Below are 57,671 nucleotides of genomic sequence, written 5' to 3'. Positions count from 1 at the left end.
GTCCGATTATTGAAGTTATGGAAACGACTCCAATTCATGATTTATTACTGCAAATGCAGAAGAAGCGAATTCCAATGGCTGTTTTATATGATGAGTACGGAGGAACAGCTGGAATTGTAACGCTTGAAGATATATTGGAGGAAATCGTCGGCGAAATTCGTGATGAATATGATGAAGATGAAGCACCACCAATTCAACATGTGAACGAGTATCATAAAATTGTTGATGGAAAAGTGCTTATCTCAGAAGTAAAAGATTTGTTTGGATTACACATTGAAGAAGACGATGTGGATACAATCGGTGGATGGATTATGATGCAAAATCATGAAATCGAAGAAGGACAATACGTTGAAGCAGAAGGCTATGAATTTAAAGTGTTAGAAAAAGATGCTTATCAAATTAAACGTGTTGAAATTCAAAAAATGGATCATGAACAAGAACAAGAGAAAGCAGCAACTGTGTAAGTTGCTGCTTTTCTTCTGACACATAATAAAATGTGAAATTAGGAGCGGATATTTTGATTCAAGTAGCCTTACGTGTATATCGATTACAATTGTATACGATCTTTAGTGGTTTACTACTAATGTGGGCGGTTACTCCGTTTGGGAAACAAGTGACAGGGTTCGGTATCGGTTTAGCAGTTAGCGCATATTGTCTTTGGCTATTAGCTCGCAGAGTGGAGAAATTAGGAAGAAGTATCGTGATGAAAGAAAAGGCTCCTGGATTAGGAGTTCTAAACCGATTTGCAGCCGCAATATTAGGGGCTATCATTATGTTTGAAATTGAGCATGAAATGGAAATGTGGGCATTCGGTACTGGAATATTGGGTGGACACTTTTTAATGATTGCGAATTTAGCCTATGCAAATATGCAGCTAGTAAAAGAAGAAGAGAAGCAAAAGGAAAATGCTTCGAAAAACATAGAACTCTGATGAAAGGGACCTAATCAGGTTCCTTTTTTGCGTTTAAAAATAAATGATATAATACGAATGATTTACTGGTACTTATCGAATTTATGCCAAACATAATACGCTTATTTTTTGGGCATTTCAATAGTATGAAAAAAAATTAAAAAAAATTAAAAAACCCATCGATTTCTAAAGCTTATGTATGTTATCATGACAAAAGAATTTGCGAAAGAGGTGGATACCAATGTTACAAGCTTTACTTATTTTTGTGCTTCAAATTATTTACGTTCCAACTTTAACAATCCGTACGATTTTGCTTGTAAAGAATCAAACAAGATCCGCTGCAGGTGTAGGATTGTTAGAAGGAGCAATTTATATTGTCAGTTTAGGTATTGTGTTTCAAGATTTATCAAATTGGATGAACATTGTTGCCTATGTCATCGGCTTTAGTGCGGGACTATTATTAGGCGGTTATATAGAAAATAAATTAGCAATTGGATATATTACGTATCAAGTTAGTTTACTAGACCGTTGTAATGAATTAGTAAATGAATTACGCCATTTTGGATTTGGCGTTACAGTATTTGAAGGTGAAGGAATAAATTCTATACGTTATCGCTTAGATATCGTTGCAAAGCGTTCTAGAGAAAAAGAACTGTTAGAAATTATTAATGAAATTGCACCGAAAGCGTTTATGTCTTCTTATGAAATCCGTTCGTTTAAAGGTGGATATTTAACGAAGGCGATGAAAAAGAGAGCATTGTTGAAGAAGAAGAAAGATGAACATGCATTGTAAAGAAAAGGGAGTAGTGCAGCTTTAAAAGCACGGCATAATCCCCATAGAAGAAAGAGAGGAATCTATATTGAAAAAGATTCCTCTCTTTTTTTGCGTTATTTTTTTCTGCTTTTTCTCAGATTAACAATTAACCATACAACTTGAATAATTAGTGGTAATATAAATGCAATTAATAAAACGATGAATGCCACTAATTTAAGCTCTGGTGTTTGAGTAACACCAGCACCATCAACCTCTCTTAGCCAAATGATAGCTGCCAATATCCCAAAAATGGTAATCCAAAATATGTTACCAATCCACCAAAAAATCCATCGTCTTTTCATATTAGCACCTCTTATATTTACCCTCTGTTAAAAGTATATTTTCGGTTGTTATATTTAAATGAAATAACTATAAAACTACTTTTTTTTAACTGTATATCTAACTTGTTTAAAGGTTGCCATGTCTCCATCTTCGTTATCATCTTTCGTTTGCAAAAGTTGAACTTTTGGCTTGTAGTCTGTCCTATGAGCGTGCTCGATATCTTTAATGTTAAGTTTGTAGGATTCACCATTATTTATTTTTTGTTCCAATACTTTTTTATTGGCAACATAAATAAAAGTTACTTTATTTTCATCAATACCTTCAGTCTTAATTTCTAATTCATTATCTTTTGTTGTAATCGTTGGTGTTAATAATTCAATACTGCCGCTTCCGGTTTCTAAAGAATTTTCTACTATAGTTGAACATCCGGATAAAATGATTCCGATGAATAGAAGAACAATTAATTTCTTTTTCATAACATCCCCCAATTTCAAGTGATTTTTGATTTTGGTATTGCTAGACTGCTAGTGTGGAACGTAAATGTTTAGCTAGCACTTTTTTTATTGTACCATAATATATAAATTAAAATAGGTTATATATCCAATTTAAGGGAGGTTGAAAAGTTTACTTATTGTTGAGAATCAGTATTTTACAGTAGGTATTTATTTTCTTTACAAAGCGGTGTTGATAAAATCATTACGAATTGGATATCCAATTCGTAATGATGAAATGTAGACAGGAGAAAGAACTTAATACGAAGCGAACTTATTATTATGGAAATTACAATTTTGGTATATTAAAATAATGATAGGGAATAGATGAATTCATTCACTTCGGAGGTAGTTACTTGAACATTAACGAGAAGGCAATTGAAATGTTTGAACAAAATGAATATGTGGAGCAATGGAAGAAGAAGGAGATATTCCGAAAGGGTATTTTGATATTGTATATTCCATCTATGCATTAGGATGGACTTCAGATTTAGGAAAAACGTTGGAACTGATTTATTCATATGTAAAGCCAGGAGGAAGTTTTATTTTTAGCTGGGAGCACCCAGTATATTCGAATTTACAGTATGGTACAGAAGAAATTGCTTTAAAGTCTTCTTATCATGAGGAAACTCCTATTACGTTTGAAACATTTAAAGGAGAAAATGTACAAGCGACATTATATAAGAGAAAAATAAGTACATACATAAATGAGTTAAATAGAGTGGGATTTACAATTGAGAAAATAGAAGAGCCTGAACCATCTAGCTCATTTGATGAAGAACTAGCTGAGCCGTCTACGAAATATTATTCTTTATATAAAGCTAGAATGGTGCCAACGACTTTTATTATTAAGGTGAGAAAGTAAAGTGCTTTATAAAAAGAAGCCTATCATTTCAAATAAATGAAATGATAGGCTTCTTTATTTTTTAAAAAATGAGGTCAAAGATGTACTTTTCATATGAAAATGCATTTCATATAAAAAGTGTAATTATTTTGGGGAAGGGGGATTGTTGTGCGTCATCATAGAAAGTGCAAAAAATTTGGAGTGGCACTGCCTCTTCCGCTTGAAGGAGCAACTGGCCGTACTGGTAACAGTGGTCCAACAGGTCCAACTGGAGGGCATGAAGGTCCGGTCGGGCCTCCGGGAATCACTGGACCTAGAGGCGCAACTGGTCCACAAGGTCCTCAAGGTATTCAAGGAATCCAAGGTCCGCGAGGGACAACAGGAGCTCAAGGAATACAAGGTGCCGTTGGTGATACTGGAGAGCAAGGTGTAACAGGTCCAGTTGGTTTGCAAGGTCCTCAAGGATTAATTGGAGAGCAAGGTCCAGTTGGTGATATTGGATTACAAGGACTAGAAGGTATACAAGGGATTACAGGACCTACTGGTAGTCAAGGGCTACAAGGTCCCCAAGGAATACAAGGAGAGATAGGAGAGCAAGGACAAACTGGCGCACAAGGAATACAAGGAGAAATGGGGGGGACTGGGATATCAGGTGTAACAGGTCCTCAAGGTGTCATTGGTCCAATTGGTTCTACTGGAATACAAGGAGCACAAGGCATAAGTGGAATAAAGGGGATAACAGGTGTGATAGGCCCACAAGGTCCACAAGGTTCTCAAGGAATACAAGGAATAGGCGGATCAATAGGTTTTCAAGGGGTAAAAGGAGTACGAGGGATAACAGGAGCAACAGGGAGTATTGGTACACAAGGCCTAGAAGGACCACCGGGTGGTCCGATGGGCACTACTGGTCCAATTGGTCCATCTAGTGGAGTGCCTGGTCCATCCGGTCCACCCGGTCCACCTGGTGGACCAACAGGTCCAGCGGGGGAAACTGGTGCACAAGGTGTAACAGGTGTGACTGGTGCAATAGGTATACAAGGAATACAAGGGATAACTGGTCCGAGTGGTCCTCAAGGTGTAATAGGTCCTCGAGGTTCCCAAGGTGTAGTTGGAGCAGTTGGAGTACAAGGTGCACAAGGTCCACAAGGTAACCAAGGAATAACAGGAGCAACCGGTGTAGAAGGTCCCATAGGTATACAAGGTCCGCAGGGAGAAATCGGTCCAACTGGTGCAGAAGGTCCTAAAGGAATGCAAGGTATACAAGGAGTAACTGGTACAACAGGAGCACAAGGTATGCAAGGATTACAAGGCATAACTGGTTCCACTGGTACAACAGGAGCAGCTGGAGTACAAGGTTCACAAGGAATACGAGGAGAAACAGGAGCAGCTGGAGCACAAGGTATACAAGGTCTACAAGGAATACGAGGGGAAACAGGAGCAGCTGGCGTTCAAGGGATACAAGGACCTCAAGGAATACAAGGGGAAAATGGATTGACTGGTCCACAAGGTGCTCAAGGTATGCAAGGAGTTCAAGGAATAACAGGTCCAACAGGAGCGATTGGTTTGCAAGGACCTCAAGGAATACAAGGGATATCAGGCCCAATCGGTCCACAAGGTACTCAAGGTGTTCAAGGAATCCAAGGAATAACAGGTCCAACAGGAGCGCAAGGAATTAGAGGTCCACAAGGGAATGTGGGGGAAGACGGCATAGCAGGCCCGCAAGGAATACAAGGCATGCAAGGTATTCAGGGACCCGAAGGACCACAAGGAAATGTTGGGATTACGGGTGTAACTGGAGAAACAGGCCAGGCGGGAGTAACAGGAGTAGCTGGAGCGCAAGGGTTGCAAGGTGTTCAAGGAATTATGGGGATACAAGGAATTACGGGAATGACAGGGGAAACAGGGACACCAGGGATAACTGGAATACAAGGAATCCAGGGTATACAAGGTATACAAGGTCCAACTGGTGTAAGTGGAATGACAGGGGTTAGTGGTAGCATAGGGTCAGTTGGAGCACAAGGTAGTCAAGGACCAATTGGAGCGGTGGGACCTATAGGAGTAACTGGGGGGAGTGGGCCTATAGGGTTTCTAGGAATAGTAGGAGCGACTGGGGCGACTGGTTTACCTAGCGGGGGCGGTTATTTCTTTTCTACTGCAACGACTGCAATTGCAGCGAATACGCTAATACCAATCAATTCTGGATCTACAATTTTTGGTTCTGGTGTAAGTTTAACAAATGCAACAACTGTAACGTTAAGTACGCCGGGAATATATTTAGTCAGCTATTATTTTCAAGGTGATCCAAATGGGGGGAATGAAACGATTTCCGTGAGGCTTACTTTAAATGGAACGCAAGTCGCAGGGAGTTTTATTCTTTATGTTACAGGAGGTACTTTTTTATTAGAACCAGCGATTTCGAATACGATGATAATTGAAGTTATTTCTCCAAATTCCACTTTGTCATTACAAAATGGTCCATTAGGTGTTGGTCATGTAACAACATTATCTGGTGTGATAACAGCTAGTTTAAATATATTAAAAATAGTTTGATGCGTTATAAACGGGAGGAGATGCTTGTGAAACATCAAGATAAGTGTAGTAAGTTTCAAGCACCTATTCCTTTTCCGCCGTCAGGTATTACGGGGCCAACTGGACCAACCGGTCCGACTGGTCCTTTAGGTGGACCGACTGGACCGCAAGGAATACAAGGGGTACAAGGGCCAATTGGTCCAACCGGTCCGGCCGGAATTCAAGGAATTCAAGGAGTGCAAGGGGTGCAGGGAGAAATCGGTCCAATAGGCCCAACAGGTTTAACTGGGCCACGAGGTTCTCAAGGGAGTCAAGGACTGATGGGGGAACAAGGTCCACAGGGAATACAAGGTGTTCAAGGAATACAAGGAGAAAGGGGGCCAGCCGGTCCAACCGGAATTCAAGGAATCCAAGGAATACCTGGTCCAATGGGAGAAACAGGTCTAACAGGAATACAAGGCATTCAAGGTATGCAAGGTGAAATTGGGCAGGCGGGTCCAACAGGAATACAAGGTATACAAGGAGTGCAAGGCGAATTAGGTCCGACTGGTCCAACAGGAAATACTGGTATACAAGGTATGCAAGGGGATTTAGGGAGTAGTGGTTTACAAGGTGTAACAGGTATACAAGGCATTCAGGGTCCGATTGGTCCAACGGGTCCAACAGGCTCTCAAGGAATTCAAGGGGAACAAGGGCCAATGGGATCAACAGGAGCAACTGGCGTTCAAGGTTTACAAGGGCCACAAGGTGAGATGGGTCTAACTGGTCCAACAGGTTCTCAGGGGATACAAGGAGTGCAAGGTGTAATAGGCCCAACAGGAGTAACGGGCTTGCAAGGGGATCCAGGTCCAACAGGCTCAACAGGCTCAACTGGGGGAATCGGCCCAACTGGATCTGCAACTGGTCCAACCGGTCCGCCAGGAGGCCCAACCGGCCCAACTGGTCCAGCAGGATCTCCAGGAGGTCCAACTGGTCCGACGGGAGCAACTGGGGCAACCGGAATGACAGGAGCAACTGGGACGACTGGAATCCAAGGCGTACAAGGAGTGATTGGCCCAACCGGAGTAACTGGTTTAACAGGTTTGCAAGGAGTACAGGGACCAATGGGGGCAACTGGTCCAACGGGTGACCAAGGCATTCAAGGTCCGCAAGGAGTAATGGGAGTAACCGGTCCAACTGGATTACAGGGTTTACAAGGAGTACAAGGACCGATAGGAGCAACAGGCCAGGCTGGTCCACAAGGAGTGCAAGGGGCACAAGGTCCAATTGGTCCAACAGGCCCGCAAGGAATACAAGGAATACAAGGTGAGCAAGGAGTAATGGGAGCAACCGGTCCAACAGGTTTACAGGGTCTACAAGGAATGCAAGGTCAGATTGGTCCAACTGGTCCTCAAGGAGTGCAAGGAGTGGTATAACAGGTCCAACTGGTCCTCAAGGAATTCAAGGAATACAAGGTCCACAAGGAGATATAGGTCCAACCGGTGCGACTGGAATACAAGGAGTGCAAGGTCCAGAGGGTCCAACTGGTCCAACGGGTGCAACAGGCCCGCAAGGAATTCAGGGAATACAAGGAATTCAGGGTCCAACCGGTCCACAGGGCATTCAAGGTCTACAAGGAATGCAAGGTCCGATTGGTCCAACAGGCCCAACTGGACCTCAAGGAATACAAGGAATAACCGGATCAACCGGTTCAACCGGTCCAACAGGAGTGACCGGACCAACGGGAGTAACGGGTCCACAAGGTCCACAAGGAATCCAAGGTCCACAAGGGACAACGGGGCAGGCGGGAGCAACCGGGGCAACTGGAGTAACAGGTTCTCAAGGAATTCAAGGAGTGCAAGGTCCACAAGGTGCCACGGGGCAGGCGGGAGCAACCGGGGCAACTGGAGTAACAGGTTCTCAAGGAATTCAAGGAGTGCAAGGTCCACAAGGAGTGACCGGATCGACTGGAGCAACTGGATCGACTGGCTCAACAGGTGCGACTGGACCGACAGGGATACAAGGAATAAGAGGAGTAACCGGTGCAACCGGTTCAACCGGAGTAACGGGTCCAACTGGTGCTACAGGTTCAACTGGATCAACCGGTCCAACTGGATCGTCTGCAATATCAACAGGTGGCGGCTATTTCTTTTCTACCTCAACAAGTACAATTGCAGCAAATGCCAACATTCCAATTAATTCAGGATCCACTGTATATGGAACTGGTGTATCTTTAACTAGTGCTACAACTGTCACGGTATCCACACCAGGAATATATTTAGTAAGCTACTATTTCCAAGGGGACGCGAATGGTGGGAATGAGACTGTATCTGTTAGGTTACTATTAAATGGAACACAAATAACAGGGAGTTTTATACAAAACGTAACGACATCAACTGTAGTAATCGAACCAGCTATTTCAAATACACTTCTTGTGAATGTAGCGAGTGCAAATTCAACGTTAATATTACAAAATGGTCCATTAGGTGTTGGGCATGTGACCACTATTGCAGGCACGATTACAGCAAGTTTAAATGTAGTGAGGATATTATAAAAAGTATAGGGAATATAAAAAACACAAGGAATGTCTTTATAGACATTCCTTGTGTTTTTTAATATTAAATAAACATTTTCTTTATCTTTTTGGTTGAAAAATATGCTGAAAGAAGTATTTGTGATGTAAGTTATCTACAACTTTATTTGCTTGATATGTGCGGTGTTGTTCGAGTCGAAGTCTTTGCTCCATCATTTTTATTGCGTGATCTGATAAACGTAACATTGTACCAGTCTCCTTTTCTATAAATATAGTTTTCTGATTGATATCGATTCCATATTTATAACTAAGGAGGCAAAGTGTGTAACATAGGCAAAAAGCACCTTCCTCTCCCATTACGCTTACGAGGTTAGCTGTCGGACTCGGGAAGTGAGAGTTTCCCTACTTGAAAAAGATTCGCCCCAAGTAGCATAGCTACAAAAATGGTTCCCCCGCTCCAAAATTTGGACTCAGCAAAAGGTTGTATAAAGTAAAAAATAACATAAATAAATAATTAAGTCAAACTATTTTGTGTTTTCTGTCTTTTGAGTTGCGTAAGAATCATGCCATCAGGTAGTGTTGTATCTGTTACTTCAATGAAGCTGTGTTTTTTATATAATGCGAGAGCTGGAGTATTGGCTTTACCTGTTTGTACAATGTATGTCATTGAAGACGAGAACATGTTAAATATATAAAGTAGCAGTTTCGTTGCGATTCCTTTTTGAAAAAAATCGGGCGATACAACTAATCTGTGGATATCGATTAGTTCTTCTTCTTGTATAAAAGAAATAAAGCCGACGAGTTTATTTTCAGAGAAATATCCATAGAATGTTTCATCACAATTTTGAATATCGTTTACAGTATCATATAAACGAGGTATTGCAGTACTGTTTAAAAAGTCTGCTTCAATTTTATAAGCTGGAATTTGAACATTTAAAATGGATGTTGCTACTTCATAAGAAGTGGGAAGTAATTTATGAATCATAGATAATAACGCCTCCTTTAAATATGATATATTAATATAATTGATTTGTGGGTAAGTTTGACAATTTTTTTCTTTTTTGCATATAATATATGTATCTCCATACATAAAATGTTCGTAGGTATATTTCTATAGTAGGATATGGTTAGCGTAGATAAATACGTAATCTTATATAAGAGTTTAGCTACTCTTGTATTTGATAATACAAACTATAATAGAAATGAGGGACTAAAAATGGGATGGATTATTACATTAATAGTTGGTGCTATTATAGGTATAATTGCTAGTTCTATAACGGGTAAAAATTTTCCAGCTGGTATGTTTGGAAATATAATTGCTGGTTTACTAGGAGCTTGGTTAGGTAGTAGATTATTTGGATCTTTTGGGCCATCGTTTGGTGGGATTCATGTCGTACCAGCATTATTAGGTGCAATTGTGTTAATTCTTATTGTATCATTTGTAGTAAAAGCTGCAAGAAAATAAAGGCTATTACTGATTGTTTTATAAAGCCCTTTTAGGGCTTTTCCTAATTAGAGAGGTGGTACACTTGGAGAAAGTAAATATAAGAAAAAGAGATAAGTTGAAAAAGTTTTTTAAAGAACAAAATTATTTAGCTGTACTACTTGGATTCGCGTTGCTGTTTGTAAATATATTATTACTTACAAAAATATCATTCGTTTTTACACCGTTCGTCGTATTTTTAAAAACAATCTTTTTCCCAGTATTATTAGCGGGAGTACTATTTTATATATTGCATCCATTCGTTTCTCTTTTAGAAAGAAAAGGTGTGTCGAGAATTGTGTCAATTGCCTCGATATATATAATTGTTCTTGGATTATTTGTTTTTCTTGCGGTCACGGTTATTCCAATTATTAAAGATCAAGTAAATGCTTTAATAGATAACTTGCCATATTTCGGGCATGAAATCGAAAGAGCAGCACGTAAATTTGGAGAAAGTAATGTAATTGGTAGAATGCAGGAAAGTTTAAATATTGATTTTGCTAATATCGTAAAAGATTCTACAATGAACTTTACAAAATCATTATCATCAGTAACAGGAAATGTAACTGGATTTTTAAGTACAATTACTGAAGTTGTTTTAACATTTGTAATGGTTCCATTTATTTTGTTCTATCTTTTAAAAGATGGTGAGCAATTACCGAATCATTTTTTAAAGTTTATATCTGAGCAAAGACAGCCAGCTGCGAAGAGAATACTAGATGATATGCATTATGCGATTAGTTCGTATATTAGAGGACAAATTATTGTTAGTTTATTTATCGGTATTATGCTATTCATTGGTTATCTAATAATCGGCATTAAATACGCTGTATTACTTGCTATTTTGGCGATGATTGTAAACATTGTTCCGTATGTAGGGCCAATTATCGCTATAACGCCAGCGTTAATTATCGCTTTTATTGACTCGCCAGCAATGATTTTAAAAGTAATTATTGTCATGATGGTTGTACAATTAGCAGAGGGGAAATTTATTTCACCACAAGTAATGGGCAAAAAGTTAGACATTCATCCAATTACTATCATTTTTATTATTTTAACTGCTGGAAATTTATTTGGAATTATGGGGATTATTTTAGCAATTCCAGGATATGCGATATTAAAAGTGTTAGTTACGCATAGTTATAGATTTGTTAAGTTGAATACGTAAAAAAAGAGCTAAAACAGAGAAATCTGTTTTAGCTCTTTTTCATTAACAATTGATTTGCGTATTGGCGTGCCCATTGATCAGCTTCTAATATAGCATCGAGTGAAGGATCTTTTACGTTATGATGAGCTTCAACTGTATTGTAAATTGTTTTTTCTATATCGAAAAATGCAATTTCATTTTTAAGAAATAGTGCATTTGCAATTTCGTTCGCTGCATTTAATACGGCTGGAGTTGTACCGCCAATTTTTCCACATTCAAATGTATATTGTAGACAGGGGAACTTCTCTAAATTTGGTTTTTCAAAATGCAAACTACCAATTTCTAATAAATTTAATTTTTCATAGGATGAAGGTAGTCGAGTAGGGTAGTGAAATGCATATTGAATCGGCATTCTCATATCAGGAGCACCGAGCTGTGCCATGACTGATCCATCAATAAATTCCACTAAAGAGTGAATGATACTTTCTTTATGAATCATAACATCAATTTTTTCATAAGGAATATCGAATAGCCACTTAGCTTCCATCACTTCAAACCCTTTATTCATTAACGTGGCAGAATCTATCGTTAGTTTTGCACCCATTAACCAGTTTGGGTGTTTTAAAGCATCCTTCGCTTTTAATATTTTCATTTCTTCACGTGTTTTATCACGAAAAGCGCCGCCAGAAGCTGTAACAATTAATTTTTCGATTTCCTTATTATTTTCCCCATTTAAACATTGGAAAATGGCTGAATGTTCACTATCAACTGGAATTAGGCGGCATCCGTTTTGTTTCGCTAGTTCGGTGACGATATGTCCAGCTGCAACTAAAGTTTCTTTGTTAGCGATAGCGATATCTTTCTTCGCCTTTAATGCTTCAATTGTTGGGAGTAAACCTGAAACACCGACAACTGAACTTAATACAAGATTTGTATCAGGATGGGTAGATACTTCAATTAAACCATCAGTTCCATATGTAATTTTTGTATTTGTTGAAATACGAGAACGTAATGTGTCCGCTAATTCTTTTGTCGCTACGCTTACAATACGAGGCTGAAACGATTCGATTTGTTTTTCGAGAAGATCGATATTATAATTTGCGGTTAAACCGACGATTTTAAAATGTTCAGGATGAGCGGAAACGACATCTAATGCAGATGTACCAATGGATCCTGTTGAACCTAAAATGGATATATATTTTACCATGAAAAAACCTCCAAAGTTGTTTCGAGTATTTCTGCAAACCTATATATTATTAGACAATTAAGGTGGAAATTCCTGCTATATAAAAAAGAAAATTAGGGTTTAATTGGAAAGGGAATGTGATAAACTGTAAAAAATAACTAAAAAGCAATGAAAGAGAAGAGTACATATTCAAAACTTTTCAGAGAGCTGATATTTGGTGGGAATCAGTAAGTGATGAATATGGAATGGGCTCTGGAGCTTCTAGCTGAAATGAGTAGGCGAAGACGGTTACTTCACGTTATAGAAGCTTGAAGTGAGCTATAATATAGCTAATTAAGGTGGTACCGCGGGAGTCTCTCGTCCTTTTTTAAGGATGAGAGGCTCTTTTTATTTTGAGAAAGGAGGAGTTAGGATGAGCGAGAAAATTATGTTAACAGGAATTAAGCCGACAGGTTATCCGCATTTAGGAAATTATATTGGTGCAATTAAACCTGCATTGCAAATGTTAAAAAACAAAGAAGGAAAAGCATTATATTTCATAGCAGACTATCATGCGTTAAATGCTGTGCATGATCCAGCAAAGTTCAGTAGTTATACGAAAGAGGTAGCAGCTACTTGGTTATCACTTGGGCTTGGAGAAGATGTTGTTTTTTACCGACAAACGGAAGTGCCGGAAATTCTAGAATTAGCTTGGATATTAGCTTGTCTAACTCCGAAAGGTCTTATGAACCGCGCTCATGCGTACAAAGCGAAGGTAGAGCAAAATAAAGAAGCGGGATTAGAGATAGATGATGGAGTTAATATGGGATTATATACGTATCCGATTTTAATGGCGGCTGATATATTATTATTTCAAGCTACTCATGTACCTGTCGGAAAAGATCAAATTCAGCATATTGAAATTGCGCGTGATATTGCGACGTACTTTAATCATACATTTGGCATGACATTTACACTTCCTGAGTATGTGATACAAGAAGAAGGAGCGATTTTACCTGGTCTTGATGGAAGAAAGATGAGTAAAAGTTATGGGAATGTTATCCCGTTATTTACAGAGCAAGAAAAGCTACGAAAGTTAATATTTAAAATCAAAACCGATTCTTCACTTCCAAATGAACCGAAAGAGCTAGAAACGTTATTTACAATTTATAAAGAATTTGCGACAGAAGATGAAATGCAGTCGATGCGTGAAAAGTATGAGACCGGCATTGGATGGGGCGATGTGAAAAAAGAGTTGTTTCGCGTTGTAGATCGTGAATTAGCCGGACCTCGTGAGAAATATGAGATGTATATGAATGAGCCAAATTTATTATACGAAGCGTTAGAGAGAGGTGCTGAGCAGGCACGAGCTATCGCAAAGGTAAATTTAGCGGAAATTAAAAAACGGATTGGATTTGAGAGGGGACGTTAAGCGTTCCCTTGTTTTTGCTGGTAATCTGTAATAATCCTATCAATAACAGGAGGGAGATTACTAGGTAATTCATCAAGTGAAAAGAAGCGCAGTTCTTTCGATTCCGTTTGATCGCATACAAGCTCACCGTGGAATTCTCGGCAAATATAAACAACGAGTACACCATGTACTTGATCACCGTTTGGATAGATTTGAAAGAAATCAGATCCTGAGTATGTACGGAAAAGTTCTGGATTTTTAATGATAAGTCCGGTTTCTTCATATACTTCTCGATTTAAAGCGTCTTCTAACGTTTCGTTATATTCTAAAGCGCCACCAATAATACCCCAGCGGTTAAAATCTGTCCGGAGCTGCAGTAATATTTCATTTTTCTCATTTAATATAATGGCGTGTGATCCGATTAAAATGAGTGGATGATTTCCTACTAGATTTCTCATGTCTTCAATATAGCCCATAATTCTTCTCCTTATATTTAATAATAATTAGGCAGTTCTTTTAACATTTTTTCTGTTTTACGTGCTGTAAATGCTAAGTTATGATCATCTTTTGTTCTAAAAAATAATGTGCGTAAAAAGATTTTAATGTTTGCGCATAAAATACAATACTCATTAAGGGAAAGGCGTTTTCTAATTTGAGGAAGCCTTTTTATTTTTTTATAAATAATTGAAATTAACTCATCTTGCGGGAAGTCATGATATAGCATAGATAGTAACGGTGTAACAATTCGTTCATCTTCATTATTATGAAAAAGATCCGATGGGATGAAAATTTTATTTAATAAACAATGAATTAATTCCTCGTACCATTCAAAGGTCGTATAGGAATTGTGAACAATTTCAGAAAAGGCATCAGATACGTGGGCAAGACAATGAGCCCATCCTTTATTTTCAATATAGCCTCGAAAATCCATTTCTAAGTTTGTGTATGTAATGAGTTTGTTTTTTATTTCTTCGATATCCTCCTCTGTAAAAAAGTAGTGCGAGTTAGCGAATTGGAGTATTAATGCAATTAACGAAACAGTGTAAGAACGTGTGAAAACCCCATCTGTAAGTGGGGAGTAAATGTCACAATATAAATACTCATCACTTAAACAAGTTTGTAGAAGTAATTTCAGTTGATCGTCCATAAGGAATTCATGATGAATGAAATGTGCAAAACATTTATATATAAGTTGGTAACGAACGTAACTATCAGTTGTTCCGATATATTGAAGCATATTGAGCGTTAACTCATTAATATCTATATGTTGCAGTTGCGTATAGTCATTTTGTTGTATAAGCTCTAACTGTTGTTGCAGCGCTGTAATATCCAATGGAGAACCTCCTCCGCACTTTAAAGATGCGATGTTTTCTAGTATTCTATATATTCAAGGACAATCCTGCTCATGCAAGGAGAACAAGTAGAAATTCGAGTATGACATAGATGAGGGAAGTATATGATGACTATAGAACAGTTAGAAAAACATTTTAAAATAAGAAAAAATGCTTCTTCTATAATAATAAAAGAAAATGATGCAGAGGTTTTTACAGAAGAGCAATTAGAAGAGATAATGCAATATTGCGTTGCTGAAGCTGAAAAAGATGGAATAGAAGAATTGCAATTTGAGATTTCTTCAAAAAGCCCAAATTATGATGTGTATAAGAAATGTTTCGAAACGTATTCATTTGAATATATTACTGAAAACATGATTGTATTTAAGGATATATATGAAGTAGAAGATATAGAAAGTGAAATTGATTTTAAGCTTATTGAAGAGATAGGCGAAGCCGCTTTTTATTCACTGTGGAATGAAGTGACGGGAGAACAAATCGATTATGATCAATTTGTAAATACGATGCTACAAGAAATAGGTGGGCAATGGAAAGAACATTGTTTAACAGCAAGTATCGATGAAGAGCCAATAGGAATTGTAATCCCGCATATTGAAAGAGGTACGTTAGAAGAAGGAAAACTTATGTATTTCGCAGTCGCTCCAAATATGCGAAATAAAGGGTATGAAGCAGCATTCTTTACAGGGGCAATGTTTGTATTAAAAGAAATAGGCGCATCTTATTATATTGGCGAGACAAATGTACAAAACGAGTGGATGAAGGATGTCTTTGAAAAGAACGGATGTCAGCAGCTGAGCTCTACTGAGCGATATGTGAGAAGGTTTTAGAAGGATGGATGGCTTACTCTCTCGAACTCATTTAGCGGGAATCCATGTACAAATTTTGAACAAGTAAAAGAACTTTTTGCATGTTTGTAAGATAAAAAGAAAAATCGAAACGACAAAGTAAGCTTTCCTATAATACAATAGAGAAGGATTAGACTATACGAAGAAAGCGTTGGTGAAAGTATGAAGCAGCAAAGAAATTGGCTACAAGCAACTGTAGAACGAAATGAAGATAATACGTTACATATAAAGTGGGAAAATAATATAGAAGAAGTTCGTATTTATTGGAGTACTTCACCAGATCATATTGAAGAAAATGGAGAATTACTTGTAACAGTAAGTGGGGATGCATGTACAATTGAAAACCCGAGTGAAAATGAGCGTCTATATTTTAGGTTAGTAGGAAGTAATGGACAAGCAGTCACAGTAGCTGAGCGTAGATTACCATTACAAGGTGCGTTTAACTTCCGTGATATGGGAGGATATGAAACGACTGAAGGCCGTAAAGTAAAATGGGGTAAATTGTATCGTTCTGAAGAATTAGCAGGATTAACAGAATGGGATATCGAGTATTTACAGAAGTCGGGTTTAAAGTTAATTTGTGATTACCGTACAGATTTTGAAGTGAAGCATAAGCCGAACCCAAGTGTTACAGGTGCTCGTCAAGTGTGCTTACCAGTTATGCAAGACTTGGCGAAAGACTTGAATATAAATGAATTTTTCCAAGTTGGTGACCTTTCTATGTTAGGGAAACCAGGCGAGTATCTTGTGAAAATGAATCAAGATTTCGTAAGTGGTAATGAAGCATTCGTGAGCTTCTTAAAACTGGCGCAAAACCCGGAAAACTTACCGTTAGTAAACCACTGTACAGCTGGAAAAGACCGTACAGGATTTGGCTCAGCATTATTATTACTTTTACTAGGTGTACCGGAAAAAACAGTAATGGAAGACTACTTACTAAGTAACGGTTTCCGTGAAAAGTTAAATGAAAAAATGATGGCCTTTTTAGGTGCGAAATTACAGAACGACGAAAGTAGAGCAATATTAGGTGCGATGTTTGAAGCTCGTGCTGAATATTTACAAGCTGCGATTGATGAAGTTAAAAAGCAATACGGATCAGTGGAAGCATACGCTGAAAAAGCTCTTGGCTTTACGAAAGAATCGTTAGAGGAAATGAAGGAATTATTGCTAGAAGATAAATAAGAAGAAGGGAGGCTGATTGGATTAGCCTCCTTTTATTATTGTTGCTATAATTAAGCTATGAGAAAATAGGAATTGAGGCGAACATCATGAAATACAAAGTAATACTATTCGACGTAGACGATACATTATTAGATTTCCCTGAAACAGAAAGAAACGCATTACATAACGCGTTTGTACAATTTGGCATGCCTACAGGGTATAATGATTATCTTGCAAGTTATAAAGAGATTAGTAATGGATTATGGAGAGATTTAGAGAATAAAATGATTACGCTAAGTGAATTAGCGGTAGATCGATTTAGACAATTATTTGCTCTTCATACTCTAGAAGTAGACGCGCAGCATTTTAGTGACGTATACCTTGAAAACTTAGGAAAAGAAGTACATCTTATAGATGGTGCAGTGCAATTATGTGAGAACCTTCAAGATTGCAAGTTAGGTATCATTACGAATGGATATACAAAAGTGCAACAATCTAGAATTGGAAATTCCCCTTTATGTAACTTCTTTGATCATATTATTATTTCTGAAGAAGTCGGCCATCAAAAACCAGCGCGTGAGATTTTTGATTATGCGTTTGAAAAGCTTGGGATTACTGATAAATCAAGTGTACTAATGGTTGGAGACTCGCTAACTTCTGATATGAAAGGTGGAGAAGATTACGGTATTGATACGTGTTGGTATAATCCGAGTCTGAAAGAAAACAAGACAAGTGTTAAGCCGACCTATGAAGTGGAGAACCTGCTACAAATTTTAGAAATTGCGGAAGTGGCGGAAGAAAAGGTAGCTTCATTTTAATAGAGTTAAGATTTTTCGATTAGTTGATATATATTAAGTTACGGTAGATATATTTGAAAAATCGTTCATATAAGTTCATATACTATGATGTGGAACAAAAAAAGATGGTACCAAGTCAAAATAATTTTACTGAAAGAAAACAGAAATAACACTAAATAATATATTTAGCTGTTTGTAATTGGTCATTACAAACAGCTAAAAAAACGATTGCCTCTTAGGATCCAAGCAATCGTTTTTTATTTTTTTCGGAGATGAAATTTGTATTTTTATACCCTATCTCCATCAAGTTTAAAAAATGTTTGTTCCCCAGTAATGAAAAAAATGAATTTAATTCTCATAAATAACTGTAAAGTGGTAAAAATTTCGTTTTGGGTGTAATTTAAAATCTTAAGTTAATGGGCATGGGGTGGAACCCTTTCCTTGTTTAGACCGGATATCCGCCTGTTGGCGGTGGCCAAGCACTAAATAATCTGCGAATCAGCACAATTTCTCCTAAATGGTAGGAGTTATGAGATGCAATATTCCGTAGAACACCGCCAGGGGTTTCACCAGGCCATTCCTCCAATGTTTTGTCCAATTGAACAGTTTGGGCGATCGTGCATGCCTGTTCAATCCCTTGAAGAAAATACTGAATAATCTGTTGCCACTCTTCCTCACTGCCAGGGCATTCTTCTTCAGGCCAGCTCTCTTTTACATGGGCAGGCAATGCAGGCTTCTTCCCCTGAGCGGATAATAAGAGAAAATCTTGCCAATAGGTCATGTGTTTCACTAATTGATAAATAGAATAAGGCAGTTCCTCTCTGCGTTTTCCCGCAAGCGCCACGTCTATATCCGACAAAGCATTCTTGATGGGAAGATGTCCTCGTTCCCCTCTTAACGATTTTACTAATGCCTGGCTAAACGCTTTATTTGATTGCTCCATAATAGCTGACTCCCATCCTGTTTTATTTTCTAATTTGCTGATTTTATGATTCCGTCTTTTTTATATGTACTAAATAAATTATAGAAGCTTTACGACTATTAAGAGAAAGTAAAATAAGGCAAGAGTCACTGACTTCTTAACGTACAGGAAATCGTAGGTTTTTATTTAATTAGTACCTTAATGTACAATTGTATTAACAGATAAATCAAAGGTTCGAATGACAACATTCAGGTCTGCGTTAATATCAGCCACTTTTGATTTTAGCTTTTCCGATCCCTCCTGAATTTTATCCAATTGATTTTATTGTGAATGAACTATGAGTTGATTATAATAATTAGAGTGAACTCTAAGTCAAGAAAAAAATAATAAAAGGATAGTTATTCTATTATGAGGGAGTTCGTGAAGCAAAAATAGCGCTACTATACTAAGGTCATTCACGTTTTATAATGCGATAATTAAATATTTATATATACATAGTTTCTCAGAGTGATGCGATGTCATGTATGAGCTGTGTAACAACTAGAGGTGAGTGAAGGATGTTAACGTTTTTATTTGAGTTAGACAAGGCTATCCCGCAGAAGGATGAGCCACGGTATGCTGCTTATGCAAATGGCTTTATTGAAGGGGATTTAACGATTCGCGTGAGTGACAGCGTATTTTTTCAGAAGTCATGCATGAAGGTTGCAGAGCTTGGCATTTATTTAGGACAGTGGATGGAACAAGTGCAACATGGGCAGAAAGAACAATTGAATTATGAAACGAGTGACCGTGAGGAAGTAATTCTCGGATTCGTATATGAAGAGGAAGATCAGTGGAGAGTTTTTTCCAGTTGGCAGCAATTTGAACTTCAAGAGCGTATATCAACTACAACATTAGTAAAGAGCGTTCAACGCTATTTATATGAGCTAAATAAGGAACTGCGCGCGATAGGATATCCTGTGACGTTTGATCAGTACTTAAGAGGAGAGCGAATGATGCAGCTTTCTTATAAACGACTGTGTGATAGTAAAGCGGATACGACTTCAATAGAGGTTTACAATGGAAGCGAAGGAGTAGGCGCAGTAAGGGGCTATTATAAAAATACGTTGATGAAAGTGCTAGACTTCATTCCGAAAGTCGGTAGTAATATCATTTATGAAATAAAGGATAGTAAGAACAATATTCGCGTCATTGCAAAGGATGTAAGTAGGCAGCGTCAAAGAAGGATTTTAGTAACGTACATCGATAATAATGATGCAGAGAATGAAATACTTGTATGTGACGGAAAGTTATTAGATGCAAATTTCTTATTTACTTTTACATATAAGACAGAAGAATATGTTGTTCACAAAACTTCAATTGGGCTTGGAAAATTATTACGAAACGGCTATGTAATCGCAGATTGGAATATTCGTCTTGAGGAAGATATGTATTATATCGAGATGGATGTATATGATGAGGATTATATAGAGGATCAATACTTACTGTTAGGTGTATTTCATGCTGTTTTGTATGGGTGATAAATGAAAAGTACTGGTATTCTTCATGGGAAGGATACCGGTATTTTTTATGTGGTCCTGGTGTGAAGATTGCATTTTGTCACTTTTCTTTTTTTGGGAATTTACAGTTATAACATCTCATATTTTGTTTATAATTGTAAATAGTTATTGAAATGTATAAATGTTATTTCTTTTTTTATAAATAAAAAATATAAAAAGGAAAAAATAATGCAACTTTTTAACACGCTTATTCGTGTTATATATGAAAGGAGGAGGGGGATGGAAATTGAAGAAATATATAAGGTTTATATAAACGATGTGTACCGGTATTTATTTTCCCTTTCTCGTAGCCATCACGTAGCGGAGGACTTGATGCAGGAGACTTTTTATCGGGCGTATCTTTATCTAGAAGACTATGAAAACCAAAAGGTAAAATCATGGCTTTTTAAAGTGGCATATCATACGTTTATTGATTTTGTAAGGAAAGAGAAAAAAGTATCTTTTGTAGGAACGGAGGAATTAGAGACAATACAAGCAGGGGAATCTACAGAAGAGTATGTAGTCGCAAAAAATAGTTATGAAAAATTAATTCAGATTATTCATACTTTACCAGTGGTAGAGGCGCAAGCTATTTTATTATGTGACGTACATCAATTAACGTACGAAGAGGGTGCTACTGTATTAGATTTAAAGGTAAATACTTATAAAAGTCACATATTTCGTGGGAGAAAGAGATTAAAAGAATTGTTAAAGGAGGAAAAGAGTCAAAATGACAAATGATAAACCTCATTCTGAACAAGATGATTATAAAGAATTGTTACAAGAAGCTCTTCATCAAAGACCAGATTCACTTCCTGATGGAAAACAGCAGCAAGTGTTGAAAATAGGTAAAAAAAGAGCTCGAATTACGAATGTGTTGATTGTATTTACTTTTTTATTACTTATTCAACCTATTTTATATATATCTACACTTTTATATTATACATTGGCACCTACAAACGCGATGGAGATACGGAATGTAGTAAATCAAACATTAAGTGTAACAGAACCTAATGTATTTATGAAAGAAAGGGACATGGAGCAAACAGTGTTACCGCTTAGTTTACAATTGCATTTTGATTTGTATAAAAGGGTAGGAAAGAAAGATATTCGAATAGGAGAAGAGAAAACAGATTATTTATTAAGTAGAGCAACGAAAGTAAGCCGTGAATATACAACAGATGAAAAAATTCCGGAAGTCCCATATATAGATAACGAGGTATTATCTCATCCTAATAATTATAATGTGTCTTATAATAGTAGCGAGGAAGCTCAGGTATTAAAAGGTCTTCCACAAGAATCTGTTGTAGAAGCATATGTATCTTTTAGAGAATTATTAAGTGTACAAGAGGTAACGGATACGTTTCCTACTATTGATATTGTTTGGTATGCCGTGAATACAGGATTAGAGGAGACGCAAAAGAATGATGAGGGTCAGTATGTTGCCCCAATCGGTTTTCCAGCAGATATGATTTCAAGTCCAAGTGGTCCTTTTTTAAGTGACTCACCTCATGAGGAACAATTTATTGATGTTTTAAAGTCATTACAGAAGCATGAAAATTTAGCAGTGAAGCTATCTAGAGCGAAAGTATTAGAGTTGTCACAGCGTATTTCTTTCCTTGAAAAAAATGGGATAAAAACATACGGGGCAGTTGTAACTGGACCTAAAGGAGAAGTTGAAAAATTGATGAGCCATGAAAAAGTTAGAAACTTGAAAGTAGGTGAAGCGAGATTATGGAATTGGCATTCTTAAAAAAAAGAAAGAGTCATATTTATAAACAGGAAACGTGGATGGGTATTATTTCATTAATTATTGCCTTTCTAGCGTTATTGTATTTGAACATTACATTGCTTATTCAAGAAACATTTATAGGCGAAGGTTTTCGAGAAATAGTTGGAGCTGGATTGATGTGTTCAGTCGTAGGCATGCTCACAAAAAGCAAAAGTCGAAAATATGCATTGTGGGCATGTAGTTTATTTGTTTTTATGATACTGTTTGCTGTATTTGGATTTATGCTAGGTTGGATGATAAGCTTTACGCCATAAATATGTGGAAAAGAGCGAATGTAGATTCGCTCTTTTTTAATGTGTAAAAAGTAAACTAGATAAGAGAAGAACCTATCAAATTTGAAAGGAGAGCACTATGCATCTAGGCTGTGGTTTTGTTGATATGTTTTCCGCTCACGATTCAGTATTATATATTAAACTTGGTGCCCTTTATTAATCCTCAAAAATAAAAACCTCATCAATCGTACTATGTAGTGCCCTCGCTATATCGTGAGCAAGCTGTAAGGAAGGGTTATACTTTCCTTTTTCAAGATGGCTAATCGTTTCACGACGTACACCAACCTTTTTCGCTAAATCTTCCTGCGTCATATGTACTTTGGCACGGTATTCTTTTATCTTCGTTACGAACGCCATGGTGCATCTTCCATTTCATCAACTGGTTTATCGTAAAAGAAGGTAGAGAATCCGAATGTAAGAATGAGTGTGCTGAAAATAAGAGCAATATCAATCTCTTGTAGTGTAGGATTCGGAAATAACATTTCAATAAAGATAATGATAGCGGTAGTTAATAACGTAACGATAAAGGCGTTGCGGCAAGATTTATTGACGATTTGTTCAAATAGTTCATCGTGTTGAACTTTTCTATACGTCGTGAAAAAGGAGAAGAAACAAAACATAGTAAACAATCCTTTTTCATAAAAAAATCCGAGAAACCCAAAGAAACCGAGAAATCCTAAATATTTTATCCAAGTCGTTTTCATGATAGATTCTCCTTTCGATGTTAGAAATAAAGTGAAACTTTAATCAGTGGGGGGTGTTCATCCCCCACTGATTATTAGCCTTCACCAATCGGGCGTTTACGGGCAGCAGGGCTCCCACCTAACTTCTTTGCTCCAGCCGAATTTTGAGGTGGGAGTCTTACTGCCAGCTAATGCGGGATAAATCACTATATGTTATAAATATATCACATATGGAAATTCATAGTAATAATAGTTTTGCGATTTATTTCATAATAATAGTAAAAAAGGTTAAATATTCTGTAAAATAAAAAGGGAAATATCGTAAAATGGATGTAAGGAGGGGGAGGACGAAATGTTAACTGGGATAATGATCGTTATATTACTTGTAGTTATTACTGTAATTGGAACGGTGTTAATTGGGCGAAATGGTGATGCGAATTATAGTAAAGCGACAAAAGGAAATATTAAACGACTTACGATGATTTATATAATACTAGCTGTTGTTTTAATTGTTGGATTAGGGGTTTATATTTATTTTAAAGGTTAAAAAAACTGAAAAATGTAAAAATATATAAATATAAGTATGCTATAATGTTAATATAGTTAATTGGTAATTAAGGAAAGGATTGGATGTAATGATCGAAATTTTGAATGTGTCAAAAAGTTATAATGGATCTACCTATGCAGTAAAAGATTTAAGTTTATCTGTACCGAGCGGAGAAATCTTTGGGTTTTTAGGACCGAATGGTGCGGGTAAATCAACGACAATTAAGATGATTACTGGTATTCATGGGGTGGACAAAGGAACCATTACAATCAACGGTAAAGATATTATGAAAAATCCGATGGAAGCGAAGAAAACATTTGGCTATGTTCCAGATAGCCCGGATATGTTTTTACGATTAAAAGGGATTGAATATTTAAACTTTATGGCTGATATGTATGAAGTACCGAAGGAAGTAAGACAAGAACGAATAGAGTCATTAGCGAAGAAGTTTGATCTGTACAATGCTTTATCTGATCAAATTCAAAGTTATTCACACGGTATGAGACAAAAGATTGTTATTATCGGTGTGCTCGTACATGAACCAGATGTGTGGATTTTAGATGAACCGTTAACAGGTCTTGACCCGAAATCTGCATATATTTTAAAAGAAATGATGAGAGAACATGCTGATAAAGGGAAGATTGTATTTTTCTCGACACACGTATTAGAAGTAGCTGAAAAAATATGTGACCGCGTCGCGATTATTAATAAGGGAAATCTTCAGTTTAAAGGGAATTTAAATGAAATGAGAGATCATTTTGAATCCAATGAATCACTTGAAAAAATGTTCTTGGAGATGACGGGCAATGAGTAAAATTTGGACGTTAACGAAAGTATTATTGAAATTAAATTATGCAGATTTCATAACAGATAAAAAGAAAAGATGGGCGTATTTATTTTCATTTGCAGCCATTTTATTTGTAGGTTTTTTAATATTCGGTTCGATGACCCATGGAATATATGAAGGAATGATACACCTCGGACAGGATCCAGGAATTGTTATTGCGATGGGATTAGCAGTTGCTAGTATATGGGTATTTTTGATGAGTATTATGAACATTTTAACAGTGTTTTACTATAGTAATGATGTTGAAATGTTGCTACCGTTACCGTTAAAACCAGCGCAAATTATTTCGGCAAAGTTCTTTACAGTGTTAATTACACAATACGTAATGAGCTCGTTTATTTTATTGCCTATCTTTATTACTTACGGTTTAAAGAGTGGTGCTTTCATTACATATTACATTTATATGATTGTCATTTACTTATTCTTCCCGATCATTCCGCTAGTTTTAGCTTCGTTAATTATGACAATTATTATGAGGTATACGAATATAGCGAAAAATAAAGATCGAGGAAGTATATTTATTGGAATCGTAAGTATACTATTTATCGTCGGAATCAATGTATTTATGCAATGGAGAAATAAAAGTGCAGTATCTGGAGCTGGAGATTCAGTTGCGAATTATCTTACAAATAATCAATCCTCCCTTTTCATACAAATGACAAATTATTTTCCGACTACATATTTTGGTGCAATGGGATTAGTAGAAAATGCATCGTGGAAGGGAATATTATACGTACTAATATATATTCTTATTTCTATCGCATTTTTCGGTTTGTTTTATTACATTGCAGAGCGTACATATTTAAAAGGGGTTATTGGACTTTCAACGAGTACAGCAAAGAAAGAGGTAATTTCAGCAGAAGGTTTACAGAAATCCACAGTACAAAGTTCTCATTTAAAAGCATATGTGAAAAAAGAATTTAAAACGTTATTCCGCACGCCACAATTTTTCTTAAATTGTATTGTGCAAACTTTCGTTATGCCAATTATGCTGTTCTTTGTTTTGTTTGTACAAGATGGAAATTTAAAATGGATTACAGGGTATATTGATAATCCAGAATCAGCAGGTTTCGCAATTGGTGTTGGCCTTTGTGCATCCTTATTTTTAATGGGGAGTAACGTTATTGCAACAACGTCATTCTCACGAGATGGAAGCTCTTGGTTTGTGAATCGCTACTTACCAGTAAAGGCTTCGGATATCTTTTTTGCGAAAGCGATAACGGCCTGGTTAATTAATGTAGTCATTTTAGGAGTATTCGGTATTACAATGGCATTTGTAGCAGGTATTTCGCCAGTCTTCATGATACTTTGGTTCTTACTAAGTGCGAACGGTTTATTGTTAATTAATTTAATCGGTACACGCTGGGATGCACAAACTGCAGATATTCATTGGGATACAGAACAGAAATTATTTAAAAGTCGATATACAACTTTGTGGAATTTTTTAGCTAATATTTTAATAGCTTTAGTTATTGTAGCGGGTGTAAGTGTATTATACTTCTTCCTTCAAGTAGGACTTTGGATTATGTTTATCGTTTTATTTGTAATGTTTACGATTGTAAATTATATCTTTATTAAAATTTTAAAATTAGGCGCTGAGCGTATATTGTCAAATATTAATTAAAAAGGTAGATCCTCTGTATTCGTGCAGGGGATTTATCCATAGATGGAGGAGAAAAGGTGAAGAAAATAGCAATTGTAACAGGGGCAACTCGTCTGAATGGAATTGGTGCAGCTGTATGCAAGGTGCTTGCTCAAAATGGGATAGACATTTTTTTCACGTACTGGCCTCGGTATGATAAAGCGATGCCATGGGGAATGAATGATCAAGAGCCCTTTTTGTTGAAAAAGGAAATTGAAAGTTACGGCGTTCGATGTGAAATGGCAGAAATCAACTTATCGCAGTCGTATTCACCTAATCGTGTATTGTATATGGTATCAGAACGTTTAGGGGATCCATCTATTCTTATTAATAATGCGGCGTATTCTACTCCTACGAAAATTGAAGAGTTAGATGTAGAACAGCTAGATAAACATTATACGGTTAATGTTCGTGCTCCTATGCTATTAAGTTCATTATTTATTAAACATTTTTCACTTAAAACGAGTGGAAGTATTATAAATCTTACTTCTGGGCAGTCATTAGGCCCGATGCCAGATGAACTAGCATACGTAGCAACGAAAGGAGCAATAGAAGCATTTACAAAGTCAGTTGCACCAATTGCTATGGAGAAGGGGATTACAGTCAATGCTGTTGATCCAGGACCGACGAATACAGGATGGATTACAGAGGAATTACAGCATCATTTAGCATGGAAATTCCCGCAAGGTAGAGTTGGAGAACCAGTGGATGCGGCACGTTTAATTGCTTTTTTAGTAAGTGAAGAGGCGAAGTGGGTTACTGGGCAAGTCATTCATTCGAACGGTGGTTATTCATAAAGATATTATGTTAACAAGTGTTGAGAAATAAAAAAATTAGTAATTATTTTGTTTTTTTTATAAATAAAATGTCAAGAAAGATAAAAAATTGATAGGAGAGTATGTTGTCATTTGTAGATTGTAAATCTTCATGTGACAACATACTCTTTTTCTTTTGCTACAGAGGAGGAAAATGTAGTAGAAAAAACTCGAATATTAAAATGGATTTATCGTTTTTTGTACGTATTATTATGAAGATTACTGTCGGAAAGATGGTGATTCGTATGAAAAGGGATTTTTTAAGGGGAAATAGAATCGTAAAGAGAAGGATAAAATTGTAAACATAGGGGGATTTTTATGAAAATGAAAAAGGTCGCTATCGCATCAGTAGCAATTGGTACAATGCTTACAATGGCAGCTTGTAGTACCTCCACAGATAAAGATGCAGCAAAGAAGGATCAGGCAACTGTACAAAATGAAGAGCAATCGAAAACGACAAGTGCAGATGAAGCGTCAAAAACAACGAAAGATACTGAAAAAGACACAAATACTTCTTCGAATGAAAAAACAGATAAGGATGCAAAAAATACAAAGGAATCATCAGGAACAGAAAGTAACGACAAAACAACAAAAGAAAAAGAAACGACAGGAAAAACGAATGATCAAACTACTAGCGGAAAAACAACAGATCAAAGTACAAGTACAAACAATAACGGAAAAACAACGAAAGATCCGAAGAAAAGCGTCGCTGTGAAAACAAATGTAAAAGAAGTCGTTACATTAATTGAAAGCTTGGACAAGCAATTAGCTGCAAATCCTAAATTAGAAACAGTTAATAAACTCGGAAAACAAATTAATGAGAAGTGGGATGTCATTGAAAAAGAGTTAGAAGCATCACATCCGACTGAATATAAAACAATTGGCCAAAATATGTATCCGTTAATTGTAGGAGCGGAGAAAGAAAAGATCGATATTAATAAAATGAAGTCATTAACGACGAAAACGAAAAAAGATTTAAATCAATTATTAACGAAGCTTTCATAGTTTCAAAAGCCTACTCGTGTGAGTAGGCCTTTTTAGTTTGTTGTACATTCTCGTTGGGTGTTAAGAAATAAAGACTTCATTTGAAAGGAACATCACAATGATAAAAAAGAGTGATAACTATTAAAGATATTTTTTGATAGGAAGTCATATAAAACGCTCCCTTGTATTTATATTTGCAATTTAGTAGTTTTTAAAGTTCATTATTTTCTACAAAAATTTCATTTTGTAGAAAAGGAGAATGAATTGAGATGTACGATAAAGAGGAAGTTTATGATGAAGAAATTGCACCAGTATCGCAGAAAATCCTAGAAATATGTAAACGAGAAGAACTTCCAATGGTCGCACAATTTTATTTAGCGGAAGAGTCTCCATACAGTGGCTGTTCAACCATTATATTGTTCGTCAGCAATTGTTCAGGGAGAACATAATGAAGAAGAAGGCATTCAGCAGTTACAATCAATTGCTCAAATTATGAAATACGGAACAAATGGACCACCAGTAGTAATGACGGCAATGATTCGAAAATAAAAAAGCAGCTAACAAAAGCTAGCTGCCCGACTCTCCAAGGGGGAACAAGGAGAAAATCTAATGTCATGTATAGTATTGACGGAATATTGAATTTTATTCAAGGAGGGCTTATTTTTAAATGTAATTTAGGGTTGGTTCCAGAAAAGTGACATACCACAAAAATATAAAATTATTAAAAGGACAATTACTATGAAAGCAATTAAAGAAACTTTCTTCCATAAATTTTTCATCAATAGACCTCCTTTATGAAGAATATTAACACTTTTCCAGAATCTGACCAAAATAATCCTTTTACTCAAAAAAAAATCGCCTGTATACTAAGAGGCAATCTTTTTTGAGTTGTTTGTAATGGCTAATTACAGGTTTTAAATACTATTTAGTGTTATTTCTACTTTCCAAAACCTGCTCCATATTATTAGTCGCCCATTCCATCATTAAAAGGATAATTGGACGTAATGACTCGCCAAGTTCAGTTAACGAATATTCTACTTTAGGGGGCACTTCACGATATACCTCCCGATGTACGATGCCATCTGCTTCAAGTTCTCTAAGTTGAAGTGTTAACATTCTTTGGGTGATATTAGGTTTTAATCTTTTTAATTCATTAAATCGTTTTTTACCATCTAATAAATGATAAAGAATAACACCTTTCCATTTTCCGCCAATAACCTCGACCATAGCTTCTACTGGACAAGAATATTTATTTAAAAATGGATAATTTACATCATCTTCTTTTGAACTAATCATAAAAAGACTCTCCCTTAACAATAGTATCTTTTTTGATACTATAGCACATAAATGTGCGTACTTGTATCTTTGTTACTTTAAAAATATAATTTGGTTAAATAATAATTTAATGAAAAGGGGATCTTTTATGACTAACATAAAACAAAATACAAAACAAAAAATTATTGAGGCTTTTAACTTTAGACATGCATGTAAAGAATTTGATCCTATGAAGAAAATTTCAGAAGATGATTTTAAATTTATTTTAGAAACAGGGAGATTATCTCCTTCTTCTTTTGGATATGAGCCTTGGAAATTTATTGTGGTACAAAATAAAGAATTAAGAGAAAAACTATTACCATATTCATGGGGAGCAGGTGGGCAACTTTCAACAGCAAGTCATTTTGTCATTGTTCTTTCAAGAACCATCAAAGATATGCACTATGATGCAGAGTATATTCAGCACATGATGAAAGATATTATTGGATTGCCTGAAGAAGCCCAACAAATGAGATATGAATTCTTCAAAAAATTCCAAGAATCGGATTTTAAATTGTTAGACTCCGAACGTGCTGTATTTGATTGGTCATCGAAGCAATCTTATATTGCTTTAGCTAATATGATGACTAGTGCAGCTCAAATCGGTATTGATTCTTGTCCAATGGAAGGATTCGATAAAGAAAAAGTAGATTCTTTACTTCGTCAAGAAGGAATTTTAAAAGATGATAATCTTGAGGTATCAGTTATGGTTGCATTTGGATACCGTAAAGGAGAACCAAAATTTAATAAAACAAGACAAACTATGGATACTATTGTTGAATGGATTTAATAAGATAAATTTGTATCCATATAACGAAAAAAACGCTACCCTTTCTATAGAAAGGATAGCGTTTTTTTATGTCTGTTTTTAAATTTAGCGAGAATGCTTTGTGAATAGTTGAATTGCTTTTTCAGGGACATAGAATTTCCCGTTGCTTTCTACAACAACACTTCCTAATTCATAATCTTTTTCACCGATACAGATAATATTTTTATTAACAAACAATTTGGCCGCCGTATTATTGCGTTTTACTACAAGCACCGGGTTTCGTACATCTTTTTTGTCAATCGTTACAGTTGCACCAATTTGTTTTAAGGATGTTTCAGCATCTAAGAATAATTTCTTAGATAATTCTTCTAATTGAAAGCCCATTGCTTTGGCCATTATTTTCGCAATGTCTGTATTTTGGACTAAACCGTGTGGCTTTTGAGGACCGTAAGAGTATAAGAATACATCTTCACCCGTATGACCACCAGTTGTAAAACCGATGTTCGCACGGTTGGCCAATAATTTAGTAAGGATTGGACCTACATCAGTTTTCTTTTGTGCAGCTTTTAACTGCTCTTTTTCATTATCAGTTAGGTCGTCTAAACCGTAAAGTGCAGCGATCTCTTTTATATTAGATAAATCATCTTTTAGTTTATTTGTAGCACCTTCAAGTGTCATTTTTGCCTTTTTCAGTGGGGCAATGTAAGCTGATACTGGTGTGGTATCATATCCTTTTGTGGTATTGCTGTTACCGATGGAAATACCGCTATTACCATGATCCGCTAAAGCAATGACCATAGTGTTACCGTCTTTCTTCGCAAATTCTAATGCTTCTGTAACTGCATCATCAAATGCCAATACATCGCTAATCATCCCGATTGGGTCATTTGCATGTGCTGCCCAATCTGCCTTACTACCTTCTACAAATAAGAAGAAACCATCTTTATCTTTTGATAATGTTTGAATGGCTTTTCTCGTCATCTGGGAAAGAGTTGGCTGCTTAGGATTGGTTATTCTACGATCCATATCGAACGCAAGGGCAGTATTAGAGAAAGAACCCCAGATTTTATTTGATTTGGAGTTTAATAACGCATCTTTTGTTTCGACAAAGTCGTACCCTTTGTCTTGAATCACTTTTACTAAATCTTCGTTGTCTTTACGAATTCCGTTGCTTGTCGTAGGCTGAAGTGCTGCTTTTCCACCACCTAATACAACTTCTATATTTTGATACACTTGCTGTTCACCAAGTACTTCGAAATCTTTACGGTTAACGTGGTGGGCAGAGAAACTAGCCGGAGTAGCATGCTGAATTTCTGATGTAGCAATGATTCCTGTCGCGCGGCCGGAACGTTTTGCGCCTTCTAAGACGTTGGCAACTGGACGAAACTTGCATTCTTCTTTCACTGGTTCTAAGCCAGGTGAATTCACAACAGAAGGTAATACGCCCACGTAGCCTGAATTTGATTTATTTCCTGTCGCTAAAGCTGTGGCTGCTGGTGCAGAGTCCGTAATAGCCGATTCGGCTGAGTATGTACGAACACCTCCGGATACAATTTGATCTAGCGCAAGAGGTGAACCTTTGTACCACCGGGCTAATGTTGTAGCAGAAGAACTTGTCCCATCTATAACCATAAAAATCACATTTTTAGGTTGCTTTCCTGCTTTTTTTACCTCAGCTTTTACCTCATTATCGTTCATTATGATTCCTGTTGCTAATGTAAATAGTGCTACCGTTCCCGCTAATGTTAGTCCCATTATTTTTTTTCGAAGAGTAGTCATTGTGGTTCCTCCATAGGTCGTTTTCGATATCCCAATCTAACGTTCGTATGTAAACAAGATTTATTATTAGTAGTACCCCATTGCAACGAAACTAACAATAACTATGGAGTCGAAAAGTTAAATTTAAGCTACTTCTTCAGCAAAATATTCTCCTCATATAAAACTTCTTTGCACCCTTAGTTACATGGTCTTTCCTATAAAAAGAATCTTCTCTTTATTTTATGGGAAACATTTAAAAAAGGATGGTGGGGACATGACAATTGATCGAGTTTGTACAATTGGGCCAGCGAGTAATAATGAAGAAACGTTAGCGCAGTTAATAAACAATGGTATGAAAATTGTTCGGTTAAATTTATCACATGGTACGCATGAAAGTCATAAAGACATCATTCGTTTAGTAAAATCGTTAGACGATTCTATTAAAATTCTAGGGGATGTACAAGGTCCTAAAATAAGATTGGGTGAAATGAAAGAGGAACAAATTAAACTTGAAGCAGGGGAGTTATTTACTTTACATACCAATCCAGTTCAAGGGAATAAAGAAGAAGCAAGTGTTGATTATGTAGGGATCGCGAATGACGTGAAAGTTGGAAGTAGAATTCTTATTAATGATGGAGAAGTTGAGTTAATCGTTGAAAAGATAAGTTCGGAAAAAATAGAAACAAGAATAAAAACAGGTGGAAATATTTCCTCTCATAAAGGGGTGAACTTACCAGGTACAATTGTTAGTTTGCCAGCTATTACGGAGAAAGATAAAAAAGATATTCAATTTCTTCTAGAAGAGGAAGTTGATTTTATTGCGTGTTCTTTCGTTCGAAAACCTAGTCATATAAAGGAAATACGAAGTTTTATACATGAACATAAAGAAACTTCCCCAAATTTAATTGCAAAAATAGAAACGATGGAAGCAATCGAGAATTTTCAAGACATATGCAAAGAAGCGGATGGCATTATGATCGCAAGGGGAGATTTAGGTGTGGAATTGCCGTATCAATTTATTCCACTGTTACAAAAAATGATGATTCGTGAGTGCAATCGAACGAATACATATGTCATTACAGCGACACAAATGCTTCAATCTATGGTAGATCATTCTATTCCTACAAGAGCTGAGGTGACAGATGTATTTCAAGCTGTATTGGACGGAACGAATGCTGTTATGCTTTCTGCTGAAAGTGCGTCAGGAGATCATCCAATCGAAAGTGTGAAAACGTTACGTCTCGTTTCTGAATTCGCTGAGCATGTAAAAAAAGACGGTCCTTTTGCGATGAAAGATGTATTGGAATTGCTGCATAAGTCTCTTTAGTTTATATAGAAGGATTTATCTCTCATCCTAAAAACGTACGGAAAGGAATCATGATAGGAGGTGCTATTTTAGTATTTACTTACAGATTGAAAGTTGGCATTCCAGCTGCCTATATGAAAGAATCATTATGGAACATGGAGGTCTTTCGGAAATCTAAAGAAGGATTTTAAATTAATTAATCCAATTATCTCATTTAAAATATGTTCATTCCTATTCATAAATGATATCCTTATAGTTGAATACTTTTGCTGAATCAGCAAGAATTTGTTGTTCTTTCTGTATGAATTCAACTTTTTTATGGAAAGATATGTTAGTAAGTGTGCAATTTGAACGTTTTATTTTTTAGAGTATGATAGGAGGAGAATGAATATGGAAGCAATTGAAGTAGGCGAAATTTTTAGTCTTACCGATGAGAATAATGAAGAACAGGAAGTTGAAGTGCTTGGAGCGATGGATGTCGAAGGTGCAGAATACATTGCGGTTGCCTTTGTAGAAGACATTCAAACAGAAACTGAGGAAGACATTGATATCTTCTTTTTAAAAGTAGAAGAAGATAATGAATTCTCATACATAGAGAATGACGAGGAATTTGAAAAAGTATCTGCGGCGTTCGAGAAGATTATGGACGAGCAAGAACAAGAATAATAATAAAAAGAGTTAGAAAAAAGAGGGAGATGCATATCTGCCCTCTTTTTTTGTATATGGTTGAAAATTACATTTATAGAAATCGATAATTATATTATGTAAACTGAATAACTCTTTGTTTCTGCACTAGAAAAACCACCCAAATGAGGGTGGCGCTTATTATATATAGTTATTAAATGTGTTATTTTCCAAGGAAGAGAGGGGAATCTTCACTTCAGTACCTTCCTTCATATTACGCAATACAACTGTTTCTGTAGATAGTTCCTCTTCACCAATTATTAGCACATACGGGATATTTTCTTTATTTGCATAATTAAGGGCACGTTTCAATTTACGTCCAGCTAGTTCAAGTTCGATTTTTAAGGAAGTAGTAGAACGCAATTGCTGGGCGATTTGTAAACATTGTAATTCTGTCCCGAGTGGAATGATAAAAAGATCTGCTGTAGATGATGTTGTTGCTTTCTGTGATAGAGCTGTATAAATGACATCTAATCCGAATGAAATACCGACTGTTGGATAGTTAATATTATCACCACGGAATGCTCCGATAATATTATCGTATCGACCACCGCTACCGATGCTAGATGTAATCGTGCCATTTTTTAGAAAGATTTCATACACAGTGCCTGTATACATTGTGAGTCCTCTTGCTAAAAACGGATTGAATATCGTATTTTCATTTATTCCGAGAGCGAGTAAGTATTGCTGTAGTTGTTGTAGTTCCTCTACTCCATCGGCGACAAGTGTATTATTGAAAGTGTCTTTAAAGTCGGCTATAGGGAGCTTTAGGCAAGATAAAACAGTATTACATATTGTATCGGCCATTTCTACAGTAATCCCGCGCTCCAATACATCTTTTCGTACACCATCAATCCCAATCTTTTCGATTTTATCCAATGATAAAATTACGTCACTCGTTAGTTCAGTAGGGATGTTAATAGACTGGAGAATACCGTTTAACAATTTTCGGTTATTATATTGGATCGTTACTTCTAAGTTTAACGTTCGGAACAGCTCAAACGCCATGCTCATGAGTTCAGCTTCCGCCATGACTGATTCTACACCGACTATATCAACGTCACATTGAATGAACTCACGGAATCTTCCTTGTTTAATCGGACCATCTCGAAATACTTTCCCAATTTCATAGCGTTTAAAGGGTAGGCGGATGTTCGGATTCATCGCCACGACTTTTGCGAATGGAATTGTTAAATCATAACGTAAGGCAAGATCGCGTTTTCCTTGATCCTTAAGTGTATATATTTCTTTTAAAATTTCATCGCCACCACCGTACTTGTAAGACATAAGCTCATACATATTTAACGTTGGTGTCTCTAACGGTTTACAGCCATAACGTTCAAACGTATCTTCACAAGCTCTTTTAATTTTATTTCGTAGTACTTGTTCCTCTGGTAAATAGTCTTTTGTCCCTTTTACATTTTTCATTTCCACCATAATCACTCCTCTTTTAAATTTAAAAAAGCTATGCGGGTATAAAAATACCCACATAGCTTTATGAACGCTTCGTGGGTCAACAGGAAAAGCCCTGTACCCACGAAGAAAAATTTTTCTTCGGATACACGGCGTTACGTATGATGATGAAGTTGGAAAGAAGTATTAAAAGTTCGCATTAAAAATCTCTCCTTAACATAAGTTTTTTCAAATTATATCAGATGAATTTGGAAATATCAATATTTTCAGTTTTGAAGAATACGTGAAGTTATGTAGGAGAAATTGAAAAGAGTGTATAATAAAAGAAAACTTAATAATATGAAATAACTTTTTAAGGAGAACACTATGAAAAAAGATAAAACAAATGCGATGCGAATATTAGATAAAGAAAAAATTGAATATTCGATGATGTCATATGATCCGGACGATGGGAAAATTGATGGCGTATCAGTTGCTGGGAAAATTGGTAGAGAAGTGAGAGAAGTATATAAAACACTTGTCGCTCAAGGGAATAGTAAGGAGTATCATGTGTTCATTATCCCAGTAGATGAGGAACTAAATTTAAAAGCAGCCGCAAAGGCGGTCGGTGAAAAGAAGATAGAAATGATTCCTGTTAAAGATATTACGAAAGTTTCAGGGTATATTCGCGGCGGTTGTTCGCCAGTCGGAATGAAGAAGTTATTTTCTACATGTATTGATGCGAGTACTCAATCGCTTGAAACGATCATTGTAAGTGGCGGGAAAATTGGCGTGCAAATTGAGCTGAAAGTTGATGACTTGGCGAAAGTGACGAGAGCGCAGTTTGGAGAAGTAACGAAATAAATAGTGAAATATAAAGGGATATAGAATCCTTACATATTTGAAAAAAGAAGTGCTAGTAAACCAGTGAATTTGAAATACAATCCTTATTAAGGCTTACTTTCTAAAGAACACTTTAATTTAAATCCCACAGCATATTTATAATATGTTGTGGGATTTTTCTACTTGAACCTCTAAAATTGAACAACTTCATTATATTTAAAATAACGTGTATGGAAAGAAAACGATAAAATTTTTAAATAGGTATACGGTTATATAACTTCAAAGAAAACTCATTGTACGCCATATTTTTGATAAATAAACTAATTATAGTTTATTACATATATTTCAAGGTTTTAACGATTGAATCCATCAGGAAACAATGTTTTTCACCTGTTAATCATTTAAAAGCGAACGTTTTTATAAAATTTAATAAAAACGTTCATATTTTTGTTGTGTATTCACCAATGGTTTGTTATATTATCAATATAATAATTTTAAATAACATCACTCGTATATACTCGGTAATATGGTCCGAGCGTTTCTACCTAGTTCCCAATGAAAGAACTGGACTACGGGTTAAAGTATTCGGTCGCTTTCTGTATTGAGCCGCTACCGTTCTATAATTTAGCATTGGCCTCATCTTTTGCTTAATTAACTTTGACTACCGTAGTTCTAGAAAGTAGAGATTTTTCTACAATTTCTAGAGCTTTTTTCTTTGGACCAAAACATCGAGTATAGAAAACAACAAGAGAAAGAGGAGAGATTATTTATGAAGAAAAATCTGTTAAAAAAATATGGTGCCCTAGCAACTACTATCGCATTATCATTCTCAATACTTGCAGGATGTAATGCTAGTCCAAAACAAGCAGCAGAGGCAAAAAGCACTCAAAACCCTCAAAACCCTCAAAACCCTATCTTAATTCAAGGTCCAATGCCAATAGAAGCTGAAAAATTTGCAAAAAGGTTAAAAAATGTGAAAGAAGAAAAATCTGGGAGTTTCGTATTTTATAAAGGAACTGTAGACAATTATCCTGTAATCGTTGCGAAAACAGGTAAAGGAATGGAAAATACAGCAGCCGCTACAGCAGTGGCTATTGAAAAATATAAGCCTATAGCGATTATTAACCAAGGAACATCAGGTGGACATGATCCTAATTTAAACGTATTTGATATTGTTTTAGGAAAACAAGTCGCGAATATAGGGTCATTAAAAACAACAAATATGGATGAGAACCAAGGGATTGAGCCGGCAAAATGGATATCTATGGACCTGATGGCTTCTGAAGGGAGTGCAGGAGAAGATCCAAATGCTGAGAAAATCCGATACTACGAGGGAGATAAGGATTTACTTGCAGCAGCTAATGCAGTAAAAGATAAATATACAAAAGGTAAAGTGGTCGAAGGTACTATAGGTTCAGCAGACGTTTGGAATAATGAAGTTGATAGAATTAAATGGTTCCATACAAAATACGGTACATCTGTAGAAGAAATGGAAGGTGCAGCAGCAGCGCAAATCGCAAAAGCTTATGACGTACCATTTTTAGGGATTCGAGTATTATCTAACAATAAAACAAACGGCGGAAAATACAATCCAAATACAGCGGCGGCAAATCAAGAATATGTATATGAAGTAGTTAAAAAGTATATAGATTCGATACCAAATAAATAGTAGTAGTTCTGTCTCAATATAAAAATGTTATCATTACTTCACAATGTGTTGTGAACTCAGAATTACCAAAGTTTCTTTAATTAAAATAGATTGGTGCCTTACATGGTATCCAATCTATTTTTGTACTTATTCTACAGAGGAAGAAGGGTTTTACACAAAAAATAAAGACAGTTATAGAAAAAAGAAAAGTCGAACGATTTATCAAATATGCATAATTGCATAAAAAAATTGAAATTTATAAGTTAACATTAAACTACTTTTTAATTGTAAAGAATATTTTAATAATCTTTACTAGAGAAGGATATTCCTTGTGAAAAGTAGATAAACAAAAAGTGTGGAAATAATACAGACTCAATAGAGTTTTGTATTAAATAAAAAGAAAAGGATGGGTATGGCTTTCTAAAAGTTTTTGGGGGCTAGAAAGCATTTTTTAGTTAATAGCTTCAAATTATATTTTAAAGGGGAAATGGGTATATGAAGTTTAGAAATACAAGGCTTGCTATGGTTACACTATCTTCATTTTTTATTTTAGGTACTGCATCTCTATCATTCACAGATATCATACACGGTGAAGTAGCTTCTGCATCACCACAAGAGATTATTGTAAAAAGCTATGACGATACATATTATAATAATGCAATAGGAAAAATGGGTTTAGAATTAAAGAAGGAACTTCATAATATTATTGATGATCATACAAAGTTATCATACAGTGCGGTTTGGGAAGCACTAAGAGATACTGATGAAGATCCAAATAATAAAAAAAATGTGCTACTCTTATATACTGGGCGTTCGCAAGGGAAACTTACGAATGGTTCAGGAGTTGATAATTGGAACCGAGAGCATGTTTGGGCAAAATCACACGGTGATTTTGGAACGACTGCAGGAGCTGGAACAGATTTGCATCATTTAAGAGCGACGGATGTATCTGTAAATAGCTCACGTGGAAATCTGGATTTTGATAATGGTGGTGTGAATCATTCAGAAGCGACAGAATGTAAGTACGATAGTGATTCTTGGGAACCTCGTGATAGTGTAAAAGGAGATATCGCTAGAATGCTATTTTACATGGCTGTTCGTTATGAAGGAGACAACGGCGAAATAGACTTAGAATTAAATGAAAAGGTGAATAACAATAAAGATCCATACATGGGTAAACTATCCGTTTTACTAAAATGGAATGAACAAGACCCGGTAGATGATTTAGAGCGAAAGCGTAATGAAGTGATTTTTACAAAATATCAACATAATCGCAATCCTTTTATTGATCATCCTGAATGGGTAAATAAAATTTGGAATTAAAATATTTAAAGGTATTTTGCTTTGAGAGAAGGGATTGATCACTATGATCAATCCCTGTTTATATCTATACTAGAATAAGTGATTTTTATAGGATTGGAGAATAGGATAGATATTTTATCAAGTTAAGTATAATAAGAGTCTTTTAATACGGTCCCCATTCAATATTCACACCAACAATAAGAAAAATAAGTCCGATGATAAACCAAATGAATGCAAGTGGAGCCATGAAGCGAATCCATTTTCCATAAGAAATGCCGCTCGCTGCGAGAACGCCCATTAAAACACCGGAAGTTGGATTGAGGCAGTTCACTACACCTTCTCCAAGCATAACAGCCTGTACTGTAACTTGGCGTGTAATATGCATGAAATCGGCTAATGGAGCTAATATCGGAATGAAAATAACAGATTCTCCTGTCCCGGATGAAATGAGGAAATGTAATGCGGCACTACTTATATACATGCCGAGAACGCCAAATACAGGGCTATGTCCTTCGAGAGACTGTGCGAGTTGATTAACGATTGTATCAAGTAATTTGCCTTGTTCTAAAATGACTGAAATACAACGAGCCATTCCGACGATCAAAGCACCGTATATGAGATTTTGGCAGCCTGCTAGAAAAGTAGAAGCGATATCGTTTGCTTTCATACCACCTATTATTCCCGCTGTAATTGCTATGAATATAAAAGTAGCGGTCATTTCTGCGTCCGTCCAATGTAGACGAAAAGCGCCTATTAAAAATGCAATTAATGATAAAGCTGAAACGAGTAAAATTAATTTATGACGTATTGTCCAAGGAACTTCTGTTTTCTCTGTTTCTTTCTCACTTGAAAGAGCATTACTTGGAAACCAGTTATCTCCGAGTATGCTTCCTTTATTCGATTTTTTTAAGCGTTTTACATACCAATTAATATACAAAACGGTAGCAATTAAAAAAGAGATATAAATTGCCGTACGTAAACCAATTCCTGAAAACATCGGGAGTTCTGCGATTTTTTGTGAAATGCCTAAAGGTGAGGGAGATAAAATAGTAGCATTAAAACCAGCATAAGTGCCTAAATAAATAATTGCTACGCCGACGATAGCGTCCCATTTTAATGTGCGTGCAACGATGATGCCGATGGGGATAAAGCCGATAACTGAGTTCACGATAATACCAGTCGTTCCGAGAATAGAAAAGAGTGCGGCGACAATGCAAATGAAAAGTAATTGCTGATTCCGAAATTTGTTAATTACATGATAGATTAAACCGTCAAGAGCACCTGTTTTTTCAAGAACTGCAATGGCTCCACCTGTAAATAAAATTAAGAAGATGATAGGAGCAGCAAGTGTCATTCCTTTTTCAATAGCGGTAAAAAAAGAAACAAACCCTACCGGCGATTGTGGAACAGAATGATAACTTCCTGGTATTGTCGTTGTAACAGTACCGTTTGTGACTCTTTTAAATTCTCCAGCAGGAACGAAATATGTAGCTATTGCACAAAGTAAAGCAATAAAAAATAGTAGTACGTACGCGTCAGGCATTTTAAACTTTCGTTTACTCGGCTGTTTTTTTACCTCGGTCTGCAATTGCATAAAACCCCTCCTTTTTCACCTGGTTAATTTTTAATATTCTGAAATTTATCTGTGAAATAGATTATAATAAAGGTGGCTTCTTAAGGCAATAGTTTTTCTATCCTTTTTCTGCACATACAAATTGTTGCAGCATTAGACAGGGAAACGAAAAAAATCCAAGAATATGTAATATAAAAGGAAAAGAAAAGAGGGAAAGAGATGTGGAAAACTACGGATCTATGTGATGAATTTGAAAAGGAATTACAAATATGTCGCCAGTCTTTTCGGTCTTTCGGGAAGAAAAAACAATTCTATGGGAAAATCGAAACGGTAAAAGTGAAGGATGATAATGTACTAGTGAAGGAAGGATTGCAAACATTACGAGAAGGAACGGTATTAGTTGTTGATGGCGGAGCGTCTACGAATTGTGCGTTACTTGGTGATAATTTGGCAGCTATTGCGCAGGAAAGAAAGCTAGCGGGGATTATTGTGAATGGATATGTTCGTGATTCTAGTGAACTAAAGAATATAGATATTGGTATTTTAGCGTTAGGGACGATGCCAAATAGAAGTGTAAAAGAAGGAAAAGGAGAGCGAAATATTTTATTGCAATTTGGTGAAGTCGAATGGAAACCGAATGAATATGTTTATGTAGATGAAGATGGAATTATAGTTAGTGATAAAAGCTTACATAGTGAGGGATGACTTCTAATAATGGAAGGCTATTAAGCTATTATTCTTAGAAAATAAATCCGATAAAGCATGGACAAAATTCTTTGTCAATAGTAAAATAATACAGAATTTAAAAATTACAGAATGTATAGGTTTATCGATTTACGATAAAGTGAAACTTTAATCAGTGGGGATTTTGTTCATCCACACTGATTATTAGCCTTCACCAATCGGGCATTTACGGGCAGTTGATCCCCACTTAACTTCTTTGCTTTCGCTGAATTTGAGGTGGGGGTCTTACTGCTCGGCGAATAGCGGGATAACTTGAAAAGGGATTAAATTTTGCCTAGAAAAGTGAATGTTATCACAATGGTGCGTTCATAAACGAAATTATTTTTCCTATACAAATATAGCCGCGAATAATGCGGGTAGGAGGTGTTGTACATTTTTGTTCGACACTTACAAAAAGAGAGTGTCAACCGCATACCCTTAAAGGGTCTTTTTTTGTGTGAATGTTAGTAAAGGGAGGGAATTTTGGGATGGCAATGTTAAAGAAATGGCTGCTTACATCATTAATGGCAGTGGCACTTGTATTTGCTTCTTTTGCGAATACAGTACATATTACGTTTGCTGAAGGAAAGACAGCGAAACTTGCAATTATTGGTGAATCACAAAAAGGAATTATGTTATGTCCGAAAGAAGTTTCCATTGAAGATGGAGAAACAGCTTTTAGTTTGCTACAAAAAGTTATGGGTGACAAAGTAACATCTGAAAGTATGTCATTTGGAACGTATATAAAGGGTATCGATGGATTAATGGCCGGAGCAACAAGCGGTTGGTTGTATGATGTAAATGATAAATCTGCAGAAGTTGGGGCGGATAGTTATAAATTAGAGTCTGGGGATGTTGTTGCATTTCGTTACGTTGCAGACTGGAGCAATATGAGTCAACAAACGTTGCAACAAACGTTAGATAAATTTGGCACTTGTAAAACTGTAGAAGAGCCAAAACCAGAGGAACCGAAAACAGAAAAACCAGATGGTAAACCAGACGAACCGAAAACAGAAAAGCCAGATGGTAAGCCAGACGAACCGAAAACAGAAAAACCAGATGGTAAGCCAGAAGAACCGAAAACAGAAAAGCCAGATGGTAAACCAGAAGATAAAGTAACAGAACAACCAAAGCAAGAGAAAGTCGAAATTCCAGCAGCACAATTAAACGAAGCGATTTCTAAAACGTCAGAAAAGATGTTACAAGATGGAATTGGTAGTGATTGGGTTGCGATTGGACTTGCTCGTTCAGGTGTAAATGTTCCGCTTGAAACGAAAATAAACTATGTTAAGCCAGTAGCTGAAAAGGTTAAGAAGCGTTTAAACCGTTTTTCAGCAACAGATTTAGCTAGAACGATTATTATGATGAATGCAATGAATGTTGATCCTACAAAGGTAGAGGGACAAAATTTAGTACAAAATTTATTTGAATCAGATAAAGTGAATTCCGTTACAGGATACGCATTTACATTACTTGCATTAGATACAAAGAAATATGAGATTCCGGCCGAAGCAAAATGGAATCGAGCTGCTTTAGTACAAGCACTTTTACAAGCGCAGCATACAGACGGTGGCTGGACATATGATAGTTCAAGTAGTAAAGAAAGTGCTAGTAACGTTGATGTAACAAGTATGGTATTAGCAGCATTAGCTCCTTATCAAGATCAAGCAGATGTAAAGCCAGCTATTCAAAAAGCTGTTGATTATTTATACAAGCAGCAGCTAGGTAATGGTGGTTTTACCGCTGATGGACAAGAGAATTCTAATAGTACTGCACAAGCAATTATTGGACTATCGCTAGTTAAAGATGTAGATCACGATCGTCTTAATAAAGCAGTACAAAATTTAATGTCATACCAGCTTCCAAATGGTGAGTTTAAATGGTTACCAAGTGATCAAAAAGGTAGCGGAATGGCTACAGAGCAAGCATTTTTAGCGTTACTTCAGTTTAAAGATCTTGGAAAATCGATTTATGATTGGTCAAATGTAGTAGAGAATGAAATTGATACGAAACCAATTGTAGAGCCAGAGACAACTGTAGAAGAAAAAGAAGTTGTAGAACAGCCGAAACAACAAGAAGAGTTACAAAAACAACCAAAAGATGAAAATCTAAAAGTTGTTGTAGATAACGAACGAGTTAATAAAGAAACAAACAAGAATAAGAATCAATTACCACAAACAGGAGCATCTTCTCATAGTGCAGCTACACAAGTAGGTATGGGTGTATTATGTATCGCTTCTGCATATGTATTATGGAGACGTAAAGCAGCTTAACAAAAATTAGGAGCAATCATTTGCTCCTAATTTTATTATAAAAGTGAGGGCTAATAATGAGTGGGGATGAACAAAATCTCCACTCATTAAAGTTTCACTTTAATATGAAAGGTGAGGGACAGCATGAGTAAGATGAAATGGTTCATTTCTTTAGTTCTTTCATTGGGATTATTAGCCGGATGTGAAGAAACGGCTGTAAAACCTGAGAAGAAGGCAGAACCGAAGCAAGAAGAGCAAAAAGAAGTAGCGAAACAGGAAGAACAAAAAGATGTACCGAAACCGGAAGAGAAGCAAGCTGAACCGGAACAGAAACAGAAACAACAAGAAGAGCAGAAAGATAAACAAGAACAAAAAGTAGAAGAGAAACCGAAAGAAGAAAAAGCGCAGGAACAACCTGAAGTAAAGAAAGAAGAGAAACCAAAGGAACAGCCTGCTGTAAATAAACAACCAGAGCAACAAAAAGTACAAGAAGAGAAACCCCAGCAACAGAAAGTGCCAGAAGTAAAAGAAGAAGCAAAGGTTGTTAATCAGCCAAAAGAAACACCAAAGCAGGAGCAAAAGGAAGATCCGAATAAAGAGGAGAAAACGATACCGACTCCGGTAGTACCAACTCCTGAACCACCAAAACCAGTACCAGTACCAAAACCGCAATCGAAACAAGTCACTATCTCCGTAAAAGGTCATGAAGGATACTTATTAGGTGCGAAAAAAGTTGATGTACAAGAAGGCGACACAGTTTACAGTGTGCTACAGAGTACAGGACTAGAGGTTGATGCAATGGGCTCTAAAGGTGATATTTATGTAAAAGGTATTAATGATTTATACGAGAAAGATATTACTGCTACTAGTGGCTGGAAATATCGTGTGAACGGTGCTTTTCCAAACTATAGTGCTGGTGTAGTTAAAGTAAAAGCAGGCGATACAATCGAGTGGGTGTTTGTATTAAAATAGGAAAGGATCTTCGGTAAAGGACTATGAAAATAAGCTTTTCTTCTTTACATCCTTTTGTTAATTTTTTCTATTATATTGGGGTGATGATACTATGTATGATGTGTCTTCATCCTCTTTTTTTAATTGGAGCGATTATATTAATAGTAATCTTAAATATAGTACAGGGAAATGGTGAGAAAATAAGAAAGATGCTACCTAGTACTATCGTATTCTTTTTGATGGTTATTTTATTTAACTCTTTATTAACGCATAGAGGAGCGACTACGTTATTTTATTTAGGAGATAGCCGGATTAAGCTTGAGGCTTGTATGTATGGACTTGTTATGGGATTATTATTAGTTGCAATTATGTTTACATTTGCTTCTTATAACGATATTATTTCGAGTCATAAATTTTTATATTTGTTTTCGAGAATTTCACCGAAAGTTGCATTGTTAACGATGATTACAGTACGATTTGTTCCTTTGTTTATTAGGCGGTTAAAGAAAATTACACTCGTCCAAAAAACGAAAGGTGTGCAATTAGATTCAGGTTCACTCATTGAGCGTATAAAAAATGGGATGAAATTACTGCAAGTGTTATTAGTTTGTTCGTTAGAAGATGCACTACAAACAGCAGATTCTATGCAAGCTCGTGGATTTGGTGTAACGAAACGTACGACTTATATTCGGTATAGAATGGAAAGACGCGATTGGTACACGCTAAGTTATTTAAGTATTCTATTTATAGCCGCATTCATATTTAGTTATTATGGCGGAGGGAAATTGATCATTTATCCGAAAGTGGAATCAATACTATTCCAGCAATACGATGGAATGATGTTTTTCCTATTTATGATGTTTATTAGTTTACCAATTATGATGGAAGGAAGGGAATGGCTATGGTGGCGCATGCAGAAATAAAAAAATTATCATTTATATATACTGATGAAAATGAAGAAGCGTTACAGCATATTTCTCTTTCTGTTCAAAAAGGAGAATTTATAGTACTTGCTGGCGGTTCAGGTTCTGGGAAGACAACTTTATTAAAGCATTTTAAAAAGGAGTTACTTCCAATTGGTACGCGTTCTGGACATACATATTATGATGGTGCTTTATTAGAAGAAGTACCAGATTTATTATCTGCACAAGAAATTGGTATGGTATTTCAAAACCCAGAAAATCAGCTCGTAATGGATACAGTTATTCAAGAATTAGCATTCTCTTTAGAAAATATTGGGTTACCATCACATATTATTCAAAAAAGAATAGCGGAACTCATTAGCTTTTTAGGATTTCAAGATTTATTACATCAATCTGTTCATACTTTATCTGGTGGTCAAAAACAACTAGTAAATTTAGCAGCAGTATTAGTCATGCAGCCGAAGCTACTATTACTGGATGAACCGACAGCGCAGCTAGATCCGATTGCTGCAAAAGAGTTTTTAGGATTATTAAAACGTATTAATGAAGAACTCGGAATTACGATAGTTTTAAGTGAACATCGTTTAGATGAAGTTATACCGCTCGCAACAAGCGTTGTTTGTATGGATAATGGCAGAATCATTTATGATGATACTCCTAAAAATGTGATAGCGAACATGTGGGAAGTAGAAAAGTTACGTCCATTCATTCCACAAATTCCAAGATTGTTTTTAGAGTGGAATGTGAAAAAGATTCCATTTACAGTGCGAGAAGCGCAAATGAAAATGAATGATTTTTCAGCGATATCATATAGGAATGGGCAAGTAGAACACTATGAAAAGCAAGAAGTAATTTTAAGTGCAGAACATATATCTTTTCAATATGAAAAAAATAGTCCACTTATTTTACGAGATTTAACAGTGAACATCGAAAAGGGAAAATGGACAGCTCTAGTTGGGAAAAACGGAACCGGGAAGTCTACACTGTTAACGATTTTAGCAGGATTGCAAAAAGCTAGAAGAGGTAAGGTAAAGTGGAATGGGAAAGTGGTACATAAAATTGATTCGAAAGAACGATTTAAAAGTATAGGGTACGTATCGCAACATCCGTACTATCATTTTACTTTTGATACAGTATGGGAAGAGGTTTATGAGCGTGCGCGTGAATTATATGGTGAAGAGGGAAAAACAATAGCAGAAGAAATGTTGAAAAAGTTCTGGTTAGATTCACTTAAAGAGCGCCATCCACATGATTGTAGCGGCGGAGAGCAACAATTACTCGCATTATGTACAACGTTATTATCAAAGCCAACTTTATTATTACTTGATGAGCCGACAAAGGGACTAGATCCATGGAAAAAGGAAAGAGTAGGAGATCTATTTAAACAGTTGCAAAAAGAAGGTACAACAATTGTAATGGCAACGCATGATATTGAGTTTGCAGCGAAATACGTTGATCAGTGCATGATGTTATTTGACGGGAAAGTCATTATGAATGATGCACCGAAAGAGTTCTTTAGTGGTAACTTCTTTTATACAACATCTATTAATCGATTCATCCGTAGAGAGTTGCCATTTGCATTAACGTGGGAGGATGTGTACGAAGCGTGTCCAAACGATATGTTGCATTCATAATATTTATTTTTGCTGTTGTAATATGTACACTACTCTTTACGACTTTTATTATGGACGGGTATTACATGGTAAGTAGTTTGTTTTTATTAGCTGTCATTATGTTACCTTTCTATGTTCGTTTTGAAAGGAAGGCGTTTGTTTCACGTGAAATTGTTATCGTTGCTGTGTTAGCGGCGATTGCAGCGGTTAGCCGGGTACCATTTTCTATTTTACCAAGTGTACAACCGACTTCTTTTGTCATTATCGTTTCTGCAATTGTTTTTGGGAGTGAAACTGGCTTTATGATTGGGGCAACGGCGGCTATTGTATCTAATATTTTTTTAGGACAAGGTCCGTGGACGCCGTGGCAAATGTTCTCTTGGGGCATGATCGGTTTTATAGCAGGATTACTCCGAAATACATTTTTAATGAAAAAACTGTGGGGAAGACTGTTGTACGGATTTGCCGTTGGATTTCTATTTGGCTGGATTATGAATTTTTGGGGTCTTCTTGGTTTTATACAGGAAGCAACGTGGGAAACAGTTATTGCTTACTATGTCGCAAGTTTTTACTTTGATCTGAGTCACGCGATATCGAATGTTATTTTCCTTCTGTTATTTAGTACGTCATGGATTACGACCCTCACAAGATTTAAAAAGAAATATGGTATATTAGATGAGCATAACGTGACATAGAAAAGCATACTCATATAAGGTAGGGTCGCGACTTACATATTCGTTTGCCTCTTTCATGCTTCTTACATATTGTAAGGAGCATTTTTTATTGTCAAAAAATAGATTCAATATATGTCCGTTATTATATGAATTTATTTGTATAATAGTAGGTGAGAACTATTTTCAAGAGGGAGGTGTATAGTTAATGAAGTTAGTTATTCCGAAGCAACATGGAGCATGGGCGATGCTTGTCATACCATTTCTATTAAGTGTATTACTTGGTAAACCTACTTTTTATCATATCCCACTGTTTTTAGCCTGGTTCTTTATCTATCTAGCTACGTATCCATTTCTCATGTACATAAGGCAAAGACGAAAAAAAGAATTTCTACACGCTGCAATTATTTATTTTATCATTGCATTTGTATTTGGGACGATTTCTTTATTATATGAATGGCGAATTCTTTTATTCGCAGTATTAATGATTCCATTGTTTATTGTAAATATGTATTACGCTCGTCAAAAAAATGAACGAGCATTACTAAATGATGTTTGTGCGATTATAGTGTTTTGTATAGGTGGTTTAATCAGTTATTATTTCTCCATGAAATTAATAGATAAAACAGCATTATTCATTACGCTTATTTCATTTCTATATTTTTTAGGAAGTACGTTTTATGTGAAAACGATGATTCGTGAAAAAAATAATCCGAAGTATCGTTTTATATCTTGGGGATACCATATTGTATTAACGGTAATTGTATTTGCTATAAATCCATGGTGTTCACTCATATTTGTACCAAGTGTAATTCGGGCCATTATGTTGTATGGCAAAAAGATTTCTATATTAAAAGTAGGGATTTTAGAAATTGTTAATTCTGTATATTTTTTAATAATAACGGTAATAATGATGAAGTATGCCATTTGAAACAAACTTCCCATCTTTTGATGGGAAGTTTTCATTCTTGTTCTAAAATGTGAACGGTGTAATCGCAACGTTGAAGAGCTTGCTCTACAGCGTAAAGGGATTGTTCAATACGTGCGCGATTAAAATCTTCTTCAACAGTCTGTAATGCATCTTCTAAACAATGTTTCGCTTCTTGTAAGGAATGAAAAGAATCTTGTACGTATCCACGAGCATTCTTTTTCAAAGTAGTAGCCTCCTTTTGTACATCTTTTTGTAGTATGAACAATAAAGAAGAAAATATAATTTTTTATATTTATTTGACAATTATAATAAAATTACGTATAGTTAAATTTAAAGTGAATATTTTCTTATCCAGAGAGGTGGAGGGACTGGCCCGATGAAACCCAGCAACCGCGATGCAGGTGCTAATTCCAGCAGAACATATTTGTTCTGGGAGATAAGACGAAGATATACGTAACTTCTTCTTATCGGAGAGGTTTTTTTGTTGCAAAAAAACCGATTACGAAAACATATAATAAGAAGAAAGGGGTTGCGAAGTACTGTGACACTCGAAAAATACGTAAAACTGCGTAGTACAGTTTATGAATATATGATAGAGCAAGATAAGCCAATATCATTGTTAGATATTCAAGAACATATCGTTTCGCATCATGAAGGAAAATTCACTAAAAAAATGTTACATCAATTTTATTTATCAAGACTATTAGATGAACTCAAACTGGATGGGAAAATTACTTTAGCTGATGATGAATATCGCTATGCTGAAAAAGGGGTATTTTATAAAGCGGGAAAAGGGAGCTAGGCTCTCTTTTTTTCTTGAAATAACGAAGTATGTAGCGTAAAAGACTGCTAAAGCAGCCTGATACAAGGGAATGGTGTTGAGTGTGTAGTGTCAAAGATTGAATGTGCCTGAAAGAGGCACTTCATATCGGCTGCAAATGAAAAGAGACACCTTCGCCGAATAGGTGTCAGTCGTTTGTCACGTAGACTCGCTACTTGACAGTTATTAGAATAACATGCAGGATTTTGGAAGTCAAAAGGGAATTAAAGGAAGAGGTGTTGCATATTTATTAAAAGAACTACATAGGTATATTCCGAAATATATTGTTGATAGAGGTTATGAATATTATGAAGAGGGACATGTAGAAGATGTTGAAGTACATGATAATAAAGTATTTGCTTTTGTGACTGGTAATGCAGGAAATTATGAAGTAGTTATTGATCTTGAAGATTTTGCAGAAAGTAGTTGCGAGTGTCCTTATGAAAATTATTGTAAACATATGGCGGCAGTTGTGTATGAAATTCAAGGTGCTGGTGAGAGTACAGTTAAAGAGCAATTGAAAGGTTTAGAAAAAGAAGAGTTACTAACAGTATTAAATCGTTTGTTACAAAGTTCGAAAAATGTGCAAATTGTAGAGAAGATGTTAAAGAAGGGGAAACTTTAACTAAAGAGGGAGTTGTTTTGTAGTGAACGTACTAATTATATATGCTCATCCTAATCCTTCAAGCTTTAATGGGGCAATTTTAGAGCATGTGCAAAAAGGATTTGAGGAAACAAATCATTCTGTTACGCTACTTGATTTATATAAAGAACAATTTGATCCAGTGCTTGTATTTAATGAAGAGAAGAAAAGACGTGATTTACTAAATGAAGAAGAGACGAAGCGATATAGAGAATTAGTGCAGAAGGCGGATATTCTTCTTTTCATATATCCGATATGGTGGTGGGGCATGCCTGCTATTTTAAAAGGATTTATCGATCGTATTTTTGTAGCTGGATTTGCTTATAAATATGAGGGGGCATTACCGAAAGGCTTATTTAAAGGTAAGAAGGCGTGGGTTATTAATACGTTAGACTCACCGTTATGGTACGTAGCACTATTATATCGATCAGCGGATTGGATTATGATGAAAAGAGGGGTTTTGCGTTTTTGTGGTATTCGCAATATAAAACGTTCTGCTTTTCAATCTGTGAAAACGAGTAAAGTAACGAAGCGTGAAAAATGGCTGTTACAAATAGAAGAAGCGGCTCGTACATTATGAATGAAATCGATCGTATTATAAAGTGCTGTAAGTATGATGACGAACTTTTTCGTACGTATATTAAGTGTTTAGTCCAATTGAAGAAGTGTAGTGAAACGTTAAAACAAATTCAGATACAATTAAGAAATGACTATTTAATAAGAGGGATTTGTGAAAGAGAAGTTGATGAGGTAATAAAGGGAAGTAAAGAATATGAAACATATTTTCTTCCTAAAGTATTGCAGTGGAATTTCCTTAAGAACAATCCTCATATGATTGAAAAAGTATGTGAAGATTTGTTTACATATGAAGCATTAAATCATGCAGAGGTAGAGTGGAGGAAGGTAATAAGCTGTATAGATAACGAATGATTTATTATATAAAAAAGCTAGTATAAAACTAGCTTTTCGTTTAAATAAATAAGAAACATAGACTAATGATAAATCCTGCATATAGTAAGTTAACAACACAAAATCCCATAATATCACGCGCGCCTAAACCAGCTATCGCTAATGCCGGTAATGCCCAGAAAGGTTGAATTAAATTTGTCCAAGCATCCCCCCATGCAATTGCCATCGCTGTTTTCGCGGCAGGTACACCAAGTTCAGCGCCAGCTGGAATCATAATTGGTGCTTGCACTGCCCATTGACCGCCTCCAGATGGAACGAAAATATTTACAATGCCAGCACTTAAAAATGTAAAGAGCGGGAATGTGGTTTCATTTGAAATACTAATAAAGAAAGTAGAAATAGCTCCTCCAAGCGAAAGCCCTTCACTATTTACTCCAATCATCATCCCCATAATTCCAGCATAGAACGGAAACTGAAGTAAAATGCCTGAAGCACTCTTAGTTGAGTCAGAGAAAGCGCGAATATATTGAATCGGAGTACGGTGGAAAATAAGACCGGCAATTAATAACATAAAAATAACGATATCAAGTGTAAGGTTAAAGCCTTTCGTACTAAAATAGTTAAAAATATAAATAAGACCTAATAATCCGATGCAAAGTGTAATAATCATACTATTTTCCATTTTTTCAGCGAACGTATTGTTCCCTACTTCTTGAGCGGCAGCTTCTTCATGGAATACGCTAGGATCTACAGTTATCGTATGTTTTTCATCTGGATGCATGGCCCGGTTAATGAGAGGCATCGTAACGAGAAAAATAATAACTGGCACGAGTGCGTATGGTGAGAATAACGTTTCTGTTATTGGAATAGCTTCTTTAATACTTCCAGCTGTCGTTTTAATTAACGTTTCGCCGCCAGTTGCTAACGTAAGAGGGATAGAAGCAGAAAGGCCTGCATGCCAAATGAGAAATCCAGAGTAGGAAGAAGCAATTGCTAACCTATAATCTAATCCTTCTAACTGTCTGGCCACTTCTTTTGCATATAAAACCGATACAACAATACCAAATCCCCAGTTTATGTATGCTCCTAGTAAACTTACGATTGAAATAGCAATAATACCTTGTCCATTTGTTTTCGGTAATTTCGCTGCTCTCGTTAATCCTTTTTTAATAAGAGGAGCGTTTGCTAATGCAGATCCTGTCACGAGTACAAGAGCCATTTGCATAGAAAAGGCGAGAAGTCCCCAAATGCCATTGCCCCAATGCGTAATCATTTCGACCGGTGTTTGGTGCGTTGCAAACATACCGAAGAAGATAACGAAAACAGTTAATAAACATGATAAAATAAACGGTTCTGGTAAGAAACGCTGCACAAGGGCAACACATCCATTTGTAAATGAACGAAACAAAATAAATCAACCTCCTTATGTATATTTATTACAATGTTCGAGGTTGTTTGAGTAATATCCTTTAATATATGGAAAATTCAGATATTTAAGGTGATTGTCATAATGTCTAGGTAGATTGATAGTCTATGTTGAAATATTATTTCATTTTGAACTGAAATATTTCAAAGGGGGGTAGTATCTATGCAAATCAACTTAAGCAAAGCAAATAGCCCAAAACGTTAAAATTATAGTTTGTATATATAAATCGAAATAGTGTAAAAATATGTGTTTTCGTTTATATCTCTGTTAATTAGATTTGACGAAAACAGAAATTGAAAAGAATGCTCTATATACAAGGGAAAGAGATGGTCATAGACGAATATGTCCATCAAATGACAGTTTATGTAAGAATCAGGTTATTGAAAAAGGATATTAGCTATTTTTAACGAATTCTGAATTACAAACAAAATTTATCAAAAGTGGTGAGATAATATAGAGAATAAAATAAATTTATTTTTGGATATGAAAATGGAAAAATATATAGTTAGCAAGCTTCGAAGTGCCGGTTGTGTTTTTGCAGAAGATGAGACCCGGTTACTTATGTCAGAGGCACTAACTCCAGAGGACCTTATGAAAATGGTAGAAATGCGAGTCAACGGTTTACCTCTGGAATACGTTGTTGGATACACGGAGTTTTGTGGTCTACGAATAGAAGTGGATCGAGGCGTTTTTGTACCGCGTAAACGTACCGAGTTCCTTGTTCATCAAACAGAGGCTCTGTCACGTTCTAGCGATATCATTGTTGACCTATGTTGTGGATCAGGTGCGGTGGGCGCAGCACTGGCAGCAGCTTTGGGACGAGTTGAATTGTATTCTGTTGACATTGACCCTACCGCAGTACAATGCGCTAGCCGCAATGTAACGAATTTTGGCGGTCATGCTTTTGAAGGTGACTTGTATAAAGCTCTACCAGACTCACTTAAGGGCCATGTAAATATCCTAGTTGCGAACGTACCTTACGTTCCTACTGAAATAATAAAGTTTCTCCCCCGGGAGGCACGCCTATATGAACCAAATGTAACGCTTGACGGAGGAGAAGATGGTCTTAACATTCTGCGAAGAGTAGCAGAAGAAGCTTTACTCTGGTTAGCTTTGGATGGACATCTTTTGATAGAGACGAGCGAAGTTCAGGCACCCCAGGCCTTTGAAATCTTTGCTGGTGCTGGGCTTAGCACAAAAGTCGCTAGAAACAAGGAACTGGACGCTACTGTCATTATCGGTTCTAATTCTAGCTTTTAGAGTATTACTAGTGTTACGTACGTTTCAAATGGTACGACAATCCAAAGAGAATATAGTGTTTACTGATAGGTGGTAATAGATCAATGAAAAAAGAATGTGGAATAATCATATTGGTTTTGTTTTTTATTTTGAGTGCTTGTTCTAGTAAAAATAATATTACTTTTAAACAAGCAGATGTTGAAAATGGAATAGTCTATGAATTAATTTCTAAAAATATTAATATGAACACTGAAATATCTTATAAAATAAAAATGACGAATAATACCGATTATATTATCGCACAAAATAATGTTATGTTTTCATTTCCTAAATCACCTACTGTTTCTGGACAAACAACAAATCCATTTAGAGTGTTAGCTAAAGGTAATAAGTTAAATATTAAACCTGGGGATAGTATTGTTTTAGAAGTATCATTTTCTCCTGATTTTTATTCTGAGTTTAAGAATACAGAAGTATCTAAAGCAAATCTGTATATAACAGGTTATATCGATAAATTAGCTGATGAAAATCATTTTGATTTTATTAAAAGTATTAATTTAGATTAAAAAAGTGCACCTCCGATTGTTAGACTGTGTCTAATAAACGAAGGTGCACTTCAAAGGAATCAACTTTTTTTATTGAACTAAAGCAATCGTTAGCTTAATAGTAAATGATTGCAACCGGCTATTTCTCCCACAGTTCGATCAATCGACCTTCAGGATCTTTAATCCAAATAAACTTTCCAAATTCACTAATCTCTTCTTTCTTTTCAAGAGGTACGCCAATTTGTTCAAGATGCTGAATAGTCTCGTTTAGATTATGTACTTGGAAATTTAACATCACTTGTTGTTCTGTAGGAAAATAACTATCATTCTCGGCAAAGAAAGAAAAGATAGTCTCAGTTCCTAATTCGGGTTTAATCACAGTCCCGTTCCAATTTTCTATTTCAATCTTCAACACTTCACTGTACCATTTTTTTATAACATCAAGATTTTTAGTTCTCCAAAATATTCCTCCGAAACCTTTTATCATTGTATTTAACTCCTGTCTATCTTTAAATTTTTAATGACATAAGTTCAACCTTCAATAAAACGTAGTGCACAACGGGAATGGTAATCGGTTAGATCTTTTGCAAATTGTTGATTCGGAAATCCTCTGTGAAGCAATCTCAACCCGCCTGAAGTTAAGGATATATGATGATGGAATCGATAGAATAACATCCTGTTGGGGTCGAGAGTATCATTCTTTAAATATCGATAATAATCCCCAAATCGAAACTGCAAAAAACTGTGCTCATACTCAATATCAAAGAACTCGGCTCCTTCGATATCAATCAAATAAGGTTCTAGTTTGTTATTAATTAATACATGATCGGGGCCGAGTTCCCCATGTATAAATCCATAACGACTTCTTGTTTCAATTTTTGATTCAAGCTCGTACAATGTATCGAGTAGATTGCTATGACTAGCCCTGATGCTGTCAATATGTTGGCATGCGTAATCTAAATCTCTTTTTGCATTCTTCATTTGCAAGTGATGACATTTTTCCGTGTTGATCCCACTTTGATTCACTTTCCCATGAGTAAGTCTCTCGTTGGCATGCATGTCTGCCAGCATATCTCCTATCCGCTGAAACACTTTATCTTTAACATATGAATCGGAATGTTGAAAATAAACTTCTGCCTTTTGTCCATTTACATATTCAACGAGAGCATAATCATAAGGATGACGGTTTCTTTCCTTATTCAGATCATATAGAAGGGGAGTTTGAATTCCTTGTTGAATTAAATACTTGTTATTTAATTCAAATAAATCACTACTATAGGAGTGCTCATGTATATCTCGGTTTGCTATTTCTTCTTGAAAATAATTCATGGTAAGATCCCAAACATACAGAACGCAGGAAAATCCATTGCTGCAATCAATCTTATAGACTACCTTTTGTGCACCGCCATGCATTTTCGTTACACTAGAAACCAAATAACTGGTACCAAAGACTTTTTGCATATACTCCTGTAAATCAGATTGATCAAGGTGACAAGTGATTCTCAATGAATAACACCCCTTTTCTTAGGTTTTGCTGTCAATCAAACTATATAAAAAATCTAACCAAAAGTATAGATTGTTTATTTGTAATTTGTGATGTTAAATTGGGTCTGGAAAAATAGTAATATAAAAACCCGTTGGAGCTTCAATGTTTTTTTGATGAAATCATTCTTACTTCTCAAATACCTCGCCACACAAAAACTTAAAATGTATTACAATGAATGAATCTATACGATTTTCAATCCTTCTTCTTTTCGCTAACTTTACCATTATTTTTAATTGAGTATTACTGCCCCGGCAGTTTAAGTAAAAAACCTTCATAATCTCAATGATATATTCAAACTCGAATAATCTAATTTCCTGAAAACGTTCCTCAACAATCTGGCCCTTTAGTGGAGTAACTTTATTGCTACTCAGCAGTTTCTTAATCCGCCTTTCAGTTCAGATCTTCTTTTCACTATAAAAACATCTCTTTAGATAAACAGATCCAAAGGGGCAAAACATCGCGCTTTTTTATAAAAACAGTGATTTTATTTAAAAGCGATATTAAAAATATTCTTCAAATCCTGGAAGCATATGTTTGCCGCAAACAAAAAGAACCATAAGCTTGCCAAACGGCAAAATTATAATTTTGATAGCTGTCGTCATTTTTTATTCATATATTGGAAATGAATTTCATAATGCGGAAAAATAGGGGGATTTATATGTCAAAGTGGCAATCTAAAGAACAATTGGTTCAATTATTAAGCAATCTTGTTGAAATTCCTAGTATTACAGGTTCAGAAGCTGAAGTTATATTGCCAGACTTTGTTGTAGAACAACTATCTGATTTACAGTATTTCAAACAAAATCCGCATCATTTGCAAAAAAATCCGACGGGGGATGGACGATATTTTGTTACAGCCCTAGTAAAGAAAAGTGATAGTACGAAAAATACCGTAATTCTTGTTAGTCACTTTGATGTTGTAGATGTACAAGATTACGGAGTGTGGAAAGAAGATGCATTTAACCCTAAAAAATTAACATCTATGTTTTATTCTCATAAAGATGAGCTACCAGATCATGTACGTGAAGATATTGAACAAGGAGATTGGCTATTTGGTAGAGGAACAATGGACATGAAATGTGGTCTAGCTTTACAAATGGCGATGGTTGAGCAAGCTTGTGAAGGAAGATTTGATGGGAATGTTCTTTTATTGGCCGTTCCAGATGAAGAAGTGAACTCTGTAGGGATGAGAGCTGCTGTTCCAAGATTATTAGACTTAGCAAAAGAACATGACTTAGAGTATAAAACGGTCCTAAATTCAGAGCCTATGTTTTCAAGACATCCTGGTGACCAAAATAAGTACATTTATACTGGTTCTATTGGTAAGGTGTTACCTGGTTTCCTTTGCTATGGAAAAGAGACACATGTAGGCGAACCTTTTGCAGGATTAAATGGGAGCTATATGGCTGCATTATTAACAGCGGAATTAGAGTTGAATACGGACCTTTGTGATATTGTAGAAGGGGAAGCGAGTCCACCACCAACTAACTTGCTTCAAAGAGATTTAAAGGAGGATTATTCTGTACAAATTCCTCATCGTGCTGTCACATTATTTAATTTGTTTTTACTAGAAAAAACGATGACAGATGTAGTTTCATTGTTACGCCAAAAAGTAACGAAAGTAGCAGAGAAAATCGAAGAATCGTATGAGGAGCGAGCGTATCATTTTTCTAAGTATAATCCGTTCATACCGCCGAATCTTAAAGTAAATGTATTAACGTATGAAGAGCTTATCGCTTATGCAATTGAACAACATGGAAGAGAAAAAATAGATGAAATTCAATCCGATATTATAAAAAATAGAGAAGATAAAGATGATCGTGCAGTAACTATTGATTTAGTAGACAAATTATCTATCTTATGTAAAGAAAAGGCTCCAATGATTGTACTTTTCTTTGCGCCGCCATACTATCCAGCTGTGAGTTCACGCAACAATCCTTTAATTAAAGAGGTAGTTGTAGAAATGGAAAAGTATGCCCATTATAATCATAGCATTACATTTGAAAACCAAAATTATTTTGGAGGAATTTCAGATTTAAGCTATGTGGGCTTACAAAACCCATTGGATTCAATGAGTTCTCTTGTAGACAATATGCCATTATGGG

At 35.8% G+C, this 57,671-nt stretch carries 58 protein-coding genes, 2 pseudogenes, 3 riboswitches and 1 other annotated feature (2 of these 64 only partly in view); of the genes and pseudogenes, 42 read left to right on the top strand and 18 right to left on the bottom strand.

Going from position 1 to position 57,671, the window contains the following annotated elements; all coding sequences use genetic code 11:
• The 3 genes from MR066_RS04120 to MR066_RS04110 all read left to right on the top strand — a co-directional run.
• Positions 1-464 carry the final stretch of a hemolysin family protein gene (locus tag MR066_RS04120; protein WP_016091821.1) on the top strand. The gene continues 865 nt to the left of window position 1, outside the view, so the window shows 464 of its 1,329 coding nt (coding positions 866-1,329); its start codon lies beyond the left edge, outside the window; its stop codon occupies positions 462-464.
• A 53-nt stretch (positions 465-517) separates the two neighbouring features.
• Positions 518-931 (top strand): ATP synthase subunit I, encoded by a 414-nt coding sequence (locus MR066_RS04115; protein ID WP_002084378.1) that lies wholly within the window; start codon positions 518-520, stop codon positions 929-931.
• Positions 932-1,151: 220 nt separating this feature from the next.
• Entirely contained in the window at positions 1,152-1,703 is a 552-nt protein-coding gene (locus MR066_RS04110; protein ID WP_002033341.1) for a DUF2179 domain-containing protein, read from the top strand.
• A 95-nt stretch (positions 1,704-1,798) separates the two neighbouring features.
• Here the strand turns inward: MR066_RS04110 and MR066_RS04105 are convergent, their stop codons facing one another.
• Together MR066_RS04105 and MR066_RS04100 are read right to left on the bottom strand one after the other, a co-directional pair.
• On the bottom strand, positions 1,799-2,026 hold the full coding sequence (locus tag MR066_RS04105) for a DUF3923 family protein (RefSeq protein WP_061689133.1): 228 nt from the start codon (positions 2,024-2,026) through the stop codon (positions 1,799-1,801).
• 75 nt (positions 2,027-2,101) lie between these two features.
• Positions 2,102-2,482 carry a hypothetical protein gene (locus MR066_RS04100; protein WP_061689134.1) on the bottom strand — a complete coding sequence of 127 codons (381 nt, stop codon included), beginning with the start codon at positions 2,480-2,482 and terminating at the stop codon, positions 2,102-2,104.
• 415 nt (positions 2,483-2,897) lie between these two features.
• Here MR066_RS04100 and MR066_RS04095 point away from each other — a divergent pair.
• The 3 genes and pseudogenes from MR066_RS04095 to MR066_RS04085 all read left to right on the top strand — a co-directional run.
• A pseudogene (locus tag MR066_RS04095) lies at positions 2,898-3,362 on the top strand (methyltransferase domain-containing protein); the annotation flags it as partial.
• A 147-nt stretch (positions 3,363-3,509) separates the two neighbouring features.
• A complete protein-coding gene (locus MR066_RS04090) occupies positions 3,510-5,891 on the top strand; it encodes a collagen-like protein (protein WP_242246057.1) in 2,382 nt (793 codons plus the stop codon).
• A gap of 20 nt (positions 5,892-5,911) precedes the next feature.
• A pseudogene (locus MR066_RS04085) lies at positions 5,912-8,403 on the top strand (BC_3345 family exosporium-associated protein).
• An 81-nt stretch (positions 8,404-8,484) separates the two neighbouring features.
• On the opposite strand, the gene MR066_RS04080 reads toward MR066_RS04085, so the two are convergent.
• Both MR066_RS04080 and MR066_RS04075 read right to left on the bottom strand, forming a co-directional pair.
• Entirely contained in the window at positions 8,485-8,628 is a 144-nt protein-coding gene (locus MR066_RS04080) for a hypothetical protein (RefSeq protein ID WP_000945246.1), read from the bottom strand.
• A 97-nt stretch (positions 8,629-8,725) separates the two neighbouring features.
• Positions 8,726-8,868, bottom strand: a riboswitch (cyclic di-AMP (ydaO/yuaA leader).
• A gap of 28 nt (positions 8,869-8,896) precedes the next feature.
• Positions 8,897-9,367: a GNAT family N-acetyltransferase gene (locus MR066_RS04075; RefSeq protein ID WP_016096671.1), complete on the bottom strand. Its 471-nt coding sequence runs from the start codon at positions 9,365-9,367 to the stop codon at positions 8,897-8,899.
• Positions 9,368-9,598: 231 nt separating this feature from the next.
• On the opposite strand from MR066_RS04075, the gene MR066_RS04070 reads away from it, so the two are divergent.
• On the top strand, positions 9,599-9,847 hold the full coding sequence (locus MR066_RS04070) for a GlsB/YeaQ/YmgE family stress response membrane protein (protein WP_002033357.1): 249 nt from the start codon (positions 9,599-9,601) through the stop codon (positions 9,845-9,847).
• Between the two features lie 64 nt (positions 9,848-9,911).
• Positions 9,912-11,033: an AI-2E family transporter gene (locus tag MR066_RS04065; protein ID WP_201065059.1), complete on the top strand. Its 1,122-nt coding sequence runs from the start codon at positions 9,912-9,914 to the stop codon at positions 11,031-11,033.
• Between the two features lie 28 nt (positions 11,034-11,061).
• On the opposite strand, the gene MR066_RS04060 is transcribed toward MR066_RS04065, so the two are convergent.
• Positions 11,062-12,219: a 1-deoxy-D-xylulose-5-phosphate reductoisomerase gene (locus tag MR066_RS04060; RefSeq protein ID WP_242246056.1), complete on the bottom strand. Its 1,158-nt coding sequence runs from the start codon at positions 12,217-12,219 to the stop codon at positions 11,062-11,064.
• A 138-nt stretch (positions 12,220-12,357) separates the two neighbouring features.
• Positions 12,358-12,566, top strand: a binding site (T-box leader).
• 44 nt (positions 12,567-12,610) lie between these two features.
• Here MR066_RS04060 and MR066_RS04055 point away from each other — a divergent pair.
• Positions 12,611-13,609, top strand: coding sequence for a tryptophan--tRNA ligase (locus MR066_RS04055; RefSeq protein WP_242246055.1), 999 nt, complete (start codon positions 12,611-12,613; stop codon positions 13,607-13,609).
• Here MR066_RS04055 and MR066_RS04050 read toward each other — a convergent pair.
• Together MR066_RS04050 and MR066_RS04045 are read right to left on the bottom strand one after the other, a co-directional pair.
• On the bottom strand, positions 13,606-14,064 hold the full coding sequence (locus tag MR066_RS04050) for an NUDIX hydrolase (protein ID WP_242246054.1): 459 nt from the start codon (positions 14,062-14,064) through the stop codon (positions 13,606-13,608). The two genes, MR066_RS04055 and MR066_RS04050, sit on opposite strands and share 4 nt — an antisense overlap.
• A gap of 17 nt (positions 14,065-14,081) precedes the next feature.
• On the bottom strand, positions 14,082-14,921 hold the full coding sequence (locus tag MR066_RS04045; protein ID WP_098765405.1) for a DUF2785 domain-containing protein: 840 nt from the start codon (positions 14,919-14,921) through the stop codon (positions 14,082-14,084).
• A gap of 123 nt (positions 14,922-15,044) precedes the next feature.
• Between MR066_RS04045 and MR066_RS04040 the strand changes: the two genes are divergently transcribed.
• The 3 genes from MR066_RS04040 (at position 15,045) to MR066_RS04030 (ending at position 17,764) form a co-directional block, all read left to right on the top strand.
• Positions 15,045-15,767, top strand: coding sequence for a GNAT family N-acetyltransferase (locus tag MR066_RS04040; protein ID WP_002084403.1), 723 nt, complete (start codon positions 15,045-15,047; stop codon positions 15,765-15,767).
• A 180-nt stretch (positions 15,768-15,947) separates the two neighbouring features.
• A complete protein-coding gene (locus MR066_RS04035) occupies positions 15,948-16,967 on the top strand; it encodes a tyrosine-protein phosphatase (protein ID WP_242246053.1) in 1,020 nt (339 codons plus the stop codon).
• Positions 16,968-17,053: 86 nt separating this feature from the next.
• Positions 17,054-17,764, top strand: a complete 711-nt coding sequence (locus MR066_RS04030; RefSeq protein WP_201031452.1) for a YjjG family noncanonical pyrimidine nucleotidase — start codon at positions 17,054-17,056, stop codon at positions 17,762-17,764.
• A 424-nt stretch (positions 17,765-18,188) separates the two neighbouring features.
• Here the strand turns inward: MR066_RS04030 and MR066_RS04025 are convergent, their stop codons facing one another.
• Positions 18,189-18,686, bottom strand: a complete 498-nt coding sequence (locus MR066_RS04025; protein WP_002013992.1) for a DinB family protein — start codon at positions 18,684-18,686, stop codon at positions 18,189-18,191.
• Positions 18,687-19,222: 536 nt separating this feature from the next.
• Here MR066_RS04025 and MR066_RS04020 point away from each other — a divergent pair.
• The 4 genes from MR066_RS04020 (at position 19,223) to MR066_RS04005 (ending at position 22,249) form a co-directional block, all read left to right on the top strand.
• On the top strand, positions 19,223-20,185 hold the full coding sequence (locus tag MR066_RS04020; RefSeq protein WP_242246052.1) for a tubby C-terminal domain-like protein: 963 nt from the start codon (positions 19,223-19,225) through the stop codon (positions 20,183-20,185).
• A gap of 258 nt (positions 20,186-20,443) precedes the next feature.
• Complete coding sequence (locus tag MR066_RS04015; RefSeq protein WP_002013989.1) at positions 20,444-20,944, top strand: sigma-70 family RNA polymerase sigma factor; 501 nt, start codon at positions 20,444-20,446, stop codon at positions 20,942-20,944.
• On the top strand, positions 20,934-21,956 hold the full coding sequence (locus tag MR066_RS04010) for an anti-sigma factor (RefSeq protein ID WP_242246051.1): 1,023 nt from the start codon (positions 20,934-20,936) through the stop codon (positions 21,954-21,956). Before MR066_RS04015 ends, MR066_RS04010 begins: the two co-directional genes overlap by 11 nt.
• Complete coding sequence (locus MR066_RS04005) at positions 21,938-22,249, top strand: hypothetical protein (RefSeq protein ID WP_002165372.1); 312 nt, start codon at positions 21,938-21,940, stop codon at positions 22,247-22,249. The genes MR066_RS04010 and MR066_RS04005 overlap by 19 nt, the downstream gene beginning before the upstream one ends.
• 174 nt (positions 22,250-22,423) lie before the next feature.
• Here the strand turns inward: MR066_RS04005 and MR066_RS04000 are convergent, their stop codons facing one another.
• Complete coding sequence (locus tag MR066_RS04000) at positions 22,424-22,624, bottom strand: helix-turn-helix transcriptional regulator (RefSeq protein WP_002084410.1); 201 nt, start codon at positions 22,622-22,624, stop codon at positions 22,424-22,426.
• Entirely contained in the window at positions 22,612-22,971 is a 360-nt protein-coding gene (locus MR066_RS03995) for a DUF3796 domain-containing protein (protein ID WP_002033294.1), read from the bottom strand. Before MR066_RS03995 ends, MR066_RS04000 begins: the two co-directional genes overlap by 13 nt.
• Before the next feature lie 331 nt (positions 22,972-23,302).
• Between MR066_RS03995 and MR066_RS03990 the strand changes: the two genes are divergently transcribed.
• The 6 genes from MR066_RS03990 to MR066_RS03965 all read left to right on the top strand — a co-directional run bounded on the left by MR066_RS03990 (position 23,303) and on the right by MR066_RS03965 (position 28,334).
• Complete coding sequence (locus MR066_RS03990) at positions 23,303-23,497, top strand: hypothetical protein (protein ID WP_002142517.1); 195 nt, start codon at positions 23,303-23,305, stop codon at positions 23,495-23,497.
• 88 nt (positions 23,498-23,585) lie between these two features.
• Positions 23,586-24,311 carry an ABC transporter ATP-binding protein gene (locus tag MR066_RS03985; protein WP_002033261.1) on the top strand — a complete coding sequence of 242 codons (726 nt, stop codon included), beginning with the start codon at positions 23,586-23,588 and terminating at the stop codon, positions 24,309-24,311.
• Complete coding sequence (locus tag MR066_RS03980) at positions 24,304-25,968, top strand: putative ABC transporter permease subunit (protein ID WP_002167957.1); 1,665 nt, start codon at positions 24,304-24,306, stop codon at positions 25,966-25,968. Before MR066_RS03985 ends, MR066_RS03980 begins: the two co-directional genes overlap by 8 nt.
• A gap of 56 nt (positions 25,969-26,024) precedes the next feature.
• Entirely contained in the window at positions 26,025-26,783 is a 759-nt protein-coding gene (locus MR066_RS03975) for an SDR family oxidoreductase (protein ID WP_242246050.1), read from the top strand.
• Positions 26,784-27,119: 336 nt separating this feature from the next.
• Positions 27,120-27,806, top strand: a complete 687-nt coding sequence (locus tag MR066_RS03970) for a hypothetical protein (RefSeq protein WP_242246049.1) — start codon at positions 27,120-27,122, stop codon at positions 27,804-27,806.
• A 375-nt stretch (positions 27,807-28,181) separates the two neighbouring features.
• Positions 28,182-28,334 (top strand): hypothetical protein, encoded by a 153-nt coding sequence (locus tag MR066_RS03965; RefSeq protein WP_002128281.1) that lies wholly within the window; start codon positions 28,182-28,184, stop codon positions 28,332-28,334.
• Positions 28,335-28,706: 372 nt separating this feature from the next.
• Here MR066_RS03965 and MR066_RS03960 read toward each other — a convergent pair whose 3' ends face one another.
• The gene (locus tag MR066_RS03960; RefSeq protein ID WP_002013973.1) at positions 28,707-29,081 is read right to left on the bottom strand and encodes a winged helix-turn-helix transcriptional regulator; all 375 of its coding nucleotides are present in this window, start codon (positions 29,079-29,081) and stop codon (positions 28,707-28,709) included.
• A gap of 127 nt (positions 29,082-29,208) precedes the next feature.
• Between MR066_RS03960 and MR066_RS03955 the strand changes: the two genes are divergently transcribed.
• Positions 29,209-29,889: an NAD(P)H-dependent oxidoreductase gene (locus MR066_RS03955; RefSeq protein ID WP_078203905.1), complete on the top strand. Its 681-nt coding sequence runs from the start codon at positions 29,209-29,211 to the stop codon at positions 29,887-29,889.
• An 84-nt stretch (positions 29,890-29,973) separates the two neighbouring features.
• Here the strand turns inward: MR066_RS03955 and MR066_RS03950 are convergent, their stop codons facing one another.
• The gene (locus MR066_RS03950) at positions 29,974-31,647 is read right to left on the bottom strand and encodes an alkaline phosphatase (protein WP_242246048.1); all 1,674 of its coding nucleotides are present in this window, start codon (positions 31,645-31,647) and stop codon (positions 29,974-29,976) included.
• A 253-nt stretch (positions 31,648-31,900) separates the two neighbouring features.
• Between MR066_RS03950 and MR066_RS03945 the strand changes: the two genes are divergently transcribed.
• Both MR066_RS03945 and MR066_RS03940 read left to right on the top strand, forming a co-directional pair.
• On the top strand, positions 31,901-32,953 hold the full coding sequence (locus MR066_RS03945; protein ID WP_242246047.1) for a pyruvate kinase: 1,053 nt from the start codon (positions 31,901-31,903) through the stop codon (positions 32,951-32,953).
• A gap of 363 nt (positions 32,954-33,316) precedes the next feature.
• Positions 33,317-33,598: a DUF1292 domain-containing protein gene (locus MR066_RS03940; RefSeq protein ID WP_002013967.1), complete on the top strand. Its 282-nt coding sequence runs from the start codon at positions 33,317-33,319 to the stop codon at positions 33,596-33,598.
• A 159-nt stretch (positions 33,599-33,757) separates the two neighbouring features.
• Here MR066_RS03940 and MR066_RS03935 read toward each other — a convergent pair whose 3' ends face one another.
• Positions 33,758-35,053 carry a histidine--tRNA ligase gene (locus tag MR066_RS03935; RefSeq protein ID WP_277928924.1) on the bottom strand — a complete coding sequence of 432 codons (1,296 nt, stop codon included), beginning with the start codon at positions 35,051-35,053 and terminating at the stop codon, positions 33,758-33,760.
• Positions 35,054-35,395: 342 nt separating this feature from the next.
• Between MR066_RS03935 and ybaK the strand changes: the two genes are divergently transcribed.
• From ybaK to MR066_RS03920, 3 genes are all read left to right on the top strand, one after another.
• Positions 35,396-35,872, top strand: coding sequence for a Cys-tRNA(Pro) deacylase (ybaK, locus tag MR066_RS03930; protein ID WP_242246046.1), 477 nt, complete (start codon positions 35,396-35,398; stop codon positions 35,870-35,872).
• 467 nt (positions 35,873-36,339) lie between these two features.
• Positions 36,340-36,443: riboswitch (purine riboswitch) on the top strand.
• 177 nt (positions 36,444-36,620) lie between these two features.
• The gene (locus tag MR066_RS03925) at positions 36,621-37,520 is read left to right on the top strand and encodes a 5'-methylthioadenosine/S-adenosylhomocysteine nucleosidase (RefSeq protein WP_242246045.1); all 900 of its coding nucleotides are present in this window, start codon (positions 36,621-36,623) and stop codon (positions 37,518-37,520) included.
• Between the two features lie 474 nt (positions 37,521-37,994).
• The gene (locus tag MR066_RS03920; protein ID WP_242246044.1) at positions 37,995-38,822 is read left to right on the top strand and encodes an endonuclease I family protein; all 828 of its coding nucleotides are present in this window, start codon (positions 37,995-37,997) and stop codon (positions 38,820-38,822) included.
• Positions 38,823-38,964: 142 nt separating this feature from the next.
• Here MR066_RS03920 and MR066_RS03915 read toward each other — a convergent pair whose 3' ends face one another.
• Positions 38,965-40,395, bottom strand: coding sequence for a YfcC family protein (locus MR066_RS03915; protein WP_242246043.1), 1,431 nt, complete (start codon positions 40,393-40,395; stop codon positions 38,965-38,967).
• A 198-nt stretch (positions 40,396-40,593) separates the two neighbouring features.
• On the opposite strand from MR066_RS03915, the gene rraA reads away from it, so the two are divergent.
• The 7 genes from rraA to MR066_RS03880 all read left to right on the top strand — a co-directional run bounded on the left by rraA (position 40,594) and on the right by MR066_RS03880 (position 48,438).
• A complete protein-coding gene (gene rraA, locus MR066_RS03910; RefSeq protein ID WP_242246042.1) occupies positions 40,594-41,079 on the top strand; it encodes a ribonuclease E activity regulator RraA in 486 nt (161 codons plus the stop codon).
• A gap of 506 nt (positions 41,080-41,585) precedes the next feature.
• On the top strand, positions 41,586-43,370 hold the full coding sequence (locus MR066_RS03905) for a DUF4430 domain-containing protein (RefSeq protein WP_242246041.1): 1,785 nt from the start codon (positions 41,586-41,588) through the stop codon (positions 43,368-43,370).
• Between the two features lie 123 nt (positions 43,371-43,493).
• Positions 43,494-44,321 (top strand): DUF4430 domain-containing protein, encoded by an 828-nt coding sequence (locus MR066_RS03900; RefSeq protein ID WP_242246040.1) that lies wholly within the window; start codon positions 43,494-43,496, stop codon positions 44,319-44,321.
• 23 nt (positions 44,322-44,344) lie between these two features.
• Positions 44,345-45,223: an energy-coupling factor transporter transmembrane component T gene (locus MR066_RS03895; RefSeq protein ID WP_242246039.1), complete on the top strand. Its 879-nt coding sequence runs from the start codon at positions 44,345-44,347 to the stop codon at positions 45,221-45,223.
• Positions 45,196-46,857: an ABC transporter ATP-binding protein gene (locus MR066_RS03890; RefSeq protein ID WP_242246038.1), complete on the top strand. Its 1,662-nt coding sequence runs from the start codon at positions 45,196-45,198 to the stop codon at positions 46,855-46,857. The genes MR066_RS03895 and MR066_RS03890 overlap by 28 nt, the downstream gene beginning before the upstream one ends.
• A complete protein-coding gene (locus MR066_RS03885; protein WP_242246037.1) occupies positions 46,830-47,531 on the top strand; it encodes an ECF transporter S component in 702 nt (233 codons plus the stop codon). The genes MR066_RS03890 and MR066_RS03885 overlap by 28 nt, the downstream gene beginning before the upstream one ends.
• Before the next feature lie 184 nt (positions 47,532-47,715).
• The gene (locus MR066_RS03880; protein ID WP_242246036.1) at positions 47,716-48,438 is read left to right on the top strand and encodes a YwiC-like family protein; all 723 of its coding nucleotides are present in this window, start codon (positions 47,716-47,718) and stop codon (positions 48,436-48,438) included.
• A 31-nt stretch (positions 48,439-48,469) separates the two neighbouring features.
• On the opposite strand, the gene MR066_RS03875 is transcribed toward MR066_RS03880, so the two are convergent.
• Positions 48,470-48,661, bottom strand: coding sequence for a hypothetical protein (locus MR066_RS03875; RefSeq protein WP_002084448.1), 192 nt, complete (start codon positions 48,659-48,661; stop codon positions 48,470-48,472).
• Between the two features lie 121 nt (positions 48,662-48,782).
• Positions 48,783-48,881: riboswitch (SAM riboswitch) on the top strand.
• A gap of 38 nt (positions 48,882-48,919) precedes the next feature.
• Here MR066_RS03875 and MR066_RS03870 point away from each other — a divergent pair.
• From MR066_RS03870 to MR066_RS03855, 4 genes are all read left to right on the top strand, one after another.
• Complete coding sequence (locus MR066_RS03870; RefSeq protein WP_002110869.1) at positions 48,920-49,240, top strand: hypothetical protein; 321 nt, start codon at positions 48,920-48,922, stop codon at positions 49,238-49,240.
• 214 nt (positions 49,241-49,454) lie between these two features.
• Positions 49,455-49,883, top strand: coding sequence for an SWIM zinc finger family protein (locus tag MR066_RS03865; RefSeq protein WP_242246035.1), 429 nt, complete (start codon positions 49,455-49,457; stop codon positions 49,881-49,883).
• A 22-nt stretch (positions 49,884-49,905) separates the two neighbouring features.
• Positions 49,906-50,481: an NAD(P)H-dependent oxidoreductase gene (locus MR066_RS03860; protein WP_242246034.1), complete on the top strand. Its 576-nt coding sequence runs from the start codon at positions 49,906-49,908 to the stop codon at positions 50,479-50,481.
• Complete coding sequence (locus tag MR066_RS03855) at positions 50,478-50,831, top strand: hypothetical protein (RefSeq protein ID WP_002084455.1); 354 nt, start codon at positions 50,478-50,480, stop codon at positions 50,829-50,831. The genes MR066_RS03860 and MR066_RS03855 overlap by 4 nt, the downstream gene beginning before the upstream one ends.
• Positions 50,832-50,871: 40 nt before the next feature.
• On the opposite strand, the gene MR066_RS03850 is transcribed toward MR066_RS03855, so the two are convergent.
• On the bottom strand, positions 50,872-52,218 hold the full coding sequence (locus MR066_RS03850; RefSeq protein WP_242246033.1) for a short-chain fatty acid transporter: 1,347 nt from the start codon (positions 52,216-52,218) through the stop codon (positions 50,872-50,874).
• Positions 52,219-52,725: 507 nt separating this feature from the next.
• Here MR066_RS03850 and MR066_RS03845 point away from each other — a divergent pair.
• Both MR066_RS03845 and MR066_RS03840 read left to right on the top strand, forming a co-directional pair.
• On the top strand, positions 52,726-53,496 hold the full coding sequence (locus MR066_RS03845) for a putative protein N(5)-glutamine methyltransferase (RefSeq protein WP_242246032.1): 771 nt from the start codon (positions 52,726-52,728) through the stop codon (positions 53,494-53,496).
• An 83-nt stretch (positions 53,497-53,579) separates the two neighbouring features.
• Positions 53,580-54,041 (top strand): hypothetical protein, encoded by a 462-nt coding sequence (locus tag MR066_RS03840; RefSeq protein ID WP_002146653.1) that lies wholly within the window; start codon positions 53,580-53,582, stop codon positions 54,039-54,041.
• A gap of 118 nt (positions 54,042-54,159) precedes the next feature.
• On the opposite strand, the gene MR066_RS03835 is transcribed toward MR066_RS03840, so the two are convergent.
• Positions 54,160-54,507 (bottom strand): VOC family protein, encoded by a 348-nt coding sequence (locus MR066_RS03835; RefSeq protein ID WP_002033235.1) that lies wholly within the window; start codon positions 54,505-54,507, stop codon positions 54,160-54,162.
• A 44-nt stretch (positions 54,508-54,551) separates the two neighbouring features.
• Entirely contained in the window at positions 54,552-55,481 is a 930-nt protein-coding gene (locus MR066_RS03830; protein ID WP_002190164.1) for a phosphotransferase, read from the bottom strand.
• A 743-nt stretch (positions 55,482-56,224) separates the two neighbouring features.
• Between MR066_RS03830 and MR066_RS03825 the strand changes: the two genes are divergently transcribed.
• A protein-coding gene (locus MR066_RS03825; protein ID WP_016101011.1) for a M20/M25/M40 family metallo-hydrolase crosses the window boundary here: on the top strand, positions 56,225-57,671 show its 5' portion. The gene runs 194 nt beyond the window's last position; the window shows 1,447 of its 1,641 coding nt (coding positions 1-1,447); it begins with the start codon at positions 56,225-56,227; the stop codon falls past the right edge of the window.

The organism is Bacillus cereus group sp. BfR-BA-01523 (assembly GCF_022662615.1).
In the GTDB taxonomy this organism is placed as follows: domain Bacteria; phylum Bacillota; class Bacilli; order Bacillales; family Bacillaceae_G; genus Bacillus_A; species Bacillus_A mycoides.
This window is presented reverse-complemented; position numbering and strand designations above follow the sequence as displayed.

What these genes read in the sequence shown, in the direction of transcription:
- MR066_RS04110 (WP_002033341.1), top strand. Translation starts at nt 1,152, where the DNA reads ATGTTACAAGCTTTACTTATTTTTGTGCTTCAAATTATTTACGTTCCA.
- MR066_RS04105 (WP_061689133.1), bottom strand. Translation starts at nt 2,026, where the DNA reads ATGAAAAGACGATGGATTTTTTGGTGGATTGGTAACATATTTTGGATT.
- MR066_RS04100 (WP_061689134.1), bottom strand. Translation starts at nt 2,482, where the DNA reads ATGAAAAAGAAATTAATTGTTCTTCTATTCATCGGAATCATTTTATCC.
- MR066_RS04080 (WP_000945246.1), bottom strand. Translation starts at nt 8,628, where the DNA reads ATGTTACGTTTATCAGATCACGCAATAAAAATGATGGAGCAAAGACTT.
- MR066_RS04075 (WP_016096671.1), bottom strand. Translation starts at nt 9,367, where the DNA reads ATGATTCATAAATTACTTCCCACTTCTTATGAAGTAGCAACATCCATT.
- MR066_RS04070 (WP_002033357.1), top strand. Translation starts at nt 9,599, where the DNA reads ATGGGATGGATTATTACATTAATAGTTGGTGCTATTATAGGTATAATT.
- MR066_RS04060 (WP_242246056.1), bottom strand. Translation starts at nt 12,219, where the DNA reads ATGGTAAAATATATATCCATTTTAGGTTCAACAGGATCCATTGGTACA.
- MR066_RS04055 (WP_242246055.1), top strand. Translation starts at nt 12,611, where the DNA reads ATGAGCGAGAAAATTATGTTAACAGGAATTAAGCCGACAGGTTATCCG.
- MR066_RS04050 (WP_242246054.1), bottom strand. Translation starts at nt 14,064, where the DNA reads ATGGGCTATATTGAAGACATGAGAAATCTAGTAGGAAATCATCCACTC.
- MR066_RS04040 (WP_002084403.1), top strand. Translation starts at nt 15,045, where the DNA reads ATGATGACTATAGAACAGTTAGAAAAACATTTTAAAATAAGAAAAAAT.
- MR066_RS04035 (WP_242246053.1), top strand. Translation starts at nt 15,948, where the DNA reads ATGAAGCAGCAAAGAAATTGGCTACAAGCAACTGTAGAACGAAATGAA.
- MR066_RS04030 (WP_201031452.1), top strand. Translation starts at nt 17,054, where the DNA reads ATGAAATACAAAGTAATACTATTCGACGTAGACGATACATTATTAGAT.
- MR066_RS04025 (WP_002013992.1), bottom strand. Translation starts at nt 18,686, where the DNA reads ATGGAGCAATCAAATAAAGCGTTTAGCCAGGCATTAGTAAAATCGTTA.
- MR066_RS04020 (WP_242246052.1), top strand. Translation starts at nt 19,223, where the DNA reads ATGTTAACGTTTTTATTTGAGTTAGACAAGGCTATCCCGCAGAAGGAT.
- MR066_RS04015 (WP_002013989.1), top strand. Translation starts at nt 20,444, where the DNA reads ATGGAAATTGAAGAAATATATAAGGTTTATATAAACGATGTGTACCGG.
- MR066_RS04010 (WP_242246051.1), top strand. Translation starts at nt 20,934, where the DNA reads ATGACAAATGATAAACCTCATTCTGAACAAGATGATTATAAAGAATTG.
- MR066_RS04005 (WP_002165372.1), top strand. Translation starts at nt 21,938, where the DNA reads ATGGAATTGGCATTCTTAAAAAAAAGAAAGAGTCATATTTATAAACAG.
- MR066_RS04000 (WP_002084410.1), bottom strand. Translation starts at nt 22,624, where the DNA reads ATGGCGTTCGTAACGAAGATAAAAGAATACCGTGCCAAAGTACATATG.
- MR066_RS03995 (WP_002033294.1), bottom strand. Translation starts at nt 22,971, where the DNA reads ATGAAAACGACTTGGATAAAATATTTAGGATTTCTCGGTTTCTTTGGG.
- MR066_RS03990 (WP_002142517.1), top strand. Translation starts at nt 23,303, where the DNA reads ATGTTAACTGGGATAATGATCGTTATATTACTTGTAGTTATTACTGTA.
- MR066_RS03985 (WP_002033261.1), top strand. Translation starts at nt 23,586, where the DNA reads ATGATCGAAATTTTGAATGTGTCAAAAAGTTATAATGGATCTACCTAT.
- MR066_RS03980 (WP_002167957.1), top strand. Translation starts at nt 24,304, where the DNA reads ATGAGTAAAATTTGGACGTTAACGAAAGTATTATTGAAATTAAATTAT.
- MR066_RS03970 (WP_242246049.1), top strand. Translation starts at nt 27,120, where the DNA reads ATGAAAATGAAAAAGGTCGCTATCGCATCAGTAGCAATTGGTACAATG.
- MR066_RS03960 (WP_002013973.1), bottom strand. Translation starts at nt 29,081, where the DNA reads ATGATTAGTTCAAAAGAAGATGATGTAAATTATCCATTTTTAAATAAA.
- MR066_RS03955 (WP_078203905.1), top strand. Translation starts at nt 29,209, where the DNA reads ATGACTAACATAAAACAAAATACAAAACAAAAAATTATTGAGGCTTTT.
- MR066_RS03950 (WP_242246048.1), bottom strand. Translation starts at nt 31,647, where the DNA reads ATGACTACTCTTCGAAAAAAAATAATGGGACTAACATTAGCGGGAACG.
- MR066_RS03945 (WP_242246047.1), top strand. Translation starts at nt 31,901, where the DNA reads ATGACAATTGATCGAGTTTGTACAATTGGGCCAGCGAGTAATAATGAA.
- MR066_RS03940 (WP_002013967.1), top strand. Translation starts at nt 33,317, where the DNA reads ATGAATATGGAAGCAATTGAAGTAGGCGAAATTTTTAGTCTTACCGAT.
- MR066_RS03935 (WP_277928924.1), bottom strand. Translation starts at nt 35,053, where the DNA reads ATGGTGGAAATGAAAAATGTAAAAGGGACAAAAGACTATTTACCAGAG.
- ybaK (WP_242246046.1), top strand. Translation starts at nt 35,396, where the DNA reads ATGAAAAAAGATAAAACAAATGCGATGCGAATATTAGATAAAGAAAAA.
- MR066_RS03925 (WP_242246045.1), top strand. Translation starts at nt 36,621, where the DNA reads ATGAAGAAAAATCTGTTAAAAAAATATGGTGCCCTAGCAACTACTATC.
- MR066_RS03920 (WP_242246044.1), top strand. Translation starts at nt 37,995, where the DNA reads ATGAAGTTTAGAAATACAAGGCTTGCTATGGTTACACTATCTTCATTT.
- MR066_RS03915 (WP_242246043.1), bottom strand. Translation starts at nt 40,395, where the DNA reads ATGCAATTGCAGACCGAGGTAAAAAAACAGCCGAGTAAACGAAAGTTT.
- rraA (WP_242246042.1), top strand. Translation starts at nt 40,594, where the DNA reads ATGTGGAAAACTACGGATCTATGTGATGAATTTGAAAAGGAATTACAA.
- MR066_RS03905 (WP_242246041.1), top strand. Translation starts at nt 41,586, where the DNA reads ATGGCAATGTTAAAGAAATGGCTGCTTACATCATTAATGGCAGTGGCA.
- MR066_RS03900 (WP_242246040.1), top strand. Translation starts at nt 43,494, where the DNA reads ATGAGTAAGATGAAATGGTTCATTTCTTTAGTTCTTTCATTGGGATTA.
- MR066_RS03895 (WP_242246039.1), top strand. Translation starts at nt 44,345, where the DNA reads ATGAAAATAAGCTTTTCTTCTTTACATCCTTTTGTTAATTTTTTCTAT.
- MR066_RS03890 (WP_242246038.1), top strand. Translation starts at nt 45,196, where the DNA reads ATGGCTATGGTGGCGCATGCAGAAATAAAAAAATTATCATTTATATAT.
- MR066_RS03880 (WP_242246036.1), top strand. Translation starts at nt 47,716, where the DNA reads ATGAAGTTAGTTATTCCGAAGCAACATGGAGCATGGGCGATGCTTGTC.
- MR066_RS03865 (WP_242246035.1), top strand. Translation starts at nt 49,455, where the DNA reads ATGCAGGATTTTGGAAGTCAAAAGGGAATTAAAGGAAGAGGTGTTGCA.
- MR066_RS03855 (WP_002084455.1), top strand. Translation starts at nt 50,478, where the DNA reads ATGAATGAAATCGATCGTATTATAAAGTGCTGTAAGTATGATGACGAA.
- MR066_RS03845 (WP_242246032.1), top strand. Translation starts at nt 52,726, where the DNA reads ATGGAAAAATATATAGTTAGCAAGCTTCGAAGTGCCGGTTGTGTTTTT.
- MR066_RS03840 (WP_002146653.1), top strand. Translation starts at nt 53,580, where the DNA reads ATGAAAAAAGAATGTGGAATAATCATATTGGTTTTGTTTTTTATTTTG.
- MR066_RS03835 (WP_002033235.1), bottom strand. Translation starts at nt 54,507, where the DNA reads ATGATAAAAGGTTTCGGAGGAATATTTTGGAGAACTAAAAATCTTGAT.
- MR066_RS03830 (WP_002190164.1), bottom strand. Translation starts at nt 55,481, where the DNA reads ATGCAAAAAGTCTTTGGTACCAGTTATTTGGTTTCTAGTGTAACGAAA.